This is a genomic window from Ruegeria sp. AA6 (assembly GCF_056542865.1).
The window spans coordinates 54,816-109,457 of sequence record NZ_JBQGAN010000006.1 but is presented as its reverse complement, the minus strand read 5'-3'; the positions used below and the strand labels follow the sequence as shown (position 1 = coordinate 109,457).

General features: G+C 58.4%; 60 protein-coding genes and 1 pseudogene (2 of these 61 running past the window's edge). 37 read left to right on the top strand and 24 right to left on the bottom strand.

Annotated features, from left to right (window positions below; all coding sequences use genetic code 11):
* From ACR0LN_RS10305 to panB, 4 genes are all read right to left on the bottom strand, one after another.
* Positions 1 to 135, bottom strand: partial view of a VOC family protein gene (locus ACR0LN_RS10305; RefSeq protein WP_480429559.1) — the 5' portion only. Its footprint begins 282 nt before the window's first position; 135 of the gene's 417 nt are visible here — the first part of the coding sequence; its start codon is at positions 133 to 135; the stop codon falls past the left edge of the window.
* A gap of 80 nt (positions 136 to 215) precedes the next feature.
* Positions 216 to 1,694 (bottom strand): glycerol kinase GlpK, encoded by a 1,479-nt coding sequence (gene glpK / locus ACR0LN_RS10300; protein ID WP_480429557.1) that lies wholly within the window; start codon positions 1,692 to 1,694, stop codon positions 216 to 218.
* 67 nt (positions 1,695 to 1,761) lie between these two features.
* Positions 1,762 to 2,604: a pantoate--beta-alanine ligase gene (gene panC, locus ACR0LN_RS10295; RefSeq protein ID WP_480429555.1), complete on the bottom strand. Its 843-nt coding sequence runs from the start codon at positions 2,602 to 2,604 to the stop codon at positions 1,762 to 1,764.
* A complete protein-coding gene (panB, locus tag ACR0LN_RS10290; protein ID WP_480429552.1) occupies positions 2,601 to 3,440 on the bottom strand; it encodes a 3-methyl-2-oxobutanoate hydroxymethyltransferase in 840 nt (279 codons plus the stop codon). The genes panC and panB overlap by 4 nt, the downstream gene beginning before the upstream one ends.
* Before the next feature lie 171 nt (positions 3,441 to 3,611).
* On the opposite strand from panB, the gene ACR0LN_RS10285 reads away from it, so the two are divergent.
* From ACR0LN_RS10285 to ACR0LN_RS10260, 6 genes are read left to right on the top strand one after another with little or no spacing between them, the layout of a single operon-like run.
* Entirely contained in the window at positions 3,612 to 5,099 is a 1,488-nt protein-coding gene (locus tag ACR0LN_RS10285; RefSeq protein WP_480429550.1) for an ABC transporter substrate-binding protein, read from the top strand.
* A 60-nt stretch (positions 5,100 to 5,159) separates the two neighbouring features.
* Positions 5,160 to 6,230 carry a ligand-gated ion channel gene (locus ACR0LN_RS10280; RefSeq protein WP_480429548.1) on the top strand — a complete coding sequence of 357 codons (1,071 nt, stop codon included), beginning with the start codon at positions 5,160 to 5,162 and terminating at the stop codon, positions 6,228 to 6,230.
* A gap of 40 nt (positions 6,231 to 6,270) precedes the next feature.
* The gene (locus tag ACR0LN_RS10275; RefSeq protein ID WP_480429547.1) at positions 6,271 to 7,218 is read left to right on the top strand and encodes an ABC transporter permease; all 948 of its coding nucleotides are present in this window, start codon (positions 6,271 to 6,273) and stop codon (positions 7,216 to 7,218) included.
* Complete coding sequence (locus ACR0LN_RS10270; protein WP_480429545.1) at positions 7,215 to 8,030, top strand: ABC transporter permease; 816 nt, start codon at positions 7,215 to 7,217, stop codon at positions 8,028 to 8,030. The genes ACR0LN_RS10275 and ACR0LN_RS10270 overlap by 4 nt, the downstream gene beginning before the upstream one ends.
* Positions 8,027 to 9,637 carry an ABC transporter ATP-binding protein gene (locus ACR0LN_RS10265; RefSeq protein WP_480429544.1) on the top strand — a complete coding sequence of 537 codons (1,611 nt, stop codon included), beginning with the start codon at positions 8,027 to 8,029 and terminating at the stop codon, positions 9,635 to 9,637. The genes ACR0LN_RS10270 and ACR0LN_RS10265 overlap by 4 nt, the downstream gene beginning before the upstream one ends.
* 19 nt (positions 9,638 to 9,656) lie before the next feature.
* Positions 9,657 to 11,108, top strand: coding sequence for an aldehyde dehydrogenase family protein (locus ACR0LN_RS10260; protein WP_480429542.1), 1,452 nt, complete (start codon positions 9,657 to 9,659; stop codon positions 11,106 to 11,108).
* Positions 11,109 to 11,111: 3 nt separating this feature from the next.
* On the opposite strand, the gene pncB is transcribed toward ACR0LN_RS10260, so the two are convergent.
* Complete coding sequence (gene pncB, locus ACR0LN_RS10255) at positions 11,112 to 12,404, bottom strand: nicotinate phosphoribosyltransferase (protein WP_480429540.1); 1,293 nt, start codon at positions 12,402 to 12,404, stop codon at positions 11,112 to 11,114.
* A 166-nt stretch (positions 12,405 to 12,570) separates the two neighbouring features.
* On the opposite strand from pncB, the gene ACR0LN_RS10250 reads away from it, so the two are divergent.
* Positions 12,571 to 13,104 (top strand): hypothetical protein, encoded by a 534-nt coding sequence (locus tag ACR0LN_RS10250; protein WP_480429539.1) that lies wholly within the window; start codon positions 12,571 to 12,573, stop codon positions 13,102 to 13,104.
* On the opposite strand, the gene pncA is transcribed toward ACR0LN_RS10250, so the two are convergent.
* Positions 13,101 to 13,694: a bifunctional nicotinamidase/pyrazinamidase gene (pncA, locus tag ACR0LN_RS10245; RefSeq protein WP_480429537.1), complete on the bottom strand. Its 594-nt coding sequence runs from the start codon at positions 13,692 to 13,694 to the stop codon at positions 13,101 to 13,103. The two genes, ACR0LN_RS10250 and pncA, sit on opposite strands and share 4 nt — an antisense overlap.
* A 115-nt stretch (positions 13,695 to 13,809) precedes the next feature.
* On the opposite strand from pncA, the gene trhO reads away from it, so the two are divergent.
* Together trhO and ACR0LN_RS10235 are read left to right on the top strand one after the other, a co-directional pair.
* The gene (gene trhO, locus ACR0LN_RS10240; RefSeq protein ID WP_480429535.1) at positions 13,810 to 14,715 is read left to right on the top strand and encodes an oxygen-dependent tRNA uridine(34) hydroxylase TrhO; all 906 of its coding nucleotides are present in this window, start codon (positions 13,810 to 13,812) and stop codon (positions 14,713 to 14,715) included.
* A 75-nt stretch (positions 14,716 to 14,790) separates the two neighbouring features.
* Positions 14,791 to 15,294 (top strand): ion channel, encoded by a 504-nt coding sequence (locus ACR0LN_RS10235; RefSeq protein WP_480429533.1) that lies wholly within the window; start codon positions 14,791 to 14,793, stop codon positions 15,292 to 15,294.
* 4 nt (positions 15,295 to 15,298) lie between these two features.
* Here the strand turns inward: ACR0LN_RS10235 and ACR0LN_RS10230 are convergent, their stop codons facing one another.
* Positions 15,299 to 15,628: a hypothetical protein gene (locus ACR0LN_RS10230; RefSeq protein ID WP_480429531.1), complete on the bottom strand. Its 330-nt coding sequence runs from the start codon at positions 15,626 to 15,628 to the stop codon at positions 15,299 to 15,301.
* A gap of 179 nt (positions 15,629 to 15,807) precedes the next feature.
* Here ACR0LN_RS10230 and betB point away from each other — a divergent pair, with 179 nt between their 5' ends.
* Entirely contained in the window at positions 15,808 to 17,262 is a 1,455-nt protein-coding gene (gene betB / locus ACR0LN_RS10225; protein WP_480429529.1) for a betaine-aldehyde dehydrogenase, read from the top strand.
* A gap of 205 nt (positions 17,263 to 17,467) precedes the next feature.
* On the opposite strand, the gene ACR0LN_RS10220 is transcribed toward betB, so the two are convergent.
* The 5 genes from ACR0LN_RS10220 to ACR0LN_RS10200 are packed head-to-tail and all read right to left on the bottom strand — an operon-like array spanning position 17,468 to position 22,170.
* Entirely contained in the window at positions 17,468 to 19,612 is a 2,145-nt protein-coding gene (locus ACR0LN_RS10220) for a hypothetical protein (RefSeq protein ID WP_480429527.1), read from the bottom strand.
* Entirely contained in the window at positions 19,609 to 20,478 is an 870-nt protein-coding gene (gene motA, locus ACR0LN_RS10215) for a flagellar motor stator protein MotA (RefSeq protein WP_480429526.1), read from the bottom strand. Before motA ends, ACR0LN_RS10220 begins: the two co-directional genes overlap by 4 nt.
* 37 nt (positions 20,479 to 20,515) lie before the next feature.
* Positions 20,516 to 21,091 carry a MotE family protein gene (locus ACR0LN_RS10210; protein WP_480429524.1) on the bottom strand — a complete coding sequence of 192 codons (576 nt, stop codon included), beginning with the start codon at positions 21,089 to 21,091 and terminating at the stop codon, positions 20,516 to 20,518.
* Positions 21,088 to 21,663, bottom strand: a complete 576-nt coding sequence (locus tag ACR0LN_RS10205) for a hypothetical protein (protein ID WP_480429522.1) — start codon at positions 21,661 to 21,663, stop codon at positions 21,088 to 21,090. Before ACR0LN_RS10205 ends, ACR0LN_RS10210 begins: the two co-directional genes overlap by 4 nt.
* Before the next feature lie 9 nt (positions 21,664 to 21,672).
* On the bottom strand, positions 21,673 to 22,170 hold the full coding sequence (locus ACR0LN_RS10200) for a flagellar basal body-associated FliL family protein (RefSeq protein WP_480429520.1): 498 nt from the start codon (positions 22,168 to 22,170) through the stop codon (positions 21,673 to 21,675).
* 119 nt (positions 22,171 to 22,289) lie between these two features.
* On the opposite strand from ACR0LN_RS10200, the pseudogene fliF reads away from it, so the two are divergent.
* From fliF to fliP, 4 genes and pseudogenes are all read left to right on the top strand, one after another.
* Positions 22,290 to 23,865: pseudogene (fliF, locus tag ACR0LN_RS10195) on the top strand (flagellar basal-body MS-ring/collar protein FliF).
* Positions 23,865 to 24,461, top strand: coding sequence for a FliH/SctL family protein (locus ACR0LN_RS10190; protein ID WP_480429518.1), 597 nt, complete (start codon positions 23,865 to 23,867; stop codon positions 24,459 to 24,461). Before fliF ends, ACR0LN_RS10190 begins: the two are co-directional and overlap by 1 nt.
* Entirely contained in the window at positions 24,454 to 24,741 is a 288-nt protein-coding gene (locus ACR0LN_RS10185) for a FliM/FliN family flagellar motor switch protein (RefSeq protein WP_480429516.1), read from the top strand. Before ACR0LN_RS10190 ends, ACR0LN_RS10185 begins: the two co-directional genes overlap by 8 nt.
* Positions 24,741 to 25,472, top strand: coding sequence for a flagellar type III secretion system pore protein FliP (gene fliP / locus ACR0LN_RS10180; protein ID WP_480429514.1), 732 nt, complete (start codon positions 24,741 to 24,743; stop codon positions 25,470 to 25,472). Before ACR0LN_RS10185 ends, fliP begins: the two co-directional genes overlap by 1 nt.
* Positions 25,473 to 25,476: 4 nt before the next feature.
* On the opposite strand, the gene ACR0LN_RS10175 is transcribed toward fliP, so the two are convergent.
* On the bottom strand, positions 25,477 to 26,928 hold the full coding sequence (locus tag ACR0LN_RS10175; RefSeq protein ID WP_480429512.1) for a sensor histidine kinase: 1,452 nt from the start codon (positions 26,926 to 26,928) through the stop codon (positions 25,477 to 25,479).
* Entirely contained in the window at positions 26,925 to 27,662 is a 738-nt protein-coding gene (locus ACR0LN_RS10170) for a response regulator transcription factor (protein ID WP_480429511.1), read from the bottom strand. Before ACR0LN_RS10170 ends, ACR0LN_RS10175 begins: the two co-directional genes overlap by 4 nt.
* A 219-nt stretch (positions 27,663 to 27,881) precedes the next feature.
* Between ACR0LN_RS10170 and ACR0LN_RS10165 the strand changes: the two genes are divergently transcribed.
* From ACR0LN_RS10165 to ACR0LN_RS10150, 4 genes are read left to right on the top strand one after another with little or no spacing between them, the layout of a single operon-like run.
* The gene (locus ACR0LN_RS10165; protein WP_480429509.1) at positions 27,882 to 29,126 is read left to right on the top strand and encodes an ABC transporter substrate-binding protein; all 1,245 of its coding nucleotides are present in this window, start codon (positions 27,882 to 27,884) and stop codon (positions 29,124 to 29,126) included.
* 57 nt (positions 29,127 to 29,183) lie between these two features.
* Positions 29,184 to 30,056: a carbohydrate ABC transporter permease gene (locus ACR0LN_RS10160; RefSeq protein WP_170387762.1), complete on the top strand. Its 873-nt coding sequence runs from the start codon at positions 29,184 to 29,186 to the stop codon at positions 30,054 to 30,056.
* Positions 30,049 to 30,954, top strand: a complete 906-nt coding sequence (locus ACR0LN_RS10155; protein WP_480429507.1) for a carbohydrate ABC transporter permease — start codon at positions 30,049 to 30,051, stop codon at positions 30,952 to 30,954. Before ACR0LN_RS10160 ends, ACR0LN_RS10155 begins: the two co-directional genes overlap by 8 nt.
* A 5-nt stretch (positions 30,955 to 30,959) precedes the next feature.
* Positions 30,960 to 32,057: an ABC transporter ATP-binding protein gene (locus ACR0LN_RS10150; protein ID WP_480429505.1), complete on the top strand. Its 1,098-nt coding sequence runs from the start codon at positions 30,960 to 30,962 to the stop codon at positions 32,055 to 32,057.
* A gap of 56 nt (positions 32,058 to 32,113) precedes the next feature.
* Here the strand turns inward: ACR0LN_RS10150 and ACR0LN_RS10145 are convergent, their stop codons facing one another.
* Together ACR0LN_RS10145 and ACR0LN_RS10140 are read right to left on the bottom strand one after the other, a co-directional pair.
* On the bottom strand, positions 32,114 to 32,722 hold the full coding sequence (locus ACR0LN_RS10145) for an MlaC/ttg2D family ABC transporter substrate-binding protein (RefSeq protein ID WP_480429503.1): 609 nt from the start codon (positions 32,720 to 32,722) through the stop codon (positions 32,114 to 32,116).
* Positions 32,712 to 33,548: an MlaA family lipoprotein gene (locus ACR0LN_RS10140; protein WP_480429501.1), complete on the bottom strand. Its 837-nt coding sequence runs from the start codon at positions 33,546 to 33,548 to the stop codon at positions 32,712 to 32,714. The genes ACR0LN_RS10145 and ACR0LN_RS10140 overlap by 11 nt, the downstream gene beginning before the upstream one ends.
* Positions 33,549 to 33,818: 270 nt before the next feature.
* Between ACR0LN_RS10140 and ACR0LN_RS10135 the strand changes: the two genes are divergently transcribed.
* From ACR0LN_RS10135 to ACR0LN_RS10120, 4 genes are read left to right on the top strand one after another with little or no spacing between them, the layout of a single operon-like run.
* The gene (locus ACR0LN_RS10135; protein ID WP_480429499.1) at positions 33,819 to 34,274 is read left to right on the top strand and encodes a RidA family protein; all 456 of its coding nucleotides are present in this window, start codon (positions 33,819 to 33,821) and stop codon (positions 34,272 to 34,274) included.
* Positions 34,271 to 35,038, top strand: a complete 768-nt coding sequence (locus tag ACR0LN_RS10130; RefSeq protein WP_480429498.1) for a glycerophosphodiester phosphodiesterase family protein — start codon at positions 34,271 to 34,273, stop codon at positions 35,036 to 35,038. The genes ACR0LN_RS10135 and ACR0LN_RS10130 overlap by 4 nt, the downstream gene beginning before the upstream one ends.
* Positions 35,039 to 35,083: 45 nt before the next feature.
* Complete coding sequence (locus tag ACR0LN_RS10125) at positions 35,084 to 36,271, top strand: GNAT family N-acetyltransferase (protein ID WP_480429687.1); 1,188 nt, start codon at positions 35,084 to 35,086, stop codon at positions 36,269 to 36,271.
* Positions 36,268 to 36,561, top strand: a complete 294-nt coding sequence (locus ACR0LN_RS10120; RefSeq protein WP_480429496.1) for a 4a-hydroxytetrahydrobiopterin dehydratase — start codon at positions 36,268 to 36,270, stop codon at positions 36,559 to 36,561. Before ACR0LN_RS10125 ends, ACR0LN_RS10120 begins: the two co-directional genes overlap by 4 nt.
* On the opposite strand, the gene ACR0LN_RS10115 is transcribed toward ACR0LN_RS10120, so the two are convergent.
* From ACR0LN_RS10115 to ACR0LN_RS10100, 4 genes are all read right to left on the bottom strand, one after another.
* Positions 36,558 to 36,863 carry a hypothetical protein gene (locus ACR0LN_RS10115; RefSeq protein ID WP_480429494.1) on the bottom strand — a complete coding sequence of 102 codons (306 nt, stop codon included), beginning with the start codon at positions 36,861 to 36,863 and terminating at the stop codon, positions 36,558 to 36,560. The genes ACR0LN_RS10120 and ACR0LN_RS10115 overlap by 4 nt on opposite strands.
* 15 nt (positions 36,864 to 36,878) lie before the next feature.
* Entirely contained in the window at positions 36,879 to 37,226 is a 348-nt protein-coding gene (locus ACR0LN_RS10110) for an EF-hand domain-containing protein (RefSeq protein ID WP_480429492.1), read from the bottom strand.
* Positions 37,227 to 37,237: 11 nt separating this feature from the next.
* A complete protein-coding gene (locus ACR0LN_RS10105; protein ID WP_480429490.1) occupies positions 37,238 to 37,483 on the bottom strand; it encodes a glycine zipper 2TM domain-containing protein in 246 nt (81 codons plus the stop codon).
* A 101-nt stretch (positions 37,484 to 37,584) separates the two neighbouring features.
* Entirely contained in the window at positions 37,585 to 38,070 is a 486-nt protein-coding gene (locus ACR0LN_RS10100; RefSeq protein ID WP_480429488.1) for a redoxin family protein, read from the bottom strand.
* A 99-nt stretch (positions 38,071 to 38,169) separates the two neighbouring features.
* On the opposite strand from ACR0LN_RS10100, the gene ACR0LN_RS10095 reads away from it, so the two are divergent.
* From ACR0LN_RS10095 to ACR0LN_RS10080, 4 genes are read left to right on the top strand one after another with little or no spacing between them, the layout of a single operon-like run.
* Complete coding sequence (locus ACR0LN_RS10095) at positions 38,170 to 39,381, top strand: NAD(P)/FAD-dependent oxidoreductase (RefSeq protein WP_480429487.1); 1,212 nt, start codon at positions 38,170 to 38,172, stop codon at positions 39,379 to 39,381.
* A complete protein-coding gene (rsmD, locus tag ACR0LN_RS10090; protein ID WP_480429485.1) occupies positions 39,378 to 39,938 on the top strand; it encodes a 16S rRNA (guanine(966)-N(2))-methyltransferase RsmD in 561 nt (186 codons plus the stop codon). Before ACR0LN_RS10095 ends, rsmD begins: the two co-directional genes overlap by 4 nt.
* A complete protein-coding gene (locus tag ACR0LN_RS10085; protein ID WP_480429483.1) occupies positions 39,931 to 40,566 on the top strand; it encodes an HAD family hydrolase in 636 nt (211 codons plus the stop codon). Before rsmD ends, ACR0LN_RS10085 begins: the two co-directional genes overlap by 8 nt.
* A 24-nt stretch (positions 40,567 to 40,590) precedes the next feature.
* Positions 40,591 to 40,770, top strand: a complete 180-nt coding sequence (locus ACR0LN_RS10080) for a hypothetical protein (protein WP_480429482.1) — start codon at positions 40,591 to 40,593, stop codon at positions 40,768 to 40,770.
* Here ACR0LN_RS10080 and map read toward each other — a convergent pair.
* Positions 40,758 to 41,570: a type I methionyl aminopeptidase gene (gene map, locus ACR0LN_RS10075; RefSeq protein WP_480429481.1), complete on the bottom strand. Its 813-nt coding sequence runs from the start codon at positions 41,568 to 41,570 to the stop codon at positions 40,758 to 40,760. The two genes, ACR0LN_RS10080 and map, sit on opposite strands and share 13 nt — an antisense overlap.
* A 353-nt stretch (positions 41,571 to 41,923) precedes the next feature.
* On the opposite strand from map, the gene ACR0LN_RS10070 reads away from it, so the two are divergent.
* The gene (locus ACR0LN_RS10070; RefSeq protein WP_480429479.1) at positions 41,924 to 42,733 is read left to right on the top strand and encodes a class I SAM-dependent methyltransferase; all 810 of its coding nucleotides are present in this window, start codon (positions 41,924 to 41,926) and stop codon (positions 42,731 to 42,733) included.
* A gap of 56 nt (positions 42,734 to 42,789) precedes the next feature.
* On the opposite strand, the gene sfsA is transcribed toward ACR0LN_RS10070, so the two are convergent.
* A complete protein-coding gene (gene sfsA, locus ACR0LN_RS10065) occupies positions 42,790 to 43,491 on the bottom strand; it encodes a DNA/RNA nuclease SfsA (RefSeq protein WP_480429478.1) in 702 nt (233 codons plus the stop codon).
* Positions 43,492 to 43,542: 51 nt separating this feature from the next.
* On the opposite strand from sfsA, the gene ACR0LN_RS10060 reads away from it, so the two are divergent.
* The 5 genes from ACR0LN_RS10060 to ACR0LN_RS10040 are packed head-to-tail and all read left to right on the top strand — an operon-like array spanning position 43,543 to position 47,226.
* Complete coding sequence (locus ACR0LN_RS10060) at positions 43,543 to 44,265, top strand: competence/damage-inducible protein A (RefSeq protein ID WP_480429477.1); 723 nt, start codon at positions 43,543 to 43,545, stop codon at positions 44,263 to 44,265.
* Entirely contained in the window at positions 44,262 to 44,972 is a 711-nt protein-coding gene (locus tag ACR0LN_RS10055; protein ID WP_480429476.1) for a GNAT family N-acetyltransferase, read from the top strand. The genes ACR0LN_RS10060 and ACR0LN_RS10055 overlap by 4 nt, the downstream gene beginning before the upstream one ends.
* 53 nt (positions 44,973 to 45,025) lie before the next feature.
* Positions 45,026 to 45,559, top strand: a complete 534-nt coding sequence (locus tag ACR0LN_RS10050) for a peroxidase-related enzyme (protein ID WP_480429684.1) — start codon at positions 45,026 to 45,028, stop codon at positions 45,557 to 45,559.
* Positions 45,556 to 46,458, top strand: a complete 903-nt coding sequence (locus ACR0LN_RS10045; RefSeq protein ID WP_480429475.1) for an OmpA family protein — start codon at positions 45,556 to 45,558, stop codon at positions 46,456 to 46,458. Before ACR0LN_RS10050 ends, ACR0LN_RS10045 begins: the two co-directional genes overlap by 4 nt.
* Before the next feature lie 48 nt (positions 46,459 to 46,506).
* Positions 46,507 to 47,226 carry an SDR family NAD(P)-dependent oxidoreductase gene (locus tag ACR0LN_RS10040; protein WP_480429474.1) on the top strand — a complete coding sequence of 240 codons (720 nt, stop codon included), beginning with the start codon at positions 46,507 to 46,509 and terminating at the stop codon, positions 47,224 to 47,226.
* A gap of 441 nt (positions 47,227 to 47,667) precedes the next feature.
* On the opposite strand, the gene ACR0LN_RS10035 is transcribed toward ACR0LN_RS10040, so the two are convergent.
* On the bottom strand, positions 47,668 to 48,582 hold the full coding sequence (locus tag ACR0LN_RS10035) for a LysR family transcriptional regulator (protein WP_480429473.1): 915 nt from the start codon (positions 48,580 to 48,582) through the stop codon (positions 47,668 to 47,670).
* A 229-nt stretch (positions 48,583 to 48,811) separates the two neighbouring features.
* Between ACR0LN_RS10035 and ACR0LN_RS10030 the strand changes: the two genes are divergently transcribed.
* Positions 48,812 to 49,252 carry a DUF4399 domain-containing protein gene (locus ACR0LN_RS10030; RefSeq protein WP_480429472.1) on the top strand — a complete coding sequence of 147 codons (441 nt, stop codon included), beginning with the start codon at positions 48,812 to 48,814 and terminating at the stop codon, positions 49,250 to 49,252.
* Positions 49,253 to 49,329: 77 nt separating this feature from the next.
* Positions 49,330 to 49,938 (top strand): LysE family translocator, encoded by a 609-nt coding sequence (locus tag ACR0LN_RS10025; RefSeq protein WP_480429471.1) that lies wholly within the window; start codon positions 49,330 to 49,332, stop codon positions 49,936 to 49,938.
* Here ACR0LN_RS10025 and ACR0LN_RS10020 read toward each other — a convergent pair whose 3' ends face one another.
* Positions 49,939 to 51,966, bottom strand: coding sequence for an FAD-dependent oxidoreductase (locus tag ACR0LN_RS10020; protein ID WP_480429469.1), 2,028 nt, complete (start codon positions 51,964 to 51,966; stop codon positions 49,939 to 49,941).
* 137 nt (positions 51,967 to 52,103) lie between these two features.
* Between ACR0LN_RS10020 and ACR0LN_RS10015 the strand changes: the two genes are divergently transcribed.
* From ACR0LN_RS10015 to ACR0LN_RS10005, 3 genes are all read left to right on the top strand, one after another.
* Positions 52,104 to 52,589, top strand: coding sequence for an RNA pyrophosphohydrolase (locus ACR0LN_RS10015; RefSeq protein ID WP_480429468.1), 486 nt, complete (start codon positions 52,104 to 52,106; stop codon positions 52,587 to 52,589).
* Positions 52,590 to 52,678: 89 nt separating this feature from the next.
* Positions 52,679 to 53,629 (top strand): glycosyltransferase family 2 protein, encoded by a 951-nt coding sequence (locus ACR0LN_RS10010; RefSeq protein WP_480429467.1) that lies wholly within the window; start codon positions 52,679 to 52,681, stop codon positions 53,627 to 53,629.
* A gap of 170 nt (positions 53,630 to 53,799) precedes the next feature.
* Positions 53,800 to 54,642: the 5' portion of a radical SAM protein gene (locus tag ACR0LN_RS10005; protein ID WP_480429466.1), read on the top strand. The gene runs 453 nt beyond the window's last position; 843 of the gene's 1,296 nt are visible here — the first part of the coding sequence; it begins with the start codon at positions 53,800 to 53,802; its stop codon lies off the right edge, out of view.

The following is a 54,642-nucleotide window of genomic DNA, read 5'->3' as shown; positions in this document are numbered from 1 at the left end:
CGGTTCTGCGGGCAATGCAAAGCTCAAACCCTCTGATTGCTCTTCGAACTTGTAACCCAGTGCTGGTAAAAACGCGGAATAAAACTGTTTCGCGATTGCAAGGTCATCGGCTCCGATAGTGATGTAAGCAATCATGCGAAACCTTTCTGTGCGAATGTTCCAGTCATTTGACGTGTGTGGGCCAAAACCCGGTTTGGCCCAACAATAGTGCCTGATTAGAATCCCATGGCCGCAGAAACGGCACGTTTCCAGCGGTCATATGCTGCATCCCTTTCTTCGGCGGACAATTCCGGTTCAAAGCGGCGATCCAGCGCCCAGGTTTCCGAAAACCCCTGTTGATCCGGGTACACACCCGCGCGCATCCCGGCCAGCCAGGCTGCGCCCAATGCGGTGGTTTCTTGCATAACGGGACGGTCAACCTCGGCCCCAAGATAGTCTGAAAGCCCCTGCATCGCCCAATCGGACGCGCTGGCGCCGCCATCCACGCGCAGAGTCACGTCCGTATCCGCGCCCCAGTCGCCCTGCATCGCGTGCCACAGGTCGCGGGTTTGGTAGGCGATGCTTTCCAGCGTTGCGCGGGCAAACTCTGCACGGCCCGAGTTGCGGGTCAGGCCAAAGACAGCACCCCGGCAATCCGGCTTCCAATAGGGCGCGCCAAGGCCTGTAAAGGCGGGGACCAGCACCACATGCTGGTTCGGGTCAGCTTTTTGCGCCAGTTCTCCGCTTTCGGGGGCTGACTCGATGATCTGTAACGCATCGCGCAGCCATTGCACGGCAGCCCCGGCCACAAAGATCGACCCTTCCAGCGCATAGGTACGCTTGCCGTCCAGCTGATAGGCAATCGTGGTCAACAGTCGGTTCTTCGACTCAACCGGCTTGTCACCCGTGTTCAGTAGGGCAAAACAGCCGGTGCCATAGGTCGATTTCATCATGCCGGGTTGGAAACAAGCCTGCCCGATCGTGGCCGCTTGCTGATCTCCGGCCACGCCCAAAATCGGGATATTCTCCCCAAATAGAGTCGTTTTTCCGAAATCCGAAGCGCAATCATGTACGTCCGGCAGCATATTCATCGGCACGTCCAGCAGGTCGCAAATCTCGGCGCTCCATTCGCCCTTGTGGATGTCGAACAGCAAGGTACGAGCTGCGTTGGTAGCGTCGGTTACGTGGCTGCGCCCTTCGGTCAGGCGCCAGATCAGGAAGCTGTCGATGGTGCCGAACAGCAGCTCTCCGGCCTCGGCGCGGTCGCGTGCGCCCGGCACGGTATCCAGCAGCCATTTGACCTTGGTGCCCGAGAAATAGGGATCCAGCAGCAGCCCGGTCTGGGCGGTCACGTCATCCTCACACCCGGCTTGCTTGTAGCGGGCGCAAATCTCGGCTGTGCGGCGGTCCTGCCAGACGATGGCGTTGTGGATCGGTTTGCCGGTGGCGCGGTCCCAGACGACGGTGGTTTCGCGCTGGTTGGTGATGCCGATCCCCGCGATCTGATCTGCGGTCACGCCGACCGTCTCCATCACCTCGCGGCAGACGCGCAGAACGCTGTCCCAGATTTCTTCGGCATCGTGTTCGACCCAGCCTTCCTGCGGGAAATGCTGGGTGAATTCGTGCTGCGCGGTGCCCGCGCGTTGCATGTCTGCGTCGAATAGAATGGCCCGCGATGATGTGGTGCCCTGATCAATGGCGAGAATATAGGTCATTCCGCGCGCCCCTCCCGTTTGGTTTTGCGGGACTTTAGCGCGAACAGTAACAATCGTGCCAGAGCGTTCAGACAGGAATATTGTCGATCAGTCGCACCCCGTCCGCCCAAGTGGCGGCAAACAGCCGTGCGGGGCGCGTTGCGTGGGTCAGCGGCTCTAGCGTGTCGGCGCAGCGCAGGTGAACATATTCAACCTGTGTAAAACCTGCGGCCAGAAGATCGGCCTCGGCCTTGGTGGCCAATGTATCAAACGCAGCCCCGGTTTTCAGAGACTGGGCCAGACCCTGCATAATCCGATGCTTGTTGGCGGCTATCGCCAGCCCCTCGGGCGAAAGCAGCAGGTTGCGCGAAGACATCGCTAACCCCGATGGTTCGCGCACTGTGGGGCAGCCGACCACCTCAATCGGGATGTCCAGATCACGCGCCATGCGGCGGACGATCATCAGCTGTTGATAATCTTTTTCCCCGAAATAGGCGCGATCTGCCTGCGTTTGCAGAAATAGCTTGGCAACAACCGTGGCGACGCCATCAAAGTGGCCGGGGCGAAATTCACCCTCCATCACATTGGTCAGACCGGTGACGGAAACGGTCGTGGCAAAGCCTTGCGGATAGACCTCTTCGGGCTCGGGCACGTAGATCGCGTCAACGCCATGGGGGGCCAATTTTTCTGCATCCTCGTTCTCGGTGCGCGGGTATTTTGCCAGATCGTCCGGGTTGTTGAACTGTTTGGGGTTTACAAAGATCGTCACGATCACCCGGTCGGTCCCGGCCTTAGCGGCCTCGACCAGAGACAGATGCCCCTGATGCAGTGCGCCCATTGTCGGGACGACGCCAATGGTTTCGCCGTTGCGGTGCCATTCGGTGGTCAGCGCGCGCAGGTCTTTGAGGCGGCGCAGGATGGGGGCGGTCATGTCTTGGGTCCTTTGGCCGGAGCCTGATCGGAGAATACGTGTTCATCGGCCGGAAAGGTGCGGGCGCGGACTTCGGCGGCGTATTCGGCAATGGCGGCTTCGGCCTGCGGGCCAAGCTCGGCATAGCGTTTGACGAATTTCGGTTTGAAGGCGGTGAAAAAGCCCACCATGTCATCGACCACAAGAATCTGCCCATCACATCCGGCAGACGCGCCGATGCCGATGGTCGGGATCGCGACCTCGGCGGTGATCTGATCGGCCAGACCTTGCGGCACTTTCTCAAGCACGACGGAAAAGGCACCAGCCTCGGCCACCGCACGGGCGTCGGAGAGCACTGCTTCGGCCTGCTCGTCCCGGCCCTGCACCTTGTAGCCGCCCAGCGTGTTGATCGATTGCGGCGTCAGGCCGATATGCGCCATCACCGGAATGCCGCGCTTGACCAGAAAGCGGATGGTTTCGGCCATTTCAACCCCGCCCTCCAGCTTGACCGCGCCCGCGCTAGTCTCGGCCATCAGGCGCGCGGCGTTGCGAAAGGCATCGGCCGGGGAATGCTCATAGCTGCCAAAGGGCATGTCGATGACCACCATCGCCTTATCCAGTCCGCGCGAAACGGCCTGACCGTGCAGGATCATCATCTCCATGGTCACGCCCAGCGTGGATTCCAGCCCGTGCAGCACCATGCCGACGCTGTCGCCGACCAGAACGAAATCGCAATGTGCATCCATCAACCGCGCCATTGGCGTTGTATAAGCGGTCAGAGAGACCAGAGGTTCGCCCCCTTTGCAGGCACGGATGTCCTCGGCGTTTGGGGCTTTTTTGCGGGCGGTGGCGCTCATGATCGCTCCTCCGGTGTTCATGTTGCAGCGCGGCATAGCAGATTGCACAAGGTTATAGAAACCCCGGTTGCGCGAACATTCCCTTGATTGACCTTGGGTTTACGGGGACATTATCAAGTGAACGGCCCGAAATAACATAGGGTCAGGTATTTGAAACGGGGAGGTATTTTCATGACAAAGCAGGTGTTTCGAACCTTTGCCTCGGCGCTGGCAGTGGGTGCCAGCCTGTTTGCCGGACAGGCTTTGGCCAAGTCAGATATCACAATTGCGATGCAATTGGAGCCACCGCATCTGGATCCGACCAGCGCTGCGGCGCAGGCCATCGATTCGGTGGTGTATACCAATATCTTCGAAGGTCTGACCCGTTTCATGGGGAATGGATCGGTCGTTCCGGGGCTGGCCGAAAGCTGGGAGATTTCCGAGGACGGCACGGTTTATACCTTCAAACTGCATGACGGCGTAACCTTCCACGATGGGACCGCGATGGATGCCGAAGACGTCAAGTTCAGCCTTGACCGTGCCATGGCGGATGACAGCGCAAACGCGCAAAAGGCCCTGTTTGCCGGGATCGAAAGTGTCGAAGTTATCGACCCGCTGACCGTCAAGGTGACCTTGTCTGAACCGAACGGTAATTTCCTGTTCAATATGGCCTGGGGCGATGCAGTGATCGTCTCGGCGGACAGCATTGACTCGATCAAGACCAATCCTGTGGGTACGGGTGCCTTCACTTTTGGTAACTGGGTGCAAGGCGACAGTATCACGCTGAACCGCAATCCCGACTATTGGGGCGATCAGCCCGCGTTAGAGACTGCGACGTTCAAGTTTATCTCGGACCCGACCGCCGCTTTTGCCGCGATGATGGCCGAAGATGTGGACTATTTTGACAACTTCCCTGCGCCTGAGAACCTACCGCAATTCGAGGCCGACCCGCGCTTTCAGGTGCTTGTGGGCACGACCGAAGGTGAGACGATCCTGTCGACCAACAACAAGCAACCTCCGTTCGATGATATCCAAGTGAGGCAGGCCGTGGCCCATGCGATCGACCGACAGGCCATCATCGACGGTGCAATGTTCGGATATGGCACCCCCATCGGCACCCATTTCGCGCCACATAACCCGGCCTATGTCGATCTGACCGGCAATTCGGCCTATGACCCGAAGAAGGCCGCTGAACTGCTGGCAGATGCGGGTTATGCGGAAGGGTTCGAAACCACCCTGCATCTGCCGCCGCCTTCATATGCCCGTCGCGGAGGCGAGATTGTTGCCGCGCAATTGGCCGAAGTTGGCATCAAAGCTGAGATTATAAATGTGGAATGGGCGCAGTGGTTGGAATCAGTTTTCAAAGGCAAGGATTACGGGCTTACCATCGTCAGCCACACCGAACCGATGGATATCGGCATCTACGCGCGTCCCGACTACTATTTCCAGTATGATAGCGTTGACGCCCAAACGCTGATGGACCTCTTGAATGGTGCCACGGACCCGGATGAGCGGAAAAAGTTGCTGGGTGAAATGCAGCGTCTAATCGCCAGCGATTTCGTCAATGGCTATCTGTTCCAACTGGCCAAGCTGGGGGTTGCCAAGGCGGGTGTGCAAGGGTTGTGGGAGAACGCGCCGACCGCGGCAATTGACCTGACCCAAATCAGCTGGTCCGAATGAACAGACCCCGGGGCGGCAATCAATTGCCCCGGGCTCGAGTACCTCTAAGCGAGCCTGAACATGACCTTGGTCCGCGCCATATATTTTGTTCTGATTTCTGTGTGTCTGGTCGCGCTGGGCGGCGGGTCTGTAACAGCACAGAATGGATTGGAGCGCGGGCTGGGGGCACTGGTCGGTACGCCTGAAAACCCGCTGAAGGTGGGGATCGGAATTCGGATTGATCAAGTCACCAGTGTCGATCAGAAGGCCGAGAACTACGGCGCAGTGGTCGTTCTGCGCGCCGAATGGACCGACCCGGCACTGGCATTCGATCGCGATGTAGTTGGACGCGAGATTCAGGTCTTCAACCCTCCGGCGTTGGCCGAGCATGCGCGCGGTCTTGGGGCTATTGTGCCTGCCTTTGTAGTCCACAACCAGCAATCCAATAAATGGATACACGAATCCGCTGCCTCGCTGCGTTATGACGGCCATGTGGTCTATGTTGAGAAATCCTCACTGACGTTGCAGGCCCCGCATTTTGATTTCCGAAAGTACCCGTTCGACACGCAGGAGTTCTTTTTCGAAGTCGTCTCGGTCTTTCCGTCCGAATATGTGACCTATTACCCGCTTGAAGAATTCTCTGGCCTCGGTGACCTGCTGGGCGAGGAAGAATGGATATTGGACAACGCGCGGATCGTGCATTCAACAGTCATCGGCCTGTCCGGTCGGGAAAGCGACCAGATCGCGCTGGCGTTTGAGGGCCACCGGCACCTGACTTATTACGTGATCCGGGTGTTTCTGCCGATGCTGGTGCTCATCACGGTTGGCTGGGCGCTGTTCTTCCTGGACGAATATCGCCGCCGGATCGAAATCGCCGGTGGTAACCTGCTGGTCTTCGTGGCCTTCAACTGGGCCATCTCGGCCGATTTGCCAAAACTTGGATATCTGACCTTTCTGGATTTCATCCTGCAATGCATGTTCCTGATGACCGGGGCGTTGATCGTGTTCAACGTCGCCCTGCGCAAGCTGAAGGTCTCCGGGCATGAGGACGGGGCCAGAAAACTGGATAACTACGCGATCAAATGGATTTACCCATTGGGCTATGCCGCCATCGTTGCCTATGCGATTTTTGCCTATGTGCTGACGGGTTAGACGCTGGACCCGAGCTATGTGTGAGCCTAACGTGGCCTCAATGCTCCGTTATGCCGTCAAACGCCTGATATCTCTGCTGATCAGCCTCGTGGTTGCATCGGTGGTCATCTTTGCAGTGATCGAGGTGGCCCCGGGAGACCCTGCCTCGTTCATGTTGGGCGTGAACGCGCAAGAGGATACTCTGGCCGCGCTTCGGGCCGAACTGGGGTTGGACGGCTCGAAGATACAGCGCTATTTCTCGTGGGTCGGCGGGATGGTCGTGGGGGATTTCGGGACCTCTTACACCTATCGCACTCCGGTATCGCAGATGATCGCGGATCGGCTTTGGGTGTCGCTGCCGCTGGCGATTTATGCGCTGACCCTGTCCACTCTCATTGCTTTTCCTGCGGGGATTTACGCTGCTGCGCGCCGGGGCAAGCCCGGAGATCTGACGGTCATGGGCGCAACACAATTGGGCATAGCGGTGCCGAATTTCTGGTTCGCCATGATGCTGGTACTGATCTTCGCCATCAACCTGCGCTGGTTCAACGCCGGAGGGTTCGCCGGTTGGGACAAAGGGTTCTGGGTCGGGATGCATTCCCTAACTTTGCCCGCCATCGCGCTGGCCTTGCCTCAAGCGGCGATCTTGGCACGGGTCATGCGCTCGTCGCTGCTGGACATTCTAAGCGAGGACTTCATGCGCACCGCCCGCGCCAAAGGGCTTTCGCGTCGTCAGGCCCTGTGGCGGCATGGTGTGCGCAACGCGTTAATCCCGGTGCTGACCATTATCGGGCTGCAGTTTTCCTTTCTGCTGGCAGGGTCAATCATCATCGAGCAGGTCTTCTACCTGCCCGGCCTCGGACGGTTGGTGTTTCAGGCTATATCCGCCCGAGACCTGATTGTGGTGGAATCTGTGGTGATGCTGCTGGTCTTCGCCGTCATCACAGTGAACTTTCTGGTCGATCTGGCCTATGCCGCCGTTGATCCTCGCTTACGGAGCAGGACATGAGCCGCAATCTGATCCTTGGCGCAGTGCTGTCTTCGCTGGTTCTGCTGGCAGCACTGATTTCGTTTGTCTGGACGCCATATGACTACGCGGCGTTGGATATTCCCAACAAGCTGCAGACGCCCGACGCGCACCACTGGTTTGGCACGGATCACTTTGGACGCGACATGTTCTCGATGATCATGGTCGGTGCGCGGACCTCGATTGCAGTGGCGCTGGTGGCCGTGGGCATCGGTATGGCGCTGGGCGTGCCTTTGGGGTTGGCAGCGGCGGCACGCAATGGGTCCTGGCTGGATGAGGTGATCATGCGCGGAAATGATCTGGTCTTTGCCTTCCCTTCACTGGTCATCGCCATCCTGATCACCGCCGTGTTCGGGGCCGGAGCCATCAATGCCATCATCGCCATCGGCATCTTCAACATCCCCGTCTTCGCCCGCATCACCCGAGGGGCCGCGTTGTCGTTGTGGGAACGCGAGTTTATCCTCGCCGCTCGTGTCTCGGGCAAGGGCGCGGCGCGGATATCTGCCGAGCATATCCTACCCAACGTGGCGAACCTGCTGATTGTGCAGGGGACCATTCAATTCAGCCTTGGCATTCTGGCCGAAGCGGGCCTTTCCTATGTCGGTCTCGGCGCGCAACCACCCACACCCAGTTGGGGCCGCATGCTGGCCGATGCGCAGACAATGGTCAGTTTTGCTCCGCATTTGGCTCTGATTCCGGGGCTGGCGATTATCATAACCGTGCTGGGTTTGAACCTGCTGGGCGACGGCTTGCGGGATTGGCTGGACCCCCGGATCAGGGTGGCCCGCGCATGAGCTTGTTGCAAATCGAAAACCTGTCTCTGTCGATCCACGATGCGGACATCCTAAAGCAGGTCAGCCTTTCCATCGCACCTGGTCAGATCGTGGCCGTGACCGGAGAGAGCGGTTCGGGCAAGTCGATGACCGCGCTCGCCGTGATGCAACTTCTGCCAAACGGAGCCGAGGCAACAGGAGCGATCCGGCTAGAGGGTCAGGACCTGTTGAACGCCTCAGAGGCTGAGATGTGCGCCCTGCGTGGTGCGTCCATCGGAATGGTGTTTCAGGAGCCGATGACCGCGCTCAACCCGGTCAAAACTATCGGCGATCAAGTGACAGAGACCATCCTGATCCACAAAGCCATGCCTCGCGCACAGGCGAGGGAGCGCGCGCAGGAGGTACTGACCCGAGTCGGACTAGCGCCCGATCGCTTTCCCCTGTCCCGCTATCCGCATGAGCTGTCCGGCGGCCAGCGCCAGCGTGTGGTCATCGCTATGGCGATTGCGCTGCGCCCCAGGCTGTTGATTGCGGATGAACCGACGACGGCTTTGGATGTGACTACGCAGGCACAGATACTGGTCTTGCTTAAGGGGCTGGTGACCGAATACGGCATGGGCCTTTTGATGATCACGCATGATCTGGCTGTGGTGGCCGATATGGCGGATCAGATCGTCGTGATGCGCCGCGGCGAGGCAGTTGAACGTGGGGCAACGGACGATCTGCTGCGCAACATGCAGCACCCCTACACGCGGATGTTGTTCGAGGCCTCTGGCCATCAGGTGTCATTGCCTGACGTCCCGCAGCCGCAACCGTTGCTCGAAGTCGCGCAAGTTGTGCGAGACTATCGCCTGCCTCGGAAAAGCCTGTTCGGCACCCCCGGTTACACGCGCGCCGTCGATCAGGTCAGCTTTACCCTCAACAGGGGCGAACGCCTTGGTTTGGTCGGAGAGTCCGGCTGTGGAAAATCGACACTAACACGGGCGATACTGGGGCTAGAGGAGGTTCAGAGCGGCGAAATCCGCCTGGATGGTGAGCCTGTTTTTTCTGGTCACAAGCCCAATCCGAACGTGCGGCGTAAAATGCAGGTGGTGTTTCAGGACCCGTATGGCAGTTTCAACCCACGCCACAGGGTCGCGCGGCTGATCACCGAGCCATTTCACCTGCTCAATACGCCTCCGAGCGGATCAGAACGTCAGGATCGCATCGCCGAGATGTTGACCACCGTGGGACTCAGCCCTGACGATGCAGGCAAATACATCCATGAATTCTCGGGTGGGCAGCGGCAGCGGATTGCCATTGCACGTGCCTTGATGATCCGCCCTGATCTGATCCTGTTCGACGAGGCTGTCTCGGCCCTCGACGTTTCGGTTCGGGCGCAGATCCTGGATCTGCTGGCCGAGCTTTGTGGTACATATGATCTGACCTACCTGTTCATAAGCCACGACCTGAGCGTGGTGCGCACGATCACTGACAGGGTAATGGTGATGCAGGCGGGCCGGATTGTTGAGCAGGGCAACACCGAGCAGGTCTTTTCCGACCCGCAACAACCCTATACCCGCGCCTTGATCGAAGCCGCGCCGACACTGCCAGCTATCGGCGAAAATATGAAAAAAGCTATTAGTTAGAGCCGAAATGGAGGCCAAAATGTCCAATCCTCTCTGGTTCAATCCCAGCCTGTGTCTGATTGGCGGTGCGTGGGTCAGTCCCGCGTCGCAAACAACCCTTCCTCTGATCAACCCGTCGGATGGTTCTGAAATTTGCCACATCGCGCGCGGTGAGGCGGCAGATGTCGACGCCGCGGTTCAGGCAGCGCAAACCGCGCTGGACGGAGACTGGGGCCGAAAAACAGCGCTGGAACGGGGGCGAATTCTTACGCGTTTGGGACAGATGGTTTTGGAACGTGTGGATGATCTGGCCGCATTGGAAGCGATGGACGTGGGCAAGCCGCTGACCCAGGCGCGAGCGGACGCAGTGGCTTTGGCGCGGTATTGTGAGTTCTATGGCGGTGCGGCGGACAAGGTGATGGGCGAGACCATTCCATATCTGGATGGCTACACCGTCTATACCCTGCGCGAACCACACGGGGTCACAGGCCATATCGTACCGTGGAACTATCCGATGCAAATCATTGGCCGCTCGGTCGGTGCGGCGCTGGCGATGGGCAACGCCTGTGTGTTGAAACCGGCAGAAGAGGCCTGCCTGACAGCGCTGGCCTTCGCCCATATGGCGCAACATGCCGGCCTGCCCGCCGGAGCGTTGAATGTGGTGCCCGGTTTGGGGGCCGAGGCCGGGGCGGCCCTTTCGACACATCCGGGTGTGCATCATGTTTCGTTCACCGGCTCGGTCGCCACCGGGGCGCTGGTTCAACAGGCGGCTGGCCGCAATGTGGTGCCTGTGACACTGGAATTAGGTGGAAAATCCCCACAACTGGTGTTTGACGACGCTGATTTAGATGCCGCGCTGCCGTTTCTGGTGAATGCAGGTATTCAGAACGCCGGTCAGACTTGTTCCGCCTCGTCCCGCATTCTGGTGCAGCGCGGGGTGTATGAGCAGGTGAAAACCCGCATGGCGGCGGCCTATGCCGACCTGACAGTTGGTCCGGCGCAAGAGGATTTGAGAGTCGGGCCACTGATTTCAGCCCGCCAGAAAGAGATAGTTGAAACGTTTTTGGCCAAAGGTTCCGATCTGAGCATCGCAGCGCAAGGGCGTGTCGTCGAACATGCGCCAAAAGATGGGGCATACGTGCAGCCAACCCTGTTTGCAGATGTCCCGCCGGATCATGTTCTGGCGCAGGACGAAATATTCGGCCCTGTGCAGGTGCTGATCCCCTTCGAAACCGAGGACGAGGCCACCCAGATTGCCAACGCCACGGACTATGGTCTGGTCGCCAGCATCTGGACCCGCGACGGCGCGCGGCAGATGCGATTGGCGAAACGGTTAAGATCCGGTCAGGTGTTCATCAACAACTACGGCGCGGGCGGCGGGGTTGAGCTGCCCTTTGGCGGCGTTGGCAAGTCCGGCCACGGACGGGAAAAAGGGTTTGAGGCGCTTTATGGGTTTTCGCAGTTGAAAACCGTGGCTGCGTATCATGGTTAGGGTCTAAACAATGACCTCAATCGACTTTTGCGTGCCTACGCCGAACACACGTTTGTAGCGTTCGATCTCATTCTTTGGCCCCATGGCTTTTTCCGGGTTGTCTGACAGTTTCACCGTCGGGCGGCCATTGGCGGAAACCGCCTTGCACACCAGCGAAAACGGTGCCAGCGCGTCGCTGGGCACCAGCCCTCGGAAATCATTGGTCAGCAACGTGCCCCACCCGAACGAGACCTTGGTTCGATGCGCGAATTGGCCGTGCAATTCGCGGATTTTGTCCACGTCCAGCCCGTCTGAGAAGATTACCCGCTTTTGCGTCGGGTCCTCATCACGCGATTTCCACCATTTTATAGCAATCTCGGCCCCTGCTGCCGGATCACCGCTGTCGACGCGAATACCGGTCCAGCCGGCCAGCCAGTCGGGCGCGCGGTCCAGAAACCCTTGGGTGCCGTAGGTATCTGGCAGAATGATCCGCAGATTGCCGTCATGCTCTTCGTGCCAGTCGCTGAGGACGTCGTAGGGGGCTTGCGCCAGTTCATCATCAGAGCCAGCCAGCGCAGAATAGACCATGGGCAATTCATGTGCGTTGGTTCCGATCGCCTCAACTTCGCGCCGCATGGCGATCAGGCAATTGGACGTACCGGAAAACGCAGGACCCAATCCTTCGATCATGGCCTGCACGCACCAGTCCTGCCACAGGAAAGAATGACGCCGCCGAGTGCCGAAATCCGCGATGCCCAGCCCGTCAACCTGACGCAGTTGTTCGATCTTTTCCCAAACGCGGGTCATGGCGCGCGCGTAGAGCACCTGCAGTTCGAACCGGCGCATGTTGTTCAGAACCGCGCGGGAGCGTAGCTCCATCAATACGGCCAAAGCCGGGATTTCCCATAACATAACCTCGGGCCAACTACCTTCAAAGGTAAGTTCGTACTGATCACCCTTGCGTTCCAGATGATAGGGCGGCAGGCGCAGGTTCTCGAACCATTCCATAAAGTCTGAGCGGAACATCTGCCGTTTTCCGTAGAAGGTATTCCCCCGCAGCCAAGTGCTTTCGCCACGGCTGAGACTGAGTGAACGGATATGATCCAGTTGCTCGCGTAGTTCGCCTTCGTCGATCAATTCGGCCAATGGAATGTGATTCGACCGGTTTATCAGCGAAAAAACCACATCCGTTTGGGGCTTATTTCGAAACACTGACTGGCACATGAGCAGTTTGTAGAAGTCTGTGTCGATTAAAGACCGCACAATTGGATCAATTTTCCATTTATGATTGTACACGCGCGTCGCAATATCGACCATTGGAAAACTCCTGCGATTTCCGTTGTTAGATCAATAGGTGCGCGAATTGGCAAGAGTCGCTAGATTAGGGACAATGACAATGTCAGGTCACAAATCGAGCATATTGTGAGTTCTTTTCACCGGTTAGTGGAAAGAAAGGGTTGGAACGACAAGGTTTAGTTAGTGAATGGGTCTCGAGTACGACTTTGACATTGTAGCGATTGCACCGGACGAGGTGGATCCTGAACACGGCGTGGCAGCTGTGACAGGCCATCGTGCGGTTCGTGCGTCGTTTCGCGATGAGCGGACCGTCGAGGCTCTGTACAGCGCGTCGCCGAAAATCCGCCGTATCTTTGTTGAGTCAGGATTTAGCCTCGAACCAAAAGGCGGCGACCTGCCGCATGGGCTTTACCTGCCCGAAGATGAGCAGGATCGTGAACGCATCCTGAAACGATTGTTTGCAAATATCCGCAATATGGGTGTTCAGGGTGAATACTGCGGAGACTTCGATTTCTGGCAGTTTCTCGATGACGTGAAAAGAGCACGCCCACAAGCAAAAGCTGCTAGATATGTCCCGGACCATACGCCCAATCGCCACGACACTTCTGTGCCAAAACCAAAAAAACGTTCGCTTCAATGGCGTATCGGGGTTGCCCTGGGTCTGGCCGTTCTTGTGATCGCTATACTAAGGTTCCTTGCCGCAATGGGGTCCAACCCTTAAGCAAAAGTGACACCTGCATCTCGCATCGCGTGTTCGGCGGCAAACAACGATCCGTCCAGATCAATCGCTCGGCAGGCGTCCATTTGAACTATTACGTCAAATCCAAGCCGTGCGGCGTCCACGGCCGAGAAGTGGACGCAGAAATCCGTAGCCAGGCCCACCAGCGTCAGTTTGTCGATGCCGCGCGTGGTCAGATATCCCTGAACCCCGGTTGGCGTGGTCCGGTCATTCTCGAAAAAGGCAGAATAGCTGTCGATGGCGCTGCGGAACCCTTTTCGAATGATCAGATCACCATCCGTGCGCAAATCTGGATGAAAGTCGGCACCTTGCGTGGCTTGCACGCAGTGATCTGGCCATAGAACCTGCGGACCGTAGGGCATTTCCGTCACGTCGAAGGGGTTCTTTCCTGCGTGAGAACTGGCAAATGAGGAATGGCCTGCAGGATGCCAGTCCTGCGTCAGGATCACGGCATCGAAATCGTCCATCATGGCGTTGATAAGAGGGACGACCTTATCCCCATTTGGCACCGCCAATGCGCCGCCGGGGCAGAAATCGTTCTGGACGTCGATTACAAGCAGGGCATGGGCCATCGTGGTCTCTCCTCTGATTGCTCTATCGGTACGGGGCGCGGACGCGGCCGTCAATCTTGCAGGGGTGTCAATCCGATCCCTTGCGACTCTGCGCCAGCGGGTTTAGACCGCGCGCATGTATACGATCGCTGCTCTCTATCACTTCACCCGTTTCCCTGATCACGCTGCCCTGCGTGAGCCATTGCTGGAGCTGTGCCGCGCACAGTCGGTCAAAGGCACGCTTTTATTGGCGCAAGAGGGGATCAACGGCACCATCGCCGGGCCTCGCGCCGGGATCGATGCGGTGTTGACGCATATCAAGGGCCTGCCGGGCTGTGCCGATCTGGAGTGGAAAGAGGCGACCGCCGACCACCCTCCGTTTGGCAAAATGAAGGTCCGCCTGAAGAAAGAGATCGTTACCATGGGGCAGCCGGATGTCGATCCGCGCGCCCGTGTCGGCAACTATGTCGAGCCTGAAGATTGGAACGATCTGATCCGCTCGGATGATGTGGTGGTGATCGACACGCGCAATGATTACGAGGTGGCGATTGGCACCTTTGAGGGCGCAATAGACCCTGAAACAGCCAGTTTCCGCGAATTCCCCGCTTGGTGGGAAGAAAACAAAGAGCGGTTCCACAACAAGCGGGTCGCCATGTTCTGCACAGGCGGTATCCGCTGTGAGAAATCCACCAATTTCCTGCTGGGTCAGGGCGTCGAGGATGTGTACCACCTGAAAGGCGGCATCCTGCGCTATCTCGAAGAAATGCCCGCCGAGGACAGCACCTGGCAGGGTGAGTGTTTCGTCTTTGACAACCGCGTGTCGGTTGGCCACGGGCTGGTCGAAGGCCCGCACAACCTGTGCCATGGCTGCCGCCGCCCGATCCTGCCCGAGGATATGAAGCGTCCTGAATACGAACACGGCGTGTCGTGCCATCAATGCGTCAACGAGACGTCCGAGGTCGACAAGATGCGGTTCCGCGAGCGGCAAAAGCAGATCCTGCTGTCCCGCCAGCGCGGGCAAGAGCATCTGGGCGCCGACTAACGCTTTGATAAATAAGGTTGCGGACACGGGCCGGAACGCCGATCATTGGGCCCGTATCATCGCTTGGGAGGCCGTATGCGCCGCGATCCGACAACTTTGGAAGAGTGGAAATCGACTCTGGTTGCGGCCGTGGGCCTGGTATTCGTCAGTTTTCTCGCATGGTACGGTCTGTCGCGATTGAGCGAGACAACTGCTGGTGACACGATCGGCACTGTGACGACCGTGCTGCTTTCGATCTGGCTGGTGTCCCAAACGTGGTACTACATGACCCAGGTGAAATCTCCGAAGCGCCAGCTGCTGCTGATGGGGATTTCCTTCATTCAAGTCGTCCCGTTCCTGTTCGCTGCCGTGTACGGTTCATTCGGGTATTACGATTTGTGTGTGGTTGGCGGCAAAGGGCCTTCGGACGTTCTGTATTTCTCATACGTCACATTCACCACGGTGGGGTTCGGAGACCTGCATCCCGCAGGCCTGTGTCGTGGTTTGGCGGTGGCTGAGGCGATTACTGGTTACATCCTGCTGGGCCTGTTCGTGGCGGCCGCTGTCGGTATCTATGCGCGCGGGCATAACCAGCACTGACGGGTTACTTGTTGTGGTCGATCCACCGAGACATCGCCTGCTTGTCCTGAAAACATTCTGACGGGATCGGTCTGCGTTTGCTGCGCGAAATCCGCTCGGCAAAGGCAACCTGTTTGCCGGTAGGGTAATTGGCAAAGGGTGACGGATCGTGCGGTTTGTGCGCCGAAATCCAATCTGACATTGACCGCCGGTCGCGTTGAGCCTCGACCGGGATTTCAAGTGCCGACTGTTCAGCAATGGCGCGGGCGTAACGCATCTGCCGATCCGTGACGGGAAGCAGGTGATAGTCGTTTGACGGGCCGCTCAGGGCGGAATTTCGCGAGTACTGGGCCATCGGGTGTTCCTCTGACTATGTAGAACATATGTGGAACATTAGCCGTTTTTTTCAAGAGGGGCGGTCAGGACTGGGCGGGAAGTCGCCGGCCATTGGTTTTATTGACTGGTCAATTAATAATAGATACATCCAAGAAAACTCTCGGCCCACTTGGGGCGCAAAAAGGTAAAGGACGCGGCATGAAGTTTCAGCCCAAAGCCAGCCATTTCATAAATGGCGAATACGTTGAAGACGCTAATGGTGCCCCGATCGACGTCATCTACCCAGCAACCGGCGAGGTTATCGCACGCTTGCACTCGGCCACATCCGACGTGATAAATCAGGCTCTAAACAGCGCGAAATCCGCCCAGGCCAAATGGGCTGCCATGTCGGGAACCGAACGTGGCCGCGTCCTGCGGCGTGCCGCTGACATCATGCGCGCGCGCAATCGTGAGCTGTCGATTTTGGAAACCCATGACACTGGTAAGCCGTTGCAGGAAACATTGGTGGCCGACGCGACCAGCGGCGCGGATGCGCTGGAGTATTTCGGTGGGCTTGCCGCCTCGTTGACCGGCGAACACATCCCGCTAGGCGGAGGCGACTTTGTCTACACAATCCGCGAGGCGCTGGGCGTGTGCGTTGGCATCGGCGCTTGGAACTATCCGACCCAAATCGCCTGCTGGAAGGGGGCACCGGCCTTGGCCTGCGGCAATACGATGGTGTTTAAGCCATCGGAAACCACGCCCCTGTCCGCACTGCAAGTGGCCGAGATTCTTATCGAAGCCGGTGCGCCCAAAGGCGTCTACAACGTGGTGCAGGGCTATGGCGATGTTGGAGCGTCGTTGGTGACTGATCCGCGCGTGGCCAAGGTTTCGCTGACCGGATCGGTACCGACAGGACGCAAAGTCTATGCTGCCGCGGCCGATGGCATGAAACACGTCACCATGGAACTGGGTGGCAAATCCCCAATGATCGTGTTCGACGATGCCGATATCGAAAACGCCGTTTCAGGCGCGATCTTGGGTAATTTCTATTCTTCGGGGCAGGTGTGCTCCAATGGTACCCGTGTGTTTGTTCAGAAAGGCATCAAAGAGGAATTTCTGGCCCGTCTGTCCGAACGCCTCACCACCGCGAAAATCGGCGATCCTCTGGACGAAGATGTCAATTTCGGTCCCATGGTCAGCGAAAACCAGATGAACATTGCGCTGGGCTATGTCGAAAAGGGCAAGGCTGAAGGCGCGCGGTTGGTGTTCGGGGGTGACCGGATCGAAGGCGATGGTTTCTACATGCAGCCCACCGTATTTGCTGATGTCACCGACGATATGACCATAGCGCGTGAGGAAATCTTTGGTCCAGTCATGTCAGTACTGGATTTCGACACCGAGGCAGAGGTCATGGCCCGCGCCAACGATACCGAGTTCGGGCTGGCCGCAGGTGTTTTCACCAATGATCTGACCCGCGCCCACCGCATCGTGGCCGGTTTTGAGGCGGGCACCTGCTATATCAATACCTACAATCTTGCTCCGGTCGAGGCCCCCTTTGGTGGCTCGAAAATGTCGGGGGTCGGGCGCGAGAACTCGAAACTTGCGATCAACCACTTCAGCGAGATGAAAACGGTCTACGTTTCGATGAACGACGTAGAAGCACCCTATTGATCCGAACGGACAATCATTGCCTTGTTTCCTGCGCAATATCGCAGGGAGCAAGGGAAAACCGCACGTGTCCTGCGGCTGAAATTGCAGTTGGCTCGTCCGCGTTCAATAGGCTAGGCGCCAGTCAACGCCATGCCATGGTTGCAGGTTTAGGTGCTAATCTATGCCAACTTTCCCTTTATTAGAGACATACATGAGCGCGCCGTTTCTATTCCTGATCTAGCATTTGAAACATTTCAGCGATCCTTTGGCGAAGATCTGTACTGTCCTTTAACAGTTGTTCTGCATCGGCCAGCGGCTTGTCAGGTTCGCGCACTTGTGGCGACGTTAGCTCTTGAGTCAATTGAGCCATCTGGCTGAATTTCGCGCCATGTTCCAAATCGACTTCATTGGCCTGATCCGCCAGCCAAAACAGCCGATTGGCCTCGTCAATACGATCCACGTTACGCTTGAGAGAACCGGCTTTTGAGTAATCCCCTGCCTGGACCAACGCCTCTGCTCGCAACGCAATTGCCTCATCCGCCGGATCGTCGGCTAATTCCAACATAGCTTGATGCGGACGCTGGGCCAAAAGAGCTGCCTTAGCCCGTAGGCGGGCGCGCTCGCCACGCCTCACGCTGTCCTGGGGGCGTTTTGCCAGAGCGTGCGCCTGTCGCGAAAACCCAAGATCCACCAACCTTGCTGAAACGGCAACGGCGGCATCAGTTGTCAGGTTCAACGTCTGTGCCGATGGCATGCTGAGGATGCGGCGCAGAAAAGTGGTATCATCGGCCCGCTCGGTCATAATAATAACCACACGATTCAACGCCTCGGCGTTTTCCGTGTCTTCCGGAAATTCCCCTACGAGGTCGAGCGCAGCATCAAAGTCATCACCCAGACTCAGAGCAACAGCGTGCGTTCGCAGCATCATGGGGCCGATCTCGGCCCTGCGAAACTCGACCGTGTAAGATTCGGCCAAGTCAATGTCCTGAGGTGAGACAGCTCCGCGGTCGGCCCAGCGTTTGTCGACAAGGCGGGCCAATGCCAGGGGGGCTTCCAGCGAGGCGAAAGGGGATTCGATGACCTTGGTGAGCAAGGCTTCGGTCTTGGAAGCCTGCCCCTCAGCCGATGAAACGTTGGCGTTGGCTCGCGTTACATTCGCGCTGGTTTGTGTCTTGACGCGATCCACTGAACGTAAAACGCGGCGGGCGGCTTCCAATTCGCCACCATCCACAAAAATATCCGAAAGCGTCGGGCCGACATGGCGCCGCAAGTGATCCGGCAAGCGCGCAAATGTTTGCTCGATAGCAGTCAGGTTGGCATCCTCGTGCAAACGACCTTCGGAAAGCGCGGCCCACAAAGCCGCATCGCTATCGCATCGCTGAAGCCCAGAGAATGGGTTCTTTTTAGTCAACGGACCGTGATCCAGAATGTGGGCTACGGCTGCGATCCGTTGTGCCTCTGCAGATTGCTCGTCCAGCAGGCCAAGAGCCGTATGTGCCTCAGCCCCGAAACCGAAGTAGGCATAGAGTTTGGCCAATTGCAGTGCTTGGGTTTTGTCGACGGCGTCGAATTCCTGATAAAGCCTGGATCGCAGTTGCGCCGTTTGTTCGGAAAACGGACGATTGTCGGACCAGTCGTCAAACGCCAATTCGGCACTGGAGACACAAGGGGGGAGGCGTTCGACCGGTGGAATATCCGGCCCCAATAGCCCATTGAGATCGTCCAAGATCGAAGTCACCTGGACATTCAGTTCCACATCGGAAGGCAAAAACAGGCTCTGATTATGATGTGTCGCGCGTGGTCCCACCGGGGCAATCTTCAGGTCAACGATGCCACGGTCCGCGCCTTGCAACAGCCGCGTTGACAGTTGAGACTCAAAGCCGCTCGCATTCAGGTTCAGCAACGGCAGAGCTAGCGCATCTAATGCCTGATCAGGTCCAGGCGCTTTGTCTTGTTTTGGGGTTTTGGGCAGGACGGGCGCGGGAATGTCGCTGGTCAGTGGCGGCGGAAAAGTTCCCGGCGCGATGTCCACCACAATCATTGTCTGCTTGAACAGAAAAGCCGAGGCGGAGCAGTCGCATCCAAACTCCATCTCAAGGGCAGCGCCCGGTTCCGGTTGGGAAATTGTCGCCAGTCGATTTTGGGTCAGCCGCTGAAAAACCGACCCCGTTTCAAAGACCACATCCTCCAGCGCGACGTTCAGGCGGGCGCCGTTCTTTGTCTGTTTCAAGATCCAACCGGTGTCTGGCGGGACCTGAACAACCAGTCTGGTATAGCCATCATGTTCACCGGAACGTACCGTTAGATCGCGCGCGGTCGCTCCGTTGGCTGCCGCCATGATGGCGAAGACCAGGATCGCAAACCGAGTCATGCCGCCGCCTGTTTGAGCTCTTTCAGCGCTTCTTCCAGTTCGGTAAAGTCCGGTCGGTTATGGGTCGGCGTGTTCTGGCGCCCGACCTCAATGCACATCGCTGCGTTGTGGTTGTGTAGATTAGCGACCAATACCTCCTTGATTAGCTGATAAAAATGGTTGTCCTCTTCAACGACGGCTTTCAGTTTGCCCGCAAAGGGACCGACCAGACCATAGGCCAGAAACACCCCGAGAAAGGTCCCGACCAGAGCGCCACCGATCAGTTTACCCAGCACTTCGGGTGGTTGATCGATGGAGCCCATTGTTTTGATCACCCCCAGAACCGCCGCCACGATGCCCAGAGCGGGCAGACCATCCGCGACCGTCTGCAATGCGTGGCTGGAATGCATGGCGTGGTGGAAATTCGCCTCCATCCGCTTTTCCAGCACCTCCTCCACCTGATGCGGATCGTCGTAGTTCATCGACGCGGACCGCATGGTATCGCAGATCAGATCAACCGCCTCTTTGTCTGCCTTTATCTTGGGGTAGGCCGAGAACAGAGACGAGTTTTCCGGGTCTTCGATATGTTGCTCAACCTCGACCGGGTTGGCTTTGGCAATGCGGATCAGGGAAAACAGCAGGCACAGCAGGTCGCGGTAATCCTCTGGCTTCCACTTTGGCCCCTTGAACACCTTTCCCATGTCCTTGGCCGTATGTTTGACAGCGCTCATGTCGTTGCTGATCAGGAAGGCTCCGACCGCAGCACCGCCGATCATCATCATCTCAAAAGGCAAAGATTTCAGGATGATGGTCATCTTGCCGCCCGCAGCCAGATAACCGCCGAACACCATGGCGAAAATGACGACAATTCCGATAAGTCCAATCATGGGGGGTCTCCAGCAAAGCCTTGCACGGGGTTAGTTATTATTCCTGAGGAGCCGCAGCGTTGCGGCCCGCCATAATGACGCTGATCGTGTAAGCGGCCTCGGGGCTCAGCCCCGCCAGAACGCCAGCAGCGGCATCCGGCGGCATGCGCGACAGGAAGCCAGCGGCAAAACCGGGGTCCATCGTTTCAAACAAAGCGGCGGCGTCTTTTGGTTTCATACTTTGATAGACATCCGTCAGACGCGTGAGGTCTGTCTCGGCAGCCTTTTCCGCAATGGCGAGCGTTTGGCGCAGGGCCTCTTCAGCCTCTTGCAGGGCAACTATGCGCGTCTCGATCGCTTGGTCGGCAATGGCCAACGCCTTTTCCTTGTCCAGAACAGCCGCCTCGCGTTGCTTCAGGGCTTCTTCCCGGCGTAGCAACTCGGTCAGTAAGATCTGTGCCCCAGGCAATTCGGCCCGTGTCTGATTGGCTTCTGGCATTGACGGTTCGGCACCTTTTGCCAAGGCGGGACCCGCTTCCAAACCTACGCGAATCGCAGCAGATCCGATCATTAACAACGAGATGACCGCCAGCACGCCACTTTTGGGGCGTTTTTCGGTTGGCTTGCGGGTCATGTCGATACCTCACCCCGAGAGCGGTCATGCCGGAAGAACATCAAGCCATCGGGCCGCTTGGCCGGAGTTTCGGGTTCCATTTCCTCGGGTTTTTTGACCTCATCAGCGGTTGCAGTTGGTTCTGCGGTTTGATCGGCCGCTTCAACATTGCCTTCCGGCCCTGCAGGCTGTTCGCTCAATTCAGTTGAGCTTTCTGCCTCCTCGACGATCGCATCGGGATCTGCGCTTGTCCCCTTTGGGGGCTTGGCGGGTTCAGCTTCGGCAGCCTTCGCGGCCATGTCCTCGGTCGGAACGACGTCGTGCATAGCGGCCATCATCAGCTCCAGACGCTGAGCGACCGATTCAGCGCGTTGTGTAAGTTCTTTCAGAGCCTCACCGGATTGGTCCGATGCCGCGCGCGCTGCACCAAGCGACTTCTTCAACTCATCCGCCTGTGAGGACAGAACGGCGACCGCGCCGCCAACACCCTTATCCAGATCCGTGAATCGTTTGAGCCGCCTGGACAACACGAAACAATAAAGACCCGCACCCAGCGCCCCGGCGACCAGCAAAATATCTGCAATCAGCTCCAATTCCGCCTCCTAATTCAGTACAAATTCCATCACGAGGACATCGCGTACGCGCCCCTCGCCGACGACAATTTCAATGCGCCGCAGCAGGTGGCCGCGGATGCGCATCAGGGCGAGCGAATCCTCAAGATCCGACACTTCGACCGCGCGTAGATAGCCATTCAGAATGTCCATGATTCGCGGTTTCATCTTTTCGACATCGGTGGCGTATTGGCTGTTCACCTCAAGCTGAGCGTGAAATTTCAGATGTCGCGAATCGCCTGCATTGACCGAGACGATCACCGGCGGAAGGTCGATGAACCCCACCTGCGGCAACGCCTTAACTGCCTTGCCCTTGTTCTTCTCTTTTGCCTCTTCCGCCACGGGTTTCCCGCCAAAGGGCAACATGCCCGATGTGGTCAGGAAATACCCGCTTGCGGCCCCGGACACTGCCAGTATCACCCCGACAACAAGTCCTTTTTTTCCAGACTTTACCGGGGCTTCTGCCTGTTCTGCAGTCGCGTCAGTCATGACGTCCTCATTGCTGTGTTCTGGAATCGTCATAACCCGGCAGGGACTAACCGATTGTTAAGGGCAATCGTCCAAACAGGAGATGCGCCGGGCAGAATGTCGGCGAGTCGGAGGTGAGCGTGCAGCAGATCGGAACTGTCTGGGCAAGTTTGGACAGGCGTAAACAAATCATCGTTGCCGGTGCGGTTGTGCTGGTGTTTCTTGGGGTCCTTGCGATGTCGCGCCTGGTGACGGCGCCGTCGATGACCCTGCTTTATGCGGGGCTGGAAAGTAGCGCGGCGGGGGATATAGTTCGATCGCTGGAACAGCGCGGTGTTACGTACGAGATTCGCGGCGGCTCGATCTACGTGCCCGGTTCGCAGCGGGATGAGCTGCGCCTGACCCTGGCCAGCGAATGGCAATCAGGGCTATGAGCTGCTGGACTCTCTCAGCGGATTCGGCACTACGTCGCAGATGTTCGACGCCGCCTATTGGCGCGCGAAAGAGGGTGAGTTGGCCCGGACCATCGTCGGAAGCCCTCATGTCAGCCAAGCACGGGTCCATATTGCCAACGGATCGACCAATCCGTTTCAGCGCAGCGTTGCTCCGACGGTTTCGGTCTATCTTGTGCCGTCGGGGGCTCAGATCACCTCGGATCAGGCCAAGGCGATCCGGTTTCTGGTGGCTTCGGCGGTCAGTGGACTGGCGCCCGAGAATGTTACCGTTGTCGATTCAAATGGTGTAGTGATCGGCGCGCAAGAGACGGCTGTGGCTGCCGACACGGCCGATGACAAGGCGCGCCAGTTGCGCGAACGGGTGATGCGACTGATCGAGGCGCGCGTTGGCGCAGGGAATGCCGTGGTTGAGGTCAGTGTAGATACGGTGACCAAGACCGAATCCATCCGCGAACGCCGTTTTGACCCCAATGGTCGCGTGGCCATCAGTACTGACGTCGAAGAACGCTCAGACAGTGCCCGCAACCAATCTGCGGATGTCACTGTGGCCTCGAACCTGCCTGATGGCGATGGTGCTGGCGGAGACGAATCGAATTCCAACGCGACCCAGACGCGAGAGCGGGTGAACTATGAGGTGTCTGAGACAGAGCTTGAGGTTCACAATGCCCCGGGCGCGATCAAACGCCTGACGGTCGCGGTTCTTGTCAACGGAACGCGCGCGGTGGACGCGGCCGGGGTGGAAAGTTTTGAACCCATGCCCGAGGCCGAGATGGACGCGCTGAAAGAGCTGGTGGCCTCTGCGGTTGGGTTCGATGAGACGCGCGGGGACGTTATCACACTGAAATCGCTGGATTTGCCGGTGATTGAGCCGCAGGGCACGCTGGCCTCGGCCTCAGTCTGGCAAAAGGTGCATTTCGATGTGATGTCGCTGATCCAGATGGCCGTTCTGGCGCTTGTCTCTTTGGTGCTTGGGCTGTTCGTGATCCGTCCGATTCTGATGAAACCGTCGATGGCACCGGCAGTGCTGCCAGCAGGCGCATCATCCGAACCCGAAGCTTTTCTGACCGGAGAAATTGCGACGGATGAGGACGGTCAATTCACGCCACTTCCCGGGCAATCCGTTGCCGGGGACGTTCCGGCGCTGGCCGCGCAGCCGGGTGCTGATCCGGTGGATCGGTTGCGCGCGATGATCGGCGACAAACAGGAAGAGACCGTCGAGATCTTGCGCAGTTGGCTTGAAGAAGGCGAGGAGCGTGTTTGATGTCGATTGCCCATCTTCTTGAGGATTTCACCCTGCAGGCTGGTGGTGGCAAGCTGCACCTGCTGGATGAGGACGCGTTGGAAGAACAACGGCTGGCGGCCTTTGAACAAGGTTACAGCGCCGGTTGGGAAGACGCGGTTCAGGCGCAGGAACAAAGCCGGGGCCAGGTCTCGGCCGAACTGGCCAAATCACTTGAGGACATGTCCTTCACCTATCACGAGGCGGTCACGCGGATGACCCTGTCGCTGGAGCCGATGTTTCAAAGCCTGGTGCAGGTTGTTTTGCCCGAGACGCTGGATCGCGGCTTTGCCGCGCGGCTGGTGGAACAGCTGGCGGACATGGCGCGTGAACAGGTCGGCCAGCCGATGCAGATCTTCGTGCCTGCGGGCCGCATGGATGAGGTTGAGGCTCTGTTGCCGCAGGATCTGTCGTCACCCACCCGCGTGATTGAAGACCCGTCGCTAGGGTCCGGACAGGCCCGATTGCAGGTCGGCACCTCGCGGCGCGAGGTGGATTGCAGCGGACTGCTTGCCTCGGTCGCGGGGGCATTCGACGCATATGTATTTGAGGCAAAAGAGGCAGTGAACAATGAGTGACCCCCAGACCACGAAATCTGAAAAAGCTAACCCTTTCGAAGCTGTCCCGATCGAGGTCACGGTCTCGGTCGGGCGCGCGCGACCCTTGATCCGCGACCTGCTGAACATGGGTGAGAACGCCGTGCTGACGCTGGACAAACGGATCGAGGACCCGGTCGATCTGTATGTCGGCGATCAACTGGTCGCCCGTGGCTTGCTGGAAGAAATGGAGGGCGATCAGGCCGGACAACTGGCCGTACGCCTGACCGAGATTGCGGATTTGCAGAACGGGATCGGTTGATGCGGCTGTTGCTCTGGCTGGTTGTCGCGCTTGCGATCTTGTCCCCATCGCTGGCTGTGGCACAGGAGGTGTCGCTGTCATTGGGTGAGGGCGGCTCGATCTCGGCGCGGACCATCCAGTTGATCCTGTTGATCACCATCCTCAGCCTTGCACCGGGGCTAGCGATCATGATCACCTGTTTTCCGTTTTTGATCACCGTTCTGGCCATTCTGCGGCAGGGCATCGGGCTGCAGCAATCGCCGCCCAATATGCTGATCGTCAGCCTGGCGATGTTCCTGACCTATTTCATCATGGAGCCGGTGTTTTCTGAGGCATGGATCACCGGCATCCGCCCGATGGTCGAGGAAAGGATGGAGGTTGAGCCAGCGCTACAGATCGCCATTCAACCGTTTCGTGCCTTTATGGCGGCGCGGCTGGACCCGGATACGTTTCACGCCATGGCGGCCCTGCGCCCCGATGGCAATGCAATTGCGCTGTCGCCCGAAGCACCGCTTTCGATCCTGATGCCTTCGTTCATGCTTTCGGAAATTGCGCGGGCCTTTCAGATTGGGTTCCTGATCTTCCTGCCGTTTCTGATCATCGATCTGGTGGTGGCGGCGGTGCTGATGTCGATGGGGATGATGATGGTGCCGCCTGCGACCGTTTCCTTGCCGTTCAAGCTGGCGTTTTTTGTCATCGCCGACGGCTGGTCGCTGATCGCCGGGGCTTTGGTGCGCAGCTACATGACCTGAGCCATCATTGCCGGGTGATCTGTAGTCGCGCACGCAGACCCTGATCCCCGGCCTCGAAGCTAAGTGATCCGCCATGCTGTTCGGCAATCGTGGCGACGATGGTCAGGCCCAGACCGAACCCGTCGGACGAACCGATGTTAGAGCCGCGCCGGAATGGGGCCATCAGCGCCTCGATATCCGAAACAGACAAATCGGCCCCTTTATCCTCGACCGTGATAGTGGCCATGCGGGCGTCGGTTTCCAGCTGAACTTCGGCATGACGGCCATATTTCAGGGCGTTGTCGATCAGGTTAGTCAGCGCCCTTTTCAGAGAAATAGGCCGCCCCATCACCAGCATGCGCCGCGTTTCGGGCAGCGATCCGTGCCCGCGCCGGGACATAAAGACCGAGGGCGCGCCCTCAATCGCGACCGGGGCGATTTTTTTAAGTGTCACCGGCAGGTCCATGTCCTGATAATCGGCGACCAGAGACTCGACCAGTGCCGTCAGGGAAATCTGTTGCGGTTCCTCGACGCTCAGCTCTGACCGCGTATAGGTCAGCACGCTTTCGATCATGCCGGTCATCTGGTCCACATCGGCCTCAAGCTTTTCGCGCAGCTCATCATCGGCGATCAAGGCGGCACGCAGGCGGACCCGTGTGGCAGGTGTACCGAGGTCGTGACTGACGCCGGACAGAACCGTCGCGCGTTTTTCCAGTTGCATCCGTTCGTCATCCAGATGCGCGTTCACGGCCGAAACGATATCACGCAGTTCGGCAGGACCGTCTGCGTCATAGCTGTTCGGCCCACCCCTGCGCTTGCGGTCGCGTAGGGCTGTGGCAAAGCGGGTAAAACTGTCCGAGACATTGCCGACCGAGGTCAAAATCATCGCCAGCGCCACAATTGCGGCCAGAATGGCAGGCAGGCGCAGGTCGGCGGGGGCGGCCTTGCAACCCCAGATATCGGTGCCGTCCACCTGTTGCCAGTCATTGACTCCAAACCGTGCGATCAGGATCGGCTCGCTGCAATATGTGGCCAGCAGCCGGGTGAGGTTGCCCATTTTCTCTGGCGCGGTCTGATCGATCCCGGACAGGATATCCGAAACCGGATAGACCAAACGATCGGACATCACAGCCAATGTCAACTCACTCCCACCCAGTGGGTCGGTGGGGTCGGTCAGGATCGACAGGTTGGTGACAAAGCTGCGATCCGACAGTCCCGGCAATTGTTCGAATTGCCCGGCATCGGCCAGCTGCGCAGGACCGGGAGGCAGGGCGGTGATCGAGATGCCGGGCGGTGGTGTCTGTCCTACGCGCAGGTCCTCGTAAACCGAAAAGCCTGCGACATAGGCACGTGTCAGAAAAACGTCCCACGCGCGCGCCGAGGCGAACCATAACCCTGCGGCAAGCAGTCCCGAGGCAAAGGCCGCCCCGGTCCAGATCCAGCCCAGGTTGCGCAGGCGCGGAGCGCGGGTTGTCATGCGTCCTCTTCCACCGAGACCTCGGCAGCGAAGACGTAGCCGACCCCGCGTTCGGTCCGCAGCATTTGCGGGTCTTTCGGATTGGCCTCGATCTTGGACCGCAGCCGCCCGACCAGCATGTCGATGGCGCGGCCTTGTGTTTCTGGTTGGTCGACGCTTCCGGTGACATCCAGCGCGGCGGCGATTTCATCCCGGGTCAGGGGGATATGCGGGTTCGCCAACAGAACCTTGAGCAGCGCGGTTTCGCGTTGCGACAGCGACACCAGATAGCCCTCGGGCGAATGCACTTCATCCCGTTTGCCATCATAGCTCCAGTTGTTGAACCGAAAGCTCTTGGTCCGGCGGCGATAGGCCAGAGAGGGCGTGCGACGGGCCCGCTGCATTACGGCGCGCACACGGGCCAGCAGCAATTGGGGGTTGAAGGGCTTGGCGATATAGTCATCGGCCCCGACCTCATACCCCGCCATACGCTGGTGATCGGCGGACAGGGCCGAGACCAGAATGATCGGCACGTCCTGCTCTGCCCGCAGGCGGGCGCAAATCTCGACCCCGTTTTCGTCCCCCAGCATCACGTCCAGCAGGATCAGATCAATCCGGCCTGCGGTCAGATGCGACCGGATCTCGCTTTCGGAACTGGCAGGCAGAGCGATGAACCCGTTCTGTTGCAGGAACTGGGTCATCATCGACCGCATCTCGGGGTCGTCATCCACCACCAATAGTCGCGGAATGCTCACGCGGTTCTCCCTCCCAATTTCTGCTCCTCCGACATCATGCATTGTAACGAATGGAAACAGATTCAATATCAACGTAACACGCTGTAACAAAAGCGGTGAAAAATTGGGCGGTGAAGGGCATTTGCCCCGGATTACACATTGTCAGACGGCAAACTGGCCGCAGTATGGCGGGCATCGCTGCTTCGGCAGTCACAAAGTTCTCTAGGGAGGAGACACGAAATGAAGCGTTTTGCATTTGCGACCGTTTCGACTTTGGCCGTTGTGGCCGGGTCGTCGGTTCTGGCCGGTCCACAGGCTGAGGTTCTGCACTGGTGGACCTCTGGGGGTGAGGCCAAATCGGTGGCCGTTCTGCAGGAAGAGTTCGCCTCGAATGGCGGCACCTGGACCGATATGCCCGTCGCCGGTGGCGGTGGTGATGCGGCGATGACCGCGCTGCGTGCCCGCGTTCTGTCGGGCAATGCTCCGACGGCGGTTCAACTCAAAGGCCCCGCCATTCAGGAATGGTATGAAGAAGGCGTTCTGGCCGATATCTCCTCTGTCGCCGAAGCCGAAGGCTGGGCGGACGTGCTGCCAGCTTCGATTGCCGGCCATATGATGTGTGAAGGTGCCTGGTGCGCCGCACCGGTGAACGTGCACCGCGTCGATTGGATCTGGGCCAACGCAGACGTTCTGGCTGCGAACGGCATCGAAATGCCAACAACGTGGGACGAATTCAACGCCGCCGCGACCAAGCTGATGGATGCCGGTGTCATCCCGCTGGCCCATGGCGGTCAGGCGTGGCAGGACGCCACCGTGTTCGAAGCGGTTGTGCTGGGCGTTGGCGGCCCAGAGTTTTATCAGAAAGCGCTGGTTGATCTGGACCCCGAGGCGCTGACCTCGGACACGATGGTGCAGGTTTTTGACCAGATGCGCCTGATGCGCGGTTATGTGGATGAGAACTTTTCGGGTCGCGACTGGAACCTTGCCACTGCGATGGTGATGAACGGCGAAGCGGCGTTTCAGATCATGGGAGACTGGGCCAAGGGTGAGTTCCTGGCGGCGGGCAAAACCCCCGGTGAGGACTTCCTGTGCGCCTCGACCCCCGGCGACGGCTATCTGTACAACGTCGACAGCTTTGCCATGTTCGACGTGGATGGCGATGACAAGAAAGCCGGTCAGGACCTGCTGGCCAAGCTGATCGTCGCACCGAACTTCCAGAAAGTGTTCAACCTGAACAAAGGCTCGATCCCTGCACGCACAGACGTTGCACTGGATGACTTCGACATCTGTGCCAATCTGTCGGCCGAAGATATGGGCGCGACCTCGGCAAGCGGTTCGCTGCTGCCGTCCTATGCTCATGGTATGGCGCTGCGCGGGTCGCAGTCCGGTGCGATTACGGATGTTGTGACTGCGCACTTCAACTCGGATATGTCGTCGGCTGACGCAGTTCAGCAACTGGCGACTGCAGTGGCAAACAGCTACTGATCCAACACGCTCTGCCCCCTATATTGAGGGGCAGAGCATCTTTCCCCGGAGGAAAAAATGTCCGAATGGCTGGAAAACCACCTGCCCAAGGTGGTGCTGGCACCGTCGTTCATTGCCGTATTGATCTTTGTCTACGGCTTTATCGGATGGACGGCTTGGGTGTCACTAACCCGATCGAAACTACTGCCGAAATACGAGATCAAGGGCTTCATCCAGTATGAACGCCTGTTCGACTCCCCGCGTTGGGATACGGCAATCAACAACCTTTATATCTTCGGCGCGCTGTTCATCGTGATCGCGATGGTGCTGGGCTTGTTGCTGGCCATCCTGCTGGATCAGAAAATCCGCGTCGAAGGGGCGATCCGCACGATTTACCTGTACCCTATGGCGCTGTCGATGATCGTGACCGGTACTGCGTGGAAGTGGATTCTGAACCCCGGTCTGGGCATTGAATCCATGGTTCAGGGCTGGGGCTTTACCAATTTCGAGTTCGACTGGCTGGTGAACCCGGACTACGCCATCTACACCATCGTGATGGCTGCGATCTGGCAAAGCTCGGGCTTCGTCATGGCGCTGTTCCTTGCCGGTCTGCGCTCGGTGGACGGAGAGATCATCAAGGCAGCCCAAGTCGATGGCATCCCCACATGGCGCATCTATACGGCGATCATCATCCCCTCGATGGCACCGATCTTCCTGTCTGCCTTCATCGTGCTGGCCCACCTTGCGATCAAGAGCTTTGACCTTGTCATCGCCCTGACAGGCGGTGGTCCGGGTTACGCTACCGATCTGCCAGCAACCTACATGTACGCCATGGCGTTTTCGCGCGGCGATATTGGTCAGGCGGCCTCTTCTGCAATGATCATGATGCTTGTCGTCTTTGCAATCGTGGTTCCTTATCTTTACTCAGAGCTGAGGGCGAAAAATGACTGATCTGTCGATGCCCCAATCCCAATCTCAAACCCGCACCCAAAGCGCCGCTGGCAAGATTGCCCTGCGTTGGCTGCTTTATGTCCTGCTGGGCCTGTTTGCGCTGTATTACCTGATGCCGCTGTTCGTGATGCTCACCACATCGCTGAAAAGCCTTGAGGAAATCCGCACCGGCAGCCTTATTTCCCTGCCACGTGAAGTCAGCTTTGACGCGTGGAAAACCGCATGGTCCGGCGCTTGCACCGGTATCCAGTGCGAGGGTCTGCGGCCTTACTTCTGGAACTCTGTCCTGATCGCGGTGCCTGCTGTGGCCATCTCGACCCTGCTGGGCGCGCTGAACGGTTATGTCGTGGCGCAGTGGCGGTTCAAAGGCGCCAACATCATCTTCTCGCTGATGCTGTTTGGCTGCTTCATCCCGTTTCAGGTGGTTCTGCTGCCAATGGCGCGTCTGCTGGGCCTGATGGGGATCGCCGGGACCATTCCGGGTCTGATTTTTGTCCACGTGATCTACGGGCTGGGCTTCACCACGCTGTTCTTCCGCAACTACTATGTCACCATCCCGTCCGAACTGACCAAGGCCGCCCGGGTTGATGGCGCAGGCTTCCTGCGGATTTTCTGGTCGATCTTCCTGCCGCTGTCGCTGCCCATCATCGTGGTGACCGTGATCTGGCAGTTCACGCAGATCTGGAACGACTTCCTGTTCGGCGTGTCGTTCAGCCAGGCGGGCACACAGCCCGTAACCGTGGCGCTCAACAACATCGTAAACTCCACCACCGGCGTCAAAGAGTACAACGTCGATATGGCCGCCGCGATCATCGCGGGGCTTCCGACGCTGCTCGTCTATGTCGTTGCCGGTAAGTATTTCATCCGCGGCCTGACCGCTGGCTCTGTGAAGGGATAAGACCCATGGCTCCTATTCTCGACATCAACAAACTCTACAAGAACTACGGCGCAACCGAGATTCTGAAGGACATCAATATCTCGATCGAACCGGGCGATTTCCTGGTGTTGGTCGGCCCCTCGGGCTGCGGTAAGTCCACCCTGCTGAACTGCATCGCAGGGCTTGAGGAGATCACCGGCGGCACCCTGTCGATTGGTGGCAACGACATGACCCATGTCAGCCCCAAGGACCGCGACATCGCGATGGTGTTCCAGTCCTACGCTCTGTATCCGACCATGACCGTGGCTAAGAACATCACCTTCGGCATGAAAGTGCGCGGTGTCGATCAGGCGACGCAGGACGCCAAGCTGAAAGAGGTCGCCCAACTGCTTCAAATCGAACCTCTGCTGAACCGCCGCCCCAGCCAGTTGTCCGGCGGTCAGCGTCAGCGGGTGGCGATGGGTCGGGCGCTGGTGCGCGATCCCAAGCTGTTCCTGTTTGACGAGCCGCTGTCCAACCTCGACGCCAAGCTGCGGGTCGAGATGCGGACCGAGATCAAGAAGCTGCACCAGACCTTGGACGCATCCATTGTCTACGTGACCCACGATCAGATCGAAGCGATGACGCTGGCGACGAAGATTGTGGTTCTGAAAGGCGGGATCGTGCAGCAGATCGGCACTCCGGCCGAGATCTACAACAACCCGGCCAACCTGTTTGTGGCTGATTTCATGGGCTCGCCTGCGATGAACTTGATCCCGGCGCAGGCGACCAACAATGGGTCGGGTACCCAGATCGCAATCTCGCGTGAAGCAGGTGAGACGCTGGTTCTGAACGATGCCCGCGATCTGTCTTTGCCGCAGGACGTCATCCTGGGCCTGCGCCCCGAGGATATCGCCGAGGCCGGGTTCCGTGCCGGGGCTGGCGTGCAAGAGGCCGCCTGCATGGTTGATATGGTCGAACCTGCGGGCGCAGACACTTACGTCGTGTCGGAGTTGGGCGGCAAACAAGTCACCGCGCGCCTGCACGCGGAAACCAGCGCGCAGGCAGGCAAGATGCTCAATCTCGCCTTTGATATGAGCAAAGTGTCTTACTTTGCCAAGGAAACCGGCGAGCGCTTGAACTGAATACAAAACGCCGCGTGAACCCTATCGCGCGGCGTTTTTTTACCTGGTGAACCGGATCAGCTGAGCTTGTTCTGGTTCATATCCTTGATCAGACGGTTCAAATCACCGCCACGGGCATCTAGCATGGCGCCAATTTCGGTGCGCTCGGTCAGCAGCATATTCACGCCTTCGATGAACATGTTGAAGAACTTGTCGCGGCCCGATTTGTCCGAAACCAGGAATGTGACTTCGAACGGGGACGACCCCTGCAGTTTGACCGAAGTGCGCACCTCGTATCCTGCCTTGATCTTGCGGGCGTTGCGCACGGTGACCTGACCACCGATGAATTCGCGGAAGCGGCGTCCGTATTTGTTCGAGATATAACCCTGAAACGCTTTGGTGAATTGATTGATCTGGGATCGGCTCGCCGAACGGCCATCCGCACCCAGCACATAACGCGCCATAATCGGCACATCGGCATATTGCACAAAGATTTTCTCGAAATCGCGGATCATGGCTTTCTCGGATTTGCCCGAGGCGATCACGCGATTGATATCGTCCACTACGTTCACGACCAACGCTTTGGCGCTGGCCTCGGTCTGTGCAAATGCGGGCAGAGCGGCCATTATTGTGCCGGCCAAACTGGTTGCAATAAAATTGCGTCTGTTCAAATAGTTATTCAGCATAGGGGTCCTCGTAGGGGTCTAGGTAGGGGTCCCTGACAGGGTCGGTCCCGGTTTCGGCATAGGGGTCATCATACAGTCCCAGATAGGCTTCCTCATCATCGCGTGCCAGTTCAAAGCGACGGTTTTGGATATAAATTGTCTGTGCCTGCGCATAGCTGTCGGCGCTTTCGTACAGGATCGAATCAACCGTATCCGAGAACCGACCCCTGTCGCCCATCCGGCGGACAACTTCGGCATAAACTCCCAGGTTGTCAGCTGGTCGTGTCGGGGCGAAATCAATTGGGTTGGTGAACAGGTTGACTACGACCCCGATAGCGTCCCGCTGGGTGGACGGGCCGTAGAAAGGCAATTCGACATAAGCACCTTCGCCCACGCCCCAAACGTGCAGGGTTTCCCCGAAATCCGTGTCCACGGGGGGCAGGTTCAGTTCATTGGCAGGCGAAGACAGGCCTACCCCGCCCACAGTCATGTTGATGACGAAGCGCAGCAGCGCATTGCCGGATTGCTTTGGATTGCCCTGCAGCAGGTAATCCACCGCCTGGCTCGGCAAGGATAAGTTTTCGGCAAAATTGTTGAAGCTGGTCACCATCGGATCGGGGACAATCTTCACGTACCCTTTAGACGCCGGGCGGAACAGGAACCTGTCGACGCCCAGATTGAACTTGTGAATGCCCCGGTTGGTGTTTTCGTAGGGGTCAAAAACTTCATTCGGGGGGGTGCCTTCCGGGGGACGCGTGGCGCAGGCGCCAAGCACTACCACCAGAGGCAGAACAATCAGGTACTTCAGGCGGGGTCTGCTCAACACGGTCTTTGCCACTCCAACCATTCGGGTTTTGATTGCCCGAACACTTAATCAATACTGCCTGTGGCCATCTAGCATGGCCCAATTCGATGTCACATACTCGTTTCACACTCAATATGAAACAGATAGCGTTTAACCTGCGCGGCGGATGTAGGTAAAGCGGCGCCTGTTCAATTCTTCGGAATAAGAAAAGTTACGCCCACCTTTTCGGCGCGTCCATCCCTGTTTTCGCACTTTTCGAACCGGGCCGTCCCGGTTAGCTTCGCCGCGACTCAAAGATTGGGAGGAAACCTCATGAGCATCGCAGCGAAACTGGAAAGCCTGGGCGTCAGCCTGCCGGACGCGCCAGCACCGGCGGCAAATTACGTGCCCTTCGTACGGGTGGGGAATATCGTCTATGTCTCGGGACAGATTTCCATGGCTGACGATCTGATCACTGGCAAGCTGGGTGACGACATGGAGGTTGAGGCGGGCGCCGAGGCCGCAAAAGTCTGTGCGATCAACCTGCTGGCGCAGGTCAAGGCGGCCTGTGGCGGTGACATCGACAAGCTGGTGCGGGTGATCAAACTGACCGGCTTTGTGAACTCGACCGCGGACTTTACCGCTCAGCCGCAAGTGATTAACGGTGCGTCCGATTTCCTGGTCGAAGCGCTGGGTGAGGCTGGTCGGCATTCCCGTTCGGCTGTCAGTGCCGCGTCGCTGCCGCTGGGCGTGGCCGTCGAAATCGAAGGTATTTTCGAGGTCCAATGACACCGTCCCTGCCGTCCGCGTTCCTGCAGGCCCCGATCTCGCATCGGGCGCTGCATGACAAGACCGACAACCGCCCGGAAAACAGCCGGGCGGCCATTCGTGCCGCGATCGAGGCCGGATATGGTATTGAAATCGACCTGCAACTGACTTCGGACAACCGGGCGATGGTGTTTCATGATTACGACATGACCCGCCTGACCGGACAGTCCGGCCCGATCCAGCAAATTTCGGCTGAAAAGGCGCAGGCGACCCAGTTGCTGCACGCCGATGACGGTATTCCGACGCTGGATGAAGTGTTGGAAATGGTGGACAGCAAGGTACCGCTGCTGATCGAGTTCAAGGATCAGGACGGCGCGATGGGCACCAATATTGGGTCGCTGGAGGCTGACGCTGTTCGTGCGTTGCAGGGCTATGACGGGCCGGTGGCGTTGATGTCGTTCAACCCCAACAGTGTGGCGGAACTGGCGCGCCTCGCTCCGCATTTGCCGCGTGGTTTGGTGACCTGTTCCTACCAACCGAAAGTCGAGCTGCTGCCGCAGGCAGTCTGCGATCACCTGCGTGACATTCCCGATTTCGACCGGGTTGGGGCCAGTTTCATCAGCCATGAGGCTGCGGACCTGTCCCGCCCCCGCGTGGCCGAATTGAAGGCGCGCGGTGTGCCGATCCTGTGCTGGACCGTACGGTCGCCTGAACAAGAGGCACAGGCCCGCGCCGTTGCCGATAATGTGACCTTCGAAGGGTATTTGGCCCCCCATCCGGGTTGAACCCTGTCCCCACGGTCACAGATAATGACCAGAAGCGGAGGGCACATGGATCAGGCGCAAATCGAAGTTCGGGTTCTGGGAACGCTCTCGCAGATTTCTGCGGCAGAGTGGGATGCCTGCGCCTGCCCCGAGGCCGCCGATGGTGGACGGCCTCTTGATCCTTTCACCACTCATCGCTTTCTTTTGGCGCTGGAAAACAGCGGCTCGGTCGGGCCGGGGACCGGCTGGCAGCCGCAATACCTGACCACCTATCTGGACGGGATGCTGATCGCGGCAGCCCCGATGTACGCCAAGTCGCACAGTCAGGGTGAATATATCTTCGACCACAACTGGGCCCATGCCTATGAAAACGCGGGCGGGCGGTATTACCCCAAGCTGCAGATCGCTGTGCCCTTCACGCCCGCCACCGGGCGGCGCTTTCTGGTAAGGCCGGGCTACGAGACGCTGGGCATGTCTGCGTTGGTGCAGGGGGCGGTGCAACTGGCGGCGGATAATCAGGTTTCATCGCTGCATGCCACCTTCTGCACCGAGGACGAGGCGCTGGCAGGCGAACAGATGGGCCTGTTGCTGCGTCAGTCGCAGCAGTTTCACTGGCTGAACGATGATTACGCTGATTTTCATGAGTTTCTGACCGCCTTGTCCTCGCGCAAACGCAAGAATATCCGCAAGGAACGCGCTCAAGCCTGTGGGTTTGGAGGCGAAATCCGTACCCTGACCGGTGATGACTTGCGCCCTGAGCATTGGGATGCGTTCTGGCGGTTCTATCAGGACACAGGCGCACGCAAGTGGGGTTCACCCTATCTGACGCGGCAATTCTTTGATATCGCTCATGAAACCATGGCCGATGACATGGCCCTGGTGCTGGCGGAACGCGACGGGTATGCGATTGCGGGGGCGTTGAACTTCATTGGGCGCGAAACGCTGTTTGGCCGTTATTGGGGTTGTGTCGAACACCATGCCTGCCTGCATTTCGAACTGTGCTATTATAGGGCGATCGACTTTGCCATTGCGGAGGGCTTGGCCCGGGTCGAGGCCGGTGCGCAGGGAGAACACAAACTGGCACGCGGCTATCTGCCCACACGCACGCACAGCTTGCATTGGGTCGCTGACCCGGGCTTTGCCGATGCGATCAGGAAATATCTGGACGCCGAGGCCCACGCAGTGGGAGAAGAGATCGAGATTCTGACGGAATATGGACCGTTCAGGAAATCGAACCCGGAGGAACAGCAATGACCGAACTATTGTCGCCCGAGACCCGCGGACCGCTTCTGGACCCGCTGTTCAATAACGGCTGGACCATGGTCGAAGGCCGGGATGCGATCACCAAAACCTTTATCTTCGAAGATTTCGTGCATGCCTTTGGCTGGATGACTCAAGTGGCGATCTTTGCCGAGAAATGGAACCACCACCCGGAATGGTCCAATGTATACCGCACGGTCGAGGTCACACTGGCCACCCATGATGTAGGCGGGTTGTCTGCGCTGGATGCCAAATTGGCGCGCAAGATGGACAGCCTGTGTTAACGGTTTCCTGAACCGACGCCACCCGCAAGAGACGCTGCGATACCCATCTGTTCGAATTCCGCAGGTGTCACGGTGCCGTCGCTGACATTAATGCCGCTGGGAATGCCGGTTGTCCGGTTGCCGATCTGACGGACACTGCGTGCGGCCAGATTGATGTCGAGACAGCGAGTGTTGTAGCACGTCAGCCCAGACGTGTTGATTTGTATGCGTGTTTGACCGTTTGGCCCTGTCACTACCGGGGCTTGCGGCGCATCACAGGCCGCAAGCAGTGCAAGTGCTCCTAAACCGATCCATTTGTTCATCGCAAACCCCAGATACTAGTCTAACAGACCATTGCCATCCTGATCCGCAGTATTGAAATCATTGTTCATCTGCGCATCGTATTCCGCCCTTGAAATAAAGTTATCATTGTTCCGGTCAACGTCCTGGAACTGTTTTATGTCCAAAAACGGTTTTGCCTCGTCCAATCCAAGTGTTCCATTTTTGTCATCATCCATTTCCTGAAAGGCATAGTCGGAAAAGGCGTTGAACTCGTCTTTGGACAGGAACCCGTCATTGTTTGCGTCGATGGCCTTCAACTCATTTTCGTGCAGTTGCCCAACAGATTCAGCCGAGGCCGCACCAGCCGCCAGAACAACTGCGGCTACTAAAATTACACGTGTCATTCTAGATCTCCTCAGCATGCGAATCTGTTGCCTTGAACAGCGCCGGTTGCTGCACCGGCCCCTGTCAAAATCGCTTTGCCGGATCCGCCGCCGAACTGATTGCCGATGGCGCCGCCGATCAAAGCCCCGCCCAAAGTGCCGCTGAGGCAGGCAATCTCATGCTGGCGGGCTGCTTGTTGTTGTGGCGTAGGGGCTGGGCCGCAGGCGGCAAGCGCGCCCGCTGTGCCCAGCACTAGAGTAAATATCTTTAGTTTCATCAATGAACTCCCTGATTGTATGTCACAACTATTGGCTGATCAGGGGGTTGCATCAAGTTAAATGGCGTTTACGGCCCCAAAGTGACTTGGGGCCATATAGCTTACATTGCGTCCAACAGGCCCTCACCGGCGGAAATTTCGCAAGCGCCGGGGCTTTCTTCCAGGTTGAGTGCGGTGACTTTTCCGTCTTCGACCAGCATCGCATAGCGCTTGGACCGGGCAAAAAGACCGGCGGGCGGGGCGTCGAACTCCATGCCGATGGCTTTGGTGAACTCGGCCGAAGCATCGCCCAGCATGGTCAGGCCGGCATCCGCCGCGCCCGTGGCCTCACCCCAGGCTTTCATCACGAACGGGTCGTTGACCGAAACGCAGATGATCTCATCCACGCCCTTGGCGGTGAACTGATCCTTGGTTCGGATGAAGCTGGGTACATGGGCCGAATGGCAAGTTGGCGTATAGGCGCCCGGCACGGCAAATATCACCACTTTGCGGCCTTTGGTCTTGTCTGAAATCCTCACCTCTTCGGGGCCTTCAGCGCCCATTTGTGTCAGTGTTGCGTCGGGCAGTGTGTCACCTGTTGAAATCATTTTTAAGCTCCTGTCGTTTGGATTTGCAGAGTCGGGCTCAGCCGCAATATAGGTGGTCGCGTGGATGAGACCACGGGAATTCGACACGGTGGGAGGAACATGAGCCATATTGTCGTGATCGGTGCAGGCCAGGCGGGGTCGTCGCTTGTGGCCAGGCTGCGTAAAGACGGGTTTGAAGGGGATATCACGCTGATCGGGGCCGAGCCGCATCTGCCTTATCAGCGTCCGCCCCTGTCCAAGGCTTATCTGCTGGGCGAGATGGAACTGGAACGCCTGTTCCTGCGGCCCGAGAGTTTTTATGCCGAGAACAACATCACCCTGCGTCTGGGTCAGCGGGTCACTGCGATTGACCCGCAAGCCAAGACCGTCACCGTGGGTGACGAGGTGATTTCCTATGACGAACTGGCCCTGACCACCGGATCTGACCCGCGCTACCTGCCTGCTGCCATCGGCGGTGATCTTGCGGGCGTGCATGTGGTGCGCGATCTGGCCCATATCGACGAGATGGAGCCTCGGGTGAAAGACGGCGCGCGTGCCCTGATCGTAGGCGGCGGCTATATCGGGCTTGAGGCTGCGGCAGTCTGCGCCAAGCGTGGGGTCAAGGTGACACTGGTCGAGATGGCGGATCGTATCCTGCAGCGCGTCGCTGCGCCTGAAACCAGCGATTACTTCCGCGCGCTGCATACCGAATACGGTGCCGATATCCGTGAAGGGGTCGGGCTAGATCGCCTGGTTGGTGATAACGGCAAGGTGGTCGGCGCGGTGTTGACAGATGGCACTGAGATTAAGGTTGATTTCGTTGTTGTCGGCGTCGGCATTGTCCCCTCGACACAATTGGCCGAGATGGCGGGGCTGGAGTTGGATAATGGCATCAAAACCGATGCCCATGGCCGTACTTCCGATCCGTCGATCTGGGCGGCGGGGGATTGCGCGTCCTTCCCGCATGGCGCCGCGCGAATTCGTTTGGAGAGCGTGCCAAACGCGATTGATCAGGCCGAGATCGTGGCCCAGAACATGCTGGGTGCGGCAAAGGACTATGTGGCGACGCCGTGGTTCTGGTCGGATCAGTATGACGTGAAACTGCAGATCGCGGGCCTGAACACAGGTTATGATCGCGTTGTGACGCGTCAGGGTGAGGGGCAGACCGTGTCCTTCTGGTACTACAAGGGCGATCAGTTGATCGCTGTCGATGCGATGAACGACCCGCGCGCCTATATGGTCGGCAAACGCCTGATCGACGCAGGCAAAACCGCCGATCCAGCCGTGGTCGCCGACCCGGGTGCGGACCTGAAACCGCTGCTCAAAGCGTGAGGATTATCGCCGGAGAGTTCCGGGGCCGGGCCTTGGCCTCGGTCGGCAAAGGGGACGCGGGCGCACATCTGCGCCCCACCACTGACCGGGTCCGCGAGAGCCTGTTCAACGTCCTCAGCCATCAGATCGACTTTGACGGGCTGCGCGTGCTGGATCTGTTTGCAGGCACCGGCGCGCTGGGGCTTGAGGCCCTGTCGCGCGGAGCGGCGCATGTCACTTTTGTCGATGACGGGCGCGTGGCGCAGGGTCTGATCCGAAAGAATATCGTCCTGACCCACAGCGCCGACCGCACTAACATGATCCGCCGGGATGCCACGCGGCTGGGGGGAAACCCCGGCGCGCCCTATGATCTGATCTTTCTGGACCCGCCTTATGGCAAGTCCATGGGTCAGAAGGCCCTCGACGCCCTTTCCCAAGACTGGGTCGCCGAAGGTGCCTTGATCGTGTGGGAGGAAAACGCGCCGATGCAGACGCCTGCCGGTTTCACTTTGCAGGACAGCAGGAAATACGGCGACACACATATCACCTTGATGTGGAGCGGAGAGCCCGATGCATGATCTGGTCATCTTCGATTGCGACGGCGTTCTGGTCGACAGCGAGCCGCTGTCCAATCAAGTGCTGGTCGAGAACCTTGCGCGATACGGGCTGAACCTCACCGTTGAAGACAGCGTTGGATTCTTTCTGGGCGGTACGATGACTGGTGTTCGGGACAAGGCGCGGGAACTGGGTGCGGACTTGCCTGACGACTGGGTTGATGAGGTTTATGCCGAAACCTACGACCGCTTGCGTCAGGGTGTCGATTTGATGCCGGGTGTTTCATATTTGTTGACCACGCTGGACTCTTGCGGCGTCCCGTTCTGCGTTGCCTCAAATGGCAGTCCGGACAAGATGAAGATCACTCTGGGTCAGAACGGTTTGTGGGAGCGTTTTCGGCACGTAATGTTTTCGGCTCATGTGTTGGGCGTGGCTAAACCCGACCCGACGATGTTCCTGACTGCAGCGAAACAGTTCGCCGCCGCAGCTCCGATTGTCATCGAAGACAGCGCCAGCGGTGTCACCGCTGCAATCCGCGCCAAAATGCGGTGTCTGGCCTATGCTCCTGATGGGAGAGGCGAAAAACTGGCCGACCTTGGCGCCGAGGTCTTCCGTGACATGGCCGACGTTCCGACGCTTTTGGGGATTTGACCGAGCTGTGTTAGAGTTCGGCGCATGGACCGTGCTCTGACCTCTCCGTTCTGGACGACAACCCAAGACAGCGACACCGCCACCGGGCCTGAGCGCAAGCCGATGCGCGCACCGGTGTTTATCCATGACGCAATCACGCCATGGGGGCACGAAACATTACTGCTGAAACTGCTGCGCGATCAGGCCGCGGATCAGGAAGAATAGGTCGGGTGAAACTTATTGCCCGGTGAGAGGGTAAAGATTTCAACCCCATCTGCCGTCACACCCACTGAATGTTCGAACTGCGCCGACAGCGACTTGTCGCGGGTGACTGCGGTCCAGTCATCGGCCAGCGTCTTGGTCTCGGGGCGACCCAGATTGACCATCGGTTCGATGGTGAAGAACATGCCCTCTTCCAGCTTGGCACCGGTGCCCGGGCGGCCATAGTGCAGCACATTTGGCGGCGCGTGGAACACGCGGCCCAGCCCATGACCGCAGAAGTCGCGGACAACGCTCATCCGGTGCGCCTCGACATAGGCTTGAATCGCGTGACCGATATCGCCGAAAGTGTTACCCGGCTTGACCATCTCGATACCTTTGAACAAGGCGTCATGGGTCACCTGAATCAAGCGTTCGGCTTTGCGGGGCAGCTTACCGGCCACATACATGCGCGACGTATCGCCGAACCAGCCATCGACAATGACGGTGACGTCGATATTCAGAATATCGCCATCCTTCAGCCGCTTGTCACCGGGAATGCCGTGGCAAACCACGTGATTCACGCTAATACAGCTGGCGTGTTGATAGCCCTTATAGCCGATCGTCGCCGAGGTCGCCCCCGCATCCTCGACCATCTGAGTGATCAGCCCGTCGATCGCGCCAGTGGTCTGTCCGGGAAAGACGTGGCTTGCAATGTCATCCAGAATCCGCGCCGCCAGGGCCCCTGCCGCGTGCATGCCAGCAAAGTCACCCTGTTCATAGATGCGGATGCCGTCCTTGGTCAGGCGGCCACGATGTTCTTTCATCGGTGCGAGGCTCCAAATGTTTCGCGCAGCACTTCTTTTACGCTGCTTGTGCAGAAAGTTCCAGAGGGCGCACGGTCGCAACGTAAATTTGGCGCCAGATCATATGTAGACCCTCAGGTAATTTTGAACTGGCGCATGGCAAGTCTGCTTTGGTGCTGAAACCAGAGAAGGGCCTGCAAATGCAAGGAAAAGCCGATCGGTTTAATGTGGAAATTACCGGCAAGCCCATCCGCTTATCAGGCGCGTTTTGCGCCGGGTTCACCACGCAATAATGTTCTTGATCCTGCGGATTCGCTTGGAAGCAGTGTTTCCTGTAGGTTTCCTGATATTTTCGAAAGGAAACGGGGGAGACAATGGCTAGCAATTCTGCAAGTTTCGTTGGCGACATTCCAAGCCACTATGATCAAGGTTTGGGGCCGAACATTTTCGCGGATTACGCAGAACACTTGGCTGATCTGTGCAAGGGTATCAAAGCTGAGAAGGTGTTGGAGCTTGCGGCTGGCACAGGGATTGTCAGCCGAAGACTGCGTGACCGGTTGCAACCTGATGCGTCGCTGGTGGTAACAGATTTGAACGCTCCGATGCTTGAAATTGCAAAGAGCAAGTTTGCGGCGGAAGAAAACGTGGAATTTTTAACTGCGAACGCGATGGAACTGCCGTTCGACGATAACTCGTTTGATGTGATGGTTTGTCAGTTCGGAGTTATGTTCTTTCCCGACAAAACCGAGTCATTTCGCGAAGCCGCGCGTGTCCTGAAGCCGGACGGGCGCTACCTCTTCAATGTCTGGAGCCCGATGTCCGAGAATCCGTTCTCTGAAACGGCACATAAGACGGTGGCTCAGTTCTTTCCGGGCGATCCGCCAGGGTTTTACAAGGTCCCGTTTCACTACGGTGACCCGGATGTCGTTCGTGCCGATCTAATGGCCGCAGGTTGGACGGATGTCCGGCACGAAACCATTAGGTTGGCAAAGCCGATCGTCGACATCGAAAAATTCGCAACTGCGTTGGTCTATGGCAACCCATTGGTTGATGAAATCAAGGAGCGCGGAGCCGTGGATCCGGATGCCGTTGTTGCTGAAATCCTGTCCGCCCTGCACGCGTGCTTTGAAAGCAGCAACTATACAATGCCTCTGTCCGCAACAGTTTTTGACTGCCGTTTGTAAGCTGGACGAGAATTTGGTGGCAGGCTGGTCAAGACTTTCACTCTGGTTGCATCCTTTCAGTCTTTGAACCGTGCCGAGGTGACCCAAACCCCGTCCGGTGAAATCCGCGTTCCGTAAACCAATCGCTCAACCCCTTTTGCCTGCGCAGCCTCGAACGCTGCCGCATAAGCCGGGTCAATATCGGCGGCCAACGCGAAGCTGCTGCAATCGGTGCGTTGCACCAGATACAGCATAATCGCCCGGTGGCCCTGTGCCGCCATAGCCGCCAGTTCGCCCAGATGCTTGGTGCCCCGCGCGGTGACGCTGTCGGGGAACTCGGCCAGGTCCGGCTGGCGCGAGAGGGTTACGCTTTTGACCTCGACATAGGCATCCGGCAGACCCGGTTGCGTCAGCAAAAAGTCGATACGGCTGTTTTCGCCGTATTTGACCTCGGGGAGGACGGTTTCATAGGCGGCCAGTTCGGGGATTTCACGCGCCTCCAACGCGGCGCGCAGGGCTTTGTTGGGGACAGAGGTATCGACCCCCGTAAAATGACCGTTTTCATGATCGACCAGCCTCCAGCCGTATTTCAGCTTTTTCTTCGGGTCGTCGTTGGGCTCCAGCCAGATTTTCTCACCCGGCTCGGCCAGCCCCATCATCGAACCCGGATTGGCGCAATGGGCGGTGACCTCGCACCCGTCTTCCAGTGTGCAATCGGCCAAAAAGCGTTTGTAGCGGTGGATCAGGCGGGCGGGGACAAGGGGGGTTTCAAATTTCATGCCCACCGGCCTATACCTGCCTCAGAGGTCGATCAAGAGGGGGCACGCGCCATGGCCAATCCAACCGCTGCAATGCTGGTGATCGGGGATGAGATCCTCTCGGGCCGCACCCGCGATGCGAATATGCATTTCCTGGCCGGAGAACTGACCAAACACGGTATCGACCTGAAAGAGGTGCGGATCGTCAATGACGATGCGCCCGCGATTGAGGCTGCGGTCAAGGCATTGTCTGACATTTACGACAACGTTTTCACCAGCGGCGGGATCGGCCCGACCCATGACGATATCACTGCCGACTGCATCGCCCGTGCTTTCAACACCCCCATCGGCATTCGCGACGACGCACGTGCGCTGCTGCAGGCCCGTTATGACAAGTCTGGGCAAGAGCTGAACGCGGCCCGCCTGCGTATGGCACGTATCCCGGATGGGGCGGCGCTGATCGACAATCCGGTCTCGACCGCGCCGGGGTTCACCATTGAAAACGTGCATGTGATGGCCGGAGTTCCCTTAGTCTTTCAGGCGATGGTCGCAAGCGTATTGCCCAGCCTGATCGGTGGCAGCCCTCTGTTGTCGCAAACCTTGCGCGTGGATCGGGGGGAGGGCGATATCGCAGGTCCGCTCTCTGCGCTGGCCGCAGATTTTTCGGATCTTTCCATCGGCAGCTATCCGTTCCAGATCAACGGGGCTTTCGGCTCGAACGTGGTGATCCGCGGCACCGACGGGGCGCGGATTGATGCCGCCGTCACGCGCTTGGCGAAAGAGCTGGGTCTGTGAACATCAACTGGCCAGACGTTGTTGATGGGACCTGGCCCGCCGCGCGCTATGAGCGGTTGGGGCCGTTCCAGCTGCGGCAAGGGCAAGGCGGAGGTTCGCGTGTGTCCGCTGCGAGCGCGCTGGGCGCGGCTACCGAGGCTGATATCGACGCCGCCGAAGCAGCGATGCAGTCGATGGGGCAAAAGCGCCTGTTTTGCCTGCGTCCGTGGGATGAGGCACTTGACGCTCAGCTTGCGACGCGCGGATATGAGATTCTGGACCCGGTCAACATCTACGCCTGCCCGATTGATCACCTGACTGACCTTGCGATTCCTCGGGTGACCGTGTTCCAAACATGGGGGCCTTTGGCGATCATGCGGGAAATCTGGACGCAAGGCGGCATCGGTTCTGCGCGGGTTGCAGTTATGGAACGTGCAGCCGGCCCAAAGACCGGGCTGCTGTTGCGCTGCAACGATCAGCCCGCCGGTACTGGTTTTGTCGCAATGCTGGACAAGGTTGCCATGGTCCACGCATTGGAGATTCTGCCCCATCACCGCCGTCATGGTATGGGCAGTTGGGCCATGCGCGCGGCGGCCTTCTGGGCGAAAGACAATGGGGCAGAAACGCTCAGTGTGATCTGCACCAAGGCCAATGATGGGGCCAATGGTCTTTATCGCGCGCTTGGGATGGAGATTGTCGGAGAATACCACTACCGTCAGCTTGTTTAACGAGAGAGCCTGACGTGACCGACCAGACATTGCCCACCGCGCTGAACCTGCCGATGGCCGAGCCGCTGCCGCCCGAGACGCAGAAATACTTTGATATCTGCGTGGAAAAGCTGGGCTTTGTCCCGAATGTCTTGCGCGCCTATGCGTTTGATATTGATAAACTAAACGCGTTCACGGCAATGTATAACGACCTGATGCTGGGCGACAGCGGCTTGAGCAAACTTGAACGTGAGATGATTGCCGTGGTCGTATCGTCGATCAATAAATGCTTCTATTGCCTGGTGGCGCACGGCGCGGCTGTGCGTCAATTGTCCTGTGATCCGCAGTTGGGTGAAATGTTGGTGATGAACTACCGCGTGGCGCCTTTGGACCCGCGCCAACGCGCAATGCTGGATTTCGCCGCCAAGATGACCACGGCCAGCGCCGAAATCGAAGAACCCGATCGCCAGCGTCTGCGCGATGCGGGCTTTACCGACCGCGACATCTGGGACATTGCCAATGTCACCGGCTTTTTCAACATGTCGAACCGGGTTGCCAGTGCGACGGCAATGACCCCGAACGACGACTATCACGCACAGGCCCGATGATCCGAACACTCTCTCTGATCCTATTGTTGTTGGCGGGACCGCTTGCCGCACAGGACCTGACCTTGCCCACCGGTTCGCGCCAGATCAGCGATCGGATTAGCCCGCTGGACAGCTACGATTTGCCCACCGGACCCTTTGCCGATGGCAACTTGCCGGTTCGTCAGGTCGAAGGGCGGGTCGAGCGGATCACTTGGCGCGTGCAGTCGGGGTCCAGCACCACGCTGCAACTTCTGGCACCGCTGCGCGAGCAGATCGTCACACAGGGCTATGAGGTTCTGTTTGAATGCGAAGCCCGCGCCTGCGGCGGGTTCGATTTTCGATTTGCGACCGAGGTGGTGCCAACGCCCGACATGTATGTCGCAATTCAGGATTACCGATTTCTGTCGGCCACACGCGGGGATGATGTGCTGACCCTGCTGGTCAGCCGCAACCCGCCAAGCGGCTATTTGCAGATGATCCGTGTCACTCCGGTTGCAGCTGAAACTCCGCCACCATTGGTGATCGAAGAGACGGTCAAGCCGGCGGGAGGTCTTTTGGCGGCTTTGACCCAAAACGGACACGTCATTCTAGATGACCTGCACTTCCGCACCGGAGAGATCACGCTGGGCGAAGGACCGTTCGCATCGCTGGCCCAGATCGCAGCCTATCTGGCCGATAACCCAGGTACGCGATTGGCGCTTGTGGGGCATACGGATGACACCGGTGCTCTGGATGCCAATATCTCGGTCAGTACTGGCCGTGCGCAAGCTGTGCGCGTTCGGCTGATTGAAGCACACGGGGTGGCCGCAAACCGGCTTGAGGCCCGCGGCATAGGCTATCTTGCCCCGATGACTTCGAACGCAACGCCGGAAGGTCGCGACTTGAACCGTCGGGTTGAGGCGGTTCTGCTGGTCAATTGATCGCGGTGACGTAGGTCATGTAAACAATCGCAACGAAAGGAGCCCGAAATGGCCGACCAGACGCATTCCCCGCAGGCATTGATCATTGGCGCGGGGGCGGGCCTGTCGGCTTCGTTTGCACGGGCGCTGGCGCGGGATGGATACGCAGTGCATCTGGCCGCGCGGGATGTGTCGGACTTAGGGACATTGGCGGCGGAAACGGGCGCAAATCTGCATCAGTTGGACGGGACCGACGCCAAGGGCATGGCGGCACTTGTTGCTGATTTGCCGGGTGAACTGCGCGTTGCGTGTTACAACCCCTCGGCCCGTCAACGCGGTTCGATCACCGAGCTGGATCCCGAAACCGTCCGCAAAGCAGTTGAGGTAACCGCCCATGGTGCATTCCTGTTGGGTCAAGCTGCCGCCCGACGCATGCTGGATCAACCAATGTATAACAATCGGCGCGGGACGATCCTGTTCACAGGTGCCTCTGCAGGGGTCAAAGGCTTTCCGCTTTCGGCGCCTTTTGCTATGGGCAAGTTCGCCCAACGCGGCTTGGCGCAATCCATGTCGCGGGAATTGCACCCCAAAGGCATTCACGTCGCCTGGATCAATATCGACGGTGGCATCCGCAACGCAGCGAGCGAGGAACGTATTGAGGCCAAGGACAACCCCGACAGCATGTTGGACCCGGACGCCATCGCGTGGGAATACATGCATCTGGTGAATCAAGACCGATCTGCCTGGAGCGACGAACTGACCTTGCGCCCTTGGGTGGAAAGATTCTGATTTGAAAAAAAGCCCACGCTATTGCGTGGGCCTGCGAGGTTCACCGAGGGATATTTTCCCAATTGTTTGTAGTATTCCCGTAAAAAGCGTCAGTTTGTTGACGAAAGGAAGACAAACTGTGGTCACTTGGGAATTTTTCGCCGACGGAAGTGCTTTCTTTAGCGACGCGACCAGACATACACGTCCTTTTGGCCAGCCCATTGTGGCCGACGGTTGCTGAGCTCCAATTCAGGGTGTCTTCTTCTGGTGACGAGGCCCGCTTAACCCATCATTAGAAATAGGGAGCGACGCCTGTGGCCGTCGATCCGAGGCACACCAGTAAGTGTGGAAACATAGAGCTCCCAGCGTTGCACCGTTCCGTTTCAAAGGTGAACACGCGATCCTGCAAAGGTCCATCAAGTAAGCCCGACTTTGGGCGTGCTCACCGGGATGTGCCGCGTTCTACGAGCCTGCCCAGTCCATCAGTCCTTTGTCCGAAAAAGACTCTACCAAAAAATCGATGAAAGCGCGCACTTTGGGCTGAGTGAAACGTCCCGGTGGGTAAACTGCATAGATACCCTGCACTTCGTCCGGCAGCGATGGCATCGCATCCAGCACCGCGCCGGATTTCAGCGCGTCGGCGTACAGGTAGCTGGGCAGATACGCGATCCCCAACCCCGATATGGCCGCATTCAGCAGCGATTGCCCGTCATTGACGCTCAACCAGCCAGCGGTGCGAACCTGACGTTTTTCACCCGATGGTGCGGTCAGCCGCCAGACGTTTCCAGAAGACTGGCTTGAGTAATGCAGCAGCTTGTGTTCGTTCAGATCGTCGATCTTCTGCGGACGTCCGAATTTTTCGACATAACTGGGCGCGGCGACCATCCGTTTGACAGTCTCGGTCAGTTTGCGTGCGCGCAGCGTACTGTCTTCCAACTCGCCGATACGCACGGCCACGTCGAACCCTTCCGAGATCAGCTCCACATAGCGGTTGTTCAGCACCATGTTCACGGTGATGTCCGGGTAGGCAGACAGAAATTCGGACAGGACCGGAGACAGATGATTCACACCAAAATCCGTGGCAACACTGATTCTCAGCAGTCCGGATGGTGCCGATTGCATCGAAGTCACCAGCGCATCGGCTTCGCCCGCGTCGTTCAGGACACGGCGGGCGCGGTCATAGTAGGCCAGCCCGATTTCCGTCGGCGAAACGCGCCGGGTCGTGCGGTTTAGCAGCCGTGCACCCAATCGCGCCTCAAGGCTCGATACGTGCTTAGATACGGCCGATTTGGAGATGCCCATCTTTTTCGCCGCGTCGGTGAAGCCACCCTGGTCCACCACGTTGGCGAAGGCTTCCATTTCGGTTAGTCTGTCCATTCTCGTACCCCAGGTCTTCTATTCATTGTCTCACTATTGGCGTCAATCTGGGCGGAAACTGGGCGGGTATGGGATAATATCGGGGATTTAATTGGGATCGTTTTTGCTTGGGAAACGCGGAAACAGTGGTTTCCAACCGCGCCACAACCCAAAACAGAAGGGATTTTCACGGCGTTCAGTGCGGATATGCTAGGATGAGCATGGCAAATTTGTGACCACGGAGGAGATCATGAAACCCTTTTTCACCCTTGCCGCATTTTTCATCTCGGCCAACCTTGCACTGGCTGGCGGAGAGACCCCGTCCAACCCTGAGGCGAAAGTCTATTTTGTGACCCTGTCCGACGGTGACACCATAAAATCACCCGTAACCGTGGTCTTCGGACTCAGCGGCATGGGCGTGGCCCCCGCCGGCACCGAGAAGGAAAACACCGGCCACCACCACTTGCTGATCGACCGCCCGCCATTGGGAGAGGGTGAAGATGGCGCGGATGAGTTGGCCTATGGGCTGCCCGCCGACGACAACCACATGCATTTCGGCGGCGGCCAAACCGAGGTAACGCTGGACCTTGCCCCCGGCGAACACACGCTGCAACTGGTGCTGGGCGACGCGGGCCACGTGCCGCACAACCCGCCGATCGTGTCCGAGGTGATTACGATTACGGTAGAGTAGCCACCGAAATCGCCCACGAAACCAGTTTACAACAATCTGAAGGTCGGAAACTCTGTAGGTCCAAGCAGGAGGCCGATATGTCGCTGGAGTTCTTTCTGACATCCTTGATTGTTGTTTTATTGCCCGGAACAGGCGTGATCTACACACTGGCCGTTGGTCTGGGGCGTGGGTTTCGCGCCAGCCTTGCTGCGGCAGCGGGATGTACGTTGGGGATCGTACCGGCCGCTCTGGCCAGTATCATCGGGCTTGCCGCCCTTTTGCATACCAGTGCGCTGGCGTTTCAGATCATCAAGTATCTGGGTGTCCTTTACCTGTTCTATATGGCTTGGGGGATCGTCAAGGACGGCGGTGCCATGGAAGTCAACGCCGAGAAATCCTCAGTAGGTCACCTCAAGATCGCGGTGACTGGGACGTTGATCAATGTTCTGAACCCCAAACTGTCCTTGTTTTTTCTGGCCTTTCTACCCCAGTTTCTGCCAGCGGGTACGGCGAACGCCGGTTTGGAATTGGTCAAGCTGGCTGCTGCCTTTATGGCAATGACCTTTGTGGTCTTTGTTGCCTACGGCGCCTGCGCAGCGCTTGCGCGGGACTACGTCATTCGCCGACCATCAGTGATGGCCTGGATCAAACGGTGTTTCGCGACAGCGTTCGGGGCGCTGGGCGTCAAGCTGGCGCTCTCTGAGTGATCAGAGGGCAGCCGCCAACCGTGTCCCCTGATTAATCGCCCGTTTCGCGTCCAGTTCCGCCGCCACGTCCGCGCCGCCGATTACGTGCGGGGCGATGCCACGCTCGATCAGGGCATCGGCAAGGCTGCGATCGGACACTTGCCCGGAACACAGAACTATCGTGTCAGCGTCGATCACCGTTGGATCGGCGCGCTCTTCACCAAAGCTGATATGTAGGCCCTCGTCGTCGATGCGTTCATAATTCACGCCGCCCACGAAATTGACGCCTTTCATCTTCAGCGTCGTGCGGTGAATCCAGCCGGTGGTCTTGCCCAGCCCTTTGCCATGCGCCTGTTTCTTGCGCTGAAGCAGAGTAACCTGACGCTTGGGTGCCTCGGGGTTCGGACCTTCGGGTGCCAGGCCCGAGCGATGTTCTTCGGGGTCTGTGACGCCCCACTCTTTCATCCATGCGGGAAGGTCGGTTGTCGGGCTGTGGCCTTCCTCGACCAGATATTCGGACACGTCAAAGCCGATGCCGCCCGCGCCGACGACAGCGGCGGATGCACCCACCTCGGCCTTATTGCGCAACACGTCGATATAGCTGAGGACATTGTCCCGATCCTGCCCCGGAATCTGCGGATCGCGGGGGGTGACGCCGGTGGCGATGACCACCTCGTCAAAGCCGGTCAGGTCATCGGCATTCACCTCGCGGTTCAACTCTACCTTCACACCCAGATCGACCATCATGGTGCGGTACCAGTCGACGAGCCCCCAGAACTCCTCTTTCCCCGGTACCTGTTTGGCCATGTTCAATTGGCCGCCGATCTCTGCGGCGCGGTCAAATAGGGTCACGTTATGGCCGCGCTGGGCGGCGGTCACGGCGGTGGATAGTCCTGCAGGACCTGCGCCAACGATGGCCACGGACTTAGGCGCTTCGGCTTTGCCGATAACCAGTTCTGTTTCGTTACAGGCGCGCGGATTTACCAGACACGAGGTCAGCTTGCCGCTGAATGTATGGTCCAGACAGGCTTGGTTGCAGGCGATACAGGGCGCGATCTGGGCGGACTGACCGGCCATCGCCTTGTTCACGAAATTCGCATCCGCAAGCATCGGTCGCGCCAGCGAGACCATGTCAGCGCAGCCGGTCGACAGTACTTCTTCGGCGACTTCGGGCGTGTTGATCCGGTTCGAAGTGATCACCGGGATATCTACCTTGCCCATCAGCTTTTTGGTCACCCAGGCAAAGGCCGCGCGCGGAACGGAAGTGGCAATCGTCGGAATCCGGGCCTCATGCCAGCCGATGCCGGTGTTGATGATCGTGGCCCCGGCTTGTTCGATCCGTTGTGCCAGTTCCACGACCTCATCATGAGTCGAGCCATTGGGCACCAGATCGATCATCGACAGGCGGTAGATGATGATGAAATCGGTGCCGACAGCCTCGCGCGTGCGGCGCACAACCTCGATCGGTAGGCGCATCCGGTTCTCATAGGACCCGCCCCAACGATCTTCGCGCTTGTTGGTGTGGGTCACTATGAACTGGTTCAGGAAATACCCCTCGGACCCCATGATCTCGACGCCGTCATAGCCCGCCTTCTGGGCGAGGACAGCCGCGTTGACGATGTCGCTGATCTGTTTCTCGATCCCGTCCTCATCCAGCTCATGCGGTGGGAAGGGCGAGATCGGAGACTTCACCGGGCTGGGTGCCACGCATTTTGGACCATAGGCATAGCGCCCTGCATGCAGGATCTGCATCGCGATCTTGCCGCCCGCCTGATGCACGCGGTCGGTCACGATGGAATGATTCGCCACATCCTTGTCGGTGGTCATCATCGCCGCCCCGGGCAACACCGAGCCTTCGAGGTTCGGACCTATCCCGCCCGTCACCATCAGCGCCACGCCGCCTCGTGCGCGATCCGCATAGAACTCGGCCACCCGGTTCCAATCGCCGGTCTCTTCCAACCCGGTATGCATCGAGCCCATGAGCACGCGGTTCTTTAGCGTGGTAAAGCCCAGGTCCAATGGGGCCAGCATGTTTGGGTACGCAGTCATGGCGAAACTCTCCCTCCCGAATGTGCGAGCTAGATTGACGTGAGCGTAAGCTTTGTCACGCGAAACCTAACGTCACCCCCTTTGCGGAGATGGCGGCGCTTGTTAGAGGTTGCCCTAACAACCCCATGAGGCCGCGCATGACACCCGAAGAAATCGCCAAACTGCCCTATCGCCCCTGCGTGGGACTTATGATGATGAACGCCGAGGGCAAGATTTTCGTGGGTCAGCGCAATGACCGCCACAAGGACGCGTGGCAAATGCCTCAGGGCGGCGTAGACAAGGGCGAATCCCCCCGTGATGCGGCCTTGCGCGAACTGTGGGAAGAAACCGGTGTGACCGCTGATCTGGTCGAGATGGTGGCCGAGACCGATGGCTGGCTGCCCTATGATCTGCCGCATGACATCGTGCCCAAGATCTGGAAGGGCCGCTATCGCGGGCAAGAGCAGAAGTGGTTTCTGCTGCGCTTCACCGGCCGCGACGATCAGATCAATATCGAAACGGATCACCCGGAATTCACCCAATGGAAGTGGCAGTCCCTGGATCGTCTGATCGACGAGATCGTGCCATTCAAGCGCGCGGTTTATGAACAGGTGATCGCGGCATTCCGGTCGCAACTTGGGTAATTTGACTTTGAAATCATTGGCAACGCAGTCTGGTCGGGTCTGGATATGAACGCTCGGATAATGAGAGGGCAGCAACAGGGGCAGATTTCGTGAGAGTCGCCGTTGTCTCATGCATGAAGAACGAAGGGCCTTTCGTTCTTGAATGGGTTGCGTATCACAAAGCCATTGGCTTCGATGATATTTATGTGGTCACAAACGACTGTACGGACGGAACCGACCTGATTTTGCAGCGGCTGCACGAACAGGGTGTTGTGTATCATTTCGACCAGACCCTGAACCCCGATGAGCGGCCACAGCTGAAAGGTTTGAAGACCGTCATGGCGCTTCCTCAGATGGCGCAAACGGACTGGTTGTTGCACATTGATGCAGACGAATTCCTGAGAGTGTCGGTTGGCGAAGGACGCGTGCAGGATCTTTTGAACGTCTGCGGTCATGCAGATAACATCGCCCTGATGTGGCGACCTTTCGGCAATGCGGGGCACCGGTTCTGGCGAGGCGGGAGCGTCTTGCGCACGTTTTTGCTTTGTCAGAGGCGCCTTCGTAGACATACTGCTGGTCATAAATCGATGTTTCGGCCCGGCAAATTCACATATGCAACAGACCACATGCCGAAGACTCCTCGGACGTCCGAGGTTTTGTGCGTCAATTCAGCCGGGACAAAGATCAGGAGTGTTGCAGTCCATCACGCCAAGCAGGCCAGGTATCGACTGCCGATCCATCATCTGACTTGGGACGTGGCCTGCATTCAACACTATGCAGTGCGGTCTTTGGACGTGTTTTTGATGAAGAATGATCGTGGCGATGGGATGGCCTGGAGTCACGGCAAGTACCTATTAAATTCAAAGTTCTATTGGCGTCACAACAGGAACGAAGTTCAGGATGTTGGAATTTTGGATCATATAGACGCGGTGGATGCGCTTGTTTCCGAATGGCTGCAAGACCCTGAGTTGCGCCGCCTCGAGCAAAACGCTTTGCGGGCCTTTCAGGATCGCCGCGATGAGTTTCTGACACCGGAACGCGTAAAAGATCTAACCATGTAGCAGTTGATTAAGGCGTTGTAGCGCGATCACCACCCCGCACGTTGGCGTGAGCGGGCGTGGCCGCAAGTCTCAGCCCTCTCTAGCTTGGCGGGTATGAATGACGTTGCGCGACGCCACCCCGCCATTGCTCCCGCCGGACGCAGCTTCGCGGAACAGACCGCCGTGCGCCTTTGCGCCGCGGGCTACAACGCTGCGGTGAATATGGGGCGGGTCAGACTGCCGGTCGGTTCTATCCTATCGCTTGCGTCGCGCTTGAGGTCACCCAGCGCTGCAATCTGGATTGCACGCTGTGTTATCTCTCGGACCGGGCCGAGATGACGTATGATCCACCGCTTTCGGTTCTGATCGCGCGGCTTGCCACGATCCGCAGTCATTATGGCACCGGGGTTTCCGTACAGTTGACGGGCGGAGATCCCACCCTGCGCAAGGTTAACGACCTTGAGGCACTGTGCCGCGAGATTAAACGGCTGGGGATGCGGTCCTGCCTGATGACAAATGGGATCCGCGCAAGTCGGGCGATGCTGACACGGCTCGCGGCGGCGGGTTTGGACGATGTGGCCTTTCACGTGGACATGACGCAGGAACGGAAGGGGTTCGGCAGCGAGGCCGAACTGAACACTGTACGCAGAAGCTACATCCGCCGGGCGCGAGGGCTAGGGTTGCGGGTACTGTTCAACACAACGGTCTTTGCAGGCAATTTCGACGAATTGTCTGGATTGGCGCGGTTCTTGCGGGACTGCCCCGAGGTCGCGTTTGTTTCGTTCCAGATGCAGGCCGATACCGGGCGAGGTGTCCTGCGCGCACGACCTGATGCAATCACGCAGGATAGTGTGGCAAGGGCGATCGAGGCGGGTTATGGCGCGCCGCTGCATTTCGACACCGCAGCCGTCGGGCATTCCAAATGCAACCGATACGCCAGTGTTGTCACCGCCGGTGGACGGGCGGTGTCGCTGCTGTCGAACCAACGTCTGGTGCATCAGGTGATTGCCGCGCTGGCAGGCGTAGATGACAAT

Bases quoted from the DNA above. Each gene is read 5' to 3' on its own strand.
- glpK (WP_480429557.1), bottom strand. From the start codon at position 1,694: ATGACCTATATTCTCGCCATTGATCAGGGCACCACATCATCGCGGGCC.
- panC (WP_480429555.1), bottom strand. From the start codon at position 2,604: ATGACCGCCCCCATCCTGCGCCGCCTCAAAGACCTGCGCGCGCTGACC.
- panB (WP_480429552.1), bottom strand. From the start codon at position 3,440: ATGAGCGCCACCGCCCGCAAAAAAGCCCCAAACGCCGAGGACATCCGT.
- ACR0LN_RS10285 (WP_480429550.1), top strand. From the start codon at position 3,612: ATGACAAAGCAGGTGTTTCGAACCTTTGCCTCGGCGCTGGCAGTGGGT.
- ACR0LN_RS10280 (WP_480429548.1), top strand. From the start codon at position 5,160: ATGACCTTGGTCCGCGCCATATATTTTGTTCTGATTTCTGTGTGTCTG.
- ACR0LN_RS10275 (WP_480429547.1), top strand. From the start codon at position 6,271: ATGCTCCGTTATGCCGTCAAACGCCTGATATCTCTGCTGATCAGCCTC.
- ACR0LN_RS10270 (WP_480429545.1), top strand. From the start codon at position 7,215: ATGAGCCGCAATCTGATCCTTGGCGCAGTGCTGTCTTCGCTGGTTCTG.
- ACR0LN_RS10265 (WP_480429544.1), top strand. From the start codon at position 8,027: ATGAGCTTGTTGCAAATCGAAAACCTGTCTCTGTCGATCCACGATGCG.
- ACR0LN_RS10260 (WP_480429542.1), top strand. From the start codon at position 9,657: ATGTCCAATCCTCTCTGGTTCAATCCCAGCCTGTGTCTGATTGGCGGT.
- pncB (WP_480429540.1), bottom strand. From the start codon at position 12,404: ATGGTCGATATTGCGACGCGCGTGTACAATCATAAATGGAAAATTGAT.
- ACR0LN_RS10250 (WP_480429539.1), top strand. From the start codon at position 12,571: ATGGGTCTCGAGTACGACTTTGACATTGTAGCGATTGCACCGGACGAG.
- pncA (WP_480429537.1), bottom strand. From the start codon at position 13,694: ATGGCCCATGCCCTGCTTGTAATCGACGTCCAGAACGATTTCTGCCCC.
- trhO (WP_480429535.1), top strand. From the start codon at position 13,810: ATGTATACGATCGCTGCTCTCTATCACTTCACCCGTTTCCCTGATCAC.
- ACR0LN_RS10235 (WP_480429533.1), top strand. From the start codon at position 14,791: ATGCGCCGCGATCCGACAACTTTGGAAGAGTGGAAATCGACTCTGGTT.
- ACR0LN_RS10230 (WP_480429531.1), bottom strand. From the start codon at position 15,628: ATGGCCCAGTACTCGCGAAATTCCGCCCTGAGCGGCCCGTCAAACGAC.
- betB (WP_480429529.1), top strand. From the start codon at position 15,808: ATGAAGTTTCAGCCCAAAGCCAGCCATTTCATAAATGGCGAATACGTT.
- ACR0LN_RS10220 (WP_480429527.1), bottom strand. From the start codon at position 19,612: ATGACTCGGTTTGCGATCCTGGTCTTCGCCATCATGGCGGCAGCCAAC.
- motA (WP_480429526.1), bottom strand. From the start codon at position 20,478: ATGATTGGACTTATCGGAATTGTCGTCATTTTCGCCATGGTGTTCGGC.
- ACR0LN_RS10210 (WP_480429524.1), bottom strand. From the start codon at position 21,091: ATGACCCGCAAGCCAACCGAAAAACGCCCCAAAAGTGGCGTGCTGGCG.
- ACR0LN_RS10200 (WP_480429520.1), bottom strand. From the start codon at position 22,170: ATGACTGACGCGACTGCAGAACAGGCAGAAGCCCCGGTAAAGTCTGGA.
- ACR0LN_RS10190 (WP_480429518.1), top strand. From the start codon at position 23,865: ATGTCGATTGCCCATCTTCTTGAGGATTTCACCCTGCAGGCTGGTGGT.
- ACR0LN_RS10185 (WP_480429516.1), top strand. From the start codon at position 24,454: ATGAGTGACCCCCAGACCACGAAATCTGAAAAAGCTAACCCTTTCGAA.
- fliP (WP_480429514.1), top strand. From the start codon at position 24,741: ATGCGGCTGTTGCTCTGGCTGGTTGTCGCGCTTGCGATCTTGTCCCCA.
- ACR0LN_RS10175 (WP_480429512.1), bottom strand. From the start codon at position 26,928: ATGACAACCCGCGCTCCGCGCCTGCGCAACCTGGGCTGGATCTGGACC.
- ACR0LN_RS10165 (WP_480429509.1), top strand. From the start codon at position 27,882: ATGAAGCGTTTTGCATTTGCGACCGTTTCGACTTTGGCCGTTGTGGCC.
- ACR0LN_RS10160 (WP_170387762.1), top strand. From the start codon at position 29,184: ATGTCCGAATGGCTGGAAAACCACCTGCCCAAGGTGGTGCTGGCACCG.
- ACR0LN_RS10155 (WP_480429507.1), top strand. From the start codon at position 30,049: ATGACTGATCTGTCGATGCCCCAATCCCAATCTCAAACCCGCACCCAA.
- ACR0LN_RS10150 (WP_480429505.1), top strand. From the start codon at position 30,960: ATGGCTCCTATTCTCGACATCAACAAACTCTACAAGAACTACGGCGCA.
- ACR0LN_RS10145 (WP_480429503.1), bottom strand. From the start codon at position 32,722: ATGCTGAATAACTATTTGAACAGACGCAATTTTATTGCAACCAGTTTG.
- ACR0LN_RS10140 (WP_480429501.1), bottom strand. From the start codon at position 33,548: ATGGTTGGAGTGGCAAAGACCGTGTTGAGCAGACCCCGCCTGAAGTAC.
- ACR0LN_RS10135 (WP_480429499.1), top strand. From the start codon at position 33,819: ATGAGCATCGCAGCGAAACTGGAAAGCCTGGGCGTCAGCCTGCCGGAC.
- ACR0LN_RS10130 (WP_480429498.1), top strand. From the start codon at position 34,271: ATGACACCGTCCCTGCCGTCCGCGTTCCTGCAGGCCCCGATCTCGCAT.
- ACR0LN_RS10125 (WP_480429687.1), top strand. From the start codon at position 35,084: ATGGATCAGGCGCAAATCGAAGTTCGGGTTCTGGGAACGCTCTCGCAG.
- ACR0LN_RS10120 (WP_480429496.1), top strand. From the start codon at position 36,268: ATGACCGAACTATTGTCGCCCGAGACCCGCGGACCGCTTCTGGACCCG.
- ACR0LN_RS10115 (WP_480429494.1), bottom strand. From the start codon at position 36,863: ATGAACAAATGGATCGGTTTAGGAGCACTTGCACTGCTTGCGGCCTGT.
- ACR0LN_RS10110 (WP_480429492.1), bottom strand. From the start codon at position 37,226: ATGACACGTGTAATTTTAGTAGCCGCAGTTGTTCTGGCGGCTGGTGCG.
- ACR0LN_RS10105 (WP_480429490.1), bottom strand. From the start codon at position 37,483: ATGAAACTAAAGATATTTACTCTAGTGCTGGGCACAGCGGGCGCGCTT.
- ACR0LN_RS10100 (WP_480429488.1), bottom strand. From the start codon at position 38,070: ATGATTTCAACAGGTGACACACTGCCCGACGCAACACTGACACAAATG.
- ACR0LN_RS10095 (WP_480429487.1), top strand. From the start codon at position 38,170: ATGAGCCATATTGTCGTGATCGGTGCAGGCCAGGCGGGGTCGTCGCTT.
- ACR0LN_RS10085 (WP_480429483.1), top strand. From the start codon at position 39,931: ATGCATGATCTGGTCATCTTCGATTGCGACGGCGTTCTGGTCGACAGC.
- ACR0LN_RS10080 (WP_480429482.1), top strand. From the start codon at position 40,591: ATGGACCGTGCTCTGACCTCTCCGTTCTGGACGACAACCCAAGACAGC.
- map (WP_480429481.1), bottom strand. From the start codon at position 41,570: ATGAAAGAACATCGTGGCCGCCTGACCAAGGACGGCATCCGCATCTAT.
- ACR0LN_RS10070 (WP_480429479.1), top strand. From the start codon at position 41,924: ATGGCTAGCAATTCTGCAAGTTTCGTTGGCGACATTCCAAGCCACTAT.
- sfsA (WP_480429478.1), bottom strand. From the start codon at position 43,491: ATGAAATTTGAAACCCCCCTTGTCCCCGCCCGCCTGATCCACCGCTAC.
- ACR0LN_RS10060 (WP_480429477.1), top strand. From the start codon at position 43,543: ATGGCCAATCCAACCGCTGCAATGCTGGTGATCGGGGATGAGATCCTC.
- ACR0LN_RS10050 (WP_480429684.1), top strand. From the start codon at position 45,026: ATGGCCGAGCCGCTGCCGCCCGAGACGCAGAAATACTTTGATATCTGC.
- ACR0LN_RS10045 (WP_480429475.1), top strand. From the start codon at position 45,556: ATGATCCGAACACTCTCTCTGATCCTATTGTTGTTGGCGGGACCGCTT.
- ACR0LN_RS10040 (WP_480429474.1), top strand. From the start codon at position 46,507: ATGGCCGACCAGACGCATTCCCCGCAGGCATTGATCATTGGCGCGGGG.
- ACR0LN_RS10035 (WP_480429473.1), bottom strand. From the start codon at position 48,582: ATGGACAGACTAACCGAAATGGAAGCCTTCGCCAACGTGGTGGACCAG.
- ACR0LN_RS10030 (WP_480429472.1), top strand. From the start codon at position 48,812: ATGAAACCCTTTTTCACCCTTGCCGCATTTTTCATCTCGGCCAACCTT.
- ACR0LN_RS10025 (WP_480429471.1), top strand. From the start codon at position 49,330: ATGTCGCTGGAGTTCTTTCTGACATCCTTGATTGTTGTTTTATTGCCC.
- ACR0LN_RS10020 (WP_480429469.1), bottom strand. From the start codon at position 51,966: ATGACTGCGTACCCAAACATGCTGGCCCCATTGGACCTGGGCTTTACC.
- ACR0LN_RS10015 (WP_480429468.1), top strand. From the start codon at position 52,104: ATGACACCCGAAGAAATCGCCAAACTGCCCTATCGCCCCTGCGTGGGA.